This window comes from Peteryoungia wuzhouensis (assembly GCF_003205195.1).
Classification (GTDB): domain Bacteria; phylum Pseudomonadota; class Alphaproteobacteria; order Rhizobiales; family Rhizobiaceae; genus Allorhizobium; species Allorhizobium wuzhouense.
This window is the reverse complement of the sequence record NZ_QJRY01000008.1, coordinates 112,279-166,961: the sequence shown is the minus strand read 5'-3', so window position 1 is coordinate 166,961 and position 54,683 is coordinate 112,279. Positions and strand designations below refer to the sequence as shown.

The window sequence follows — 54,683 nt, the reverse complement described above, 5'->3', positions numbered from 1 at the left end:
ACGATAACCGTTGATTTACCCTGATCGCAGGACGGGCTTTGGTAAGCCTCTGTTAAGCCTGCGTTTTAAATAGAATTTTATGCGCATTGGATACTGTCCTCATCAAGGCGGGAGAAAAAACCAACACCGCCAAACAAAACAGTGAGGCAGATCGATATGAACACGAAGCTCAAGCCGCAGTCGGCCCCCCTTGATCCGCAGGAAGAAGCAATCCGCTCGCTCTACCTGGAATCCCTGCACCTGGTGGAACGTCTCCACCGCCGCCTTCTCGATGTGATCAAGGACGAGTTCGACCGCAAGGGTCGCTCCGACGTCAACGCCATCCAGGCGCTGCTCCTCTTCAACATTGGCAATGCCGAACTGACCGCCGGCGAACTGCGCTCGCGCGGCTATTACCTGGGCTCGAACGTCTCCTACAACGTCAAGAAGCTCGTCGACCTCGGCTTCATCAATCACCAGCGCTCGCGCGTCGACCGTCGCTCGGTCCGCATCAGCCTGACGGATGCCGGCCAGGAGATCGCCGAAACCGTTGCCAAGCTCTATGAGCGCCACATCGGCTCGATCCAGAAGGTCGGCGGCATCGGCACTGACGAGTTCACCCAGATGAACAAGCTCCTGCAGCGCCTCGACCGCTTCTGGAACGACCAGATCCTCTACCGCCTCTGAGCCTGACCGCTCGCCGACCTCCAGACAGCGATCCACCGCACCGAACCGGCCGCGTCCTCGTGAAGCGGCCGGTTCTGTCGTTTCGCGGTCACAAGCGTTTGGCTCCTGGACACGCTCTCGTGACACAGCCCCTTGGTGACACGAATTGGCCATATTGATATGGGACCGCCGGGACGAGCGGAGCGCGTGATTTGACCGCCTCCCGAACACCCAACAACGAGCTGGCACGCCCTTTTTGGCGGCGCTTTGTTAACCATGAGGCGGTATGCGTCTGGTTCTGGTTCAGGATGAAACGGTAGGGAATATGTCCAAGAAAACGGGAATCGTTGATCTTTCACGGCGGTCGCTGCTGCGCGGCGCGGCTGCAATGGGTGTCGCAGCCGTCGCCGGTCAGGCCGCTGCCCAGACGGCAGTGGACGAGTTGATCAATGCACCGCGTCGCGGCAACTGGGACGACCAGTTCGATGCCCAGGCATCGCGCACGACCACCACCGTCGTCTCCAACACCGCGATGCTGAGCCCGTCGAGCCTGATCAACATCCAGCAGGCCATTGGCCAGTACCAGATGATCGTCTCGAATGGCGGGTGGCCGCAGGTCAATCCCTCCGTCAAGCTGCAACTCGGCGTCACCGATCCGTCCGTGCAGGCTTTGCGCCAGCGCCTGATGGTGGCCGGCGATCTGCCGCAGGAAGCCGGCATGTCGAATTCGTTCGACAGCTATGTCGACGGTGCCGTCAAGCGTTTCCAGGCCCGCCACGGCCTGCCGGAAGACGGCGTGCTCGGCGAATTCACGCTGAAGGCGCTCAATATCTCGGCCGACGTTCGTCTGAACCAGCTCAACGTCAACTATCAGCGCCTGCAGGACACGCTCGCAAAGCCGCTGGAAAACCGCTACATCGTGGTCAACATCCCTGCGGCCTATGTGGAAGCCGTGGAAAACGACGAAGTGGCCCTGCGCAATACGGCCATCGTCGGCCGCATCAGCCGCCCGTCGCCGCTGGTCAGCTCCAAGGTCTCGGACATTATCCTCAATCCTTACTGGACGGCACCGCGTTCGATCGTCGAAAAGGACATCGTTCCGTTGATGCAGAAGGATCCGACCTATCTGTCGCGCAATGCCATTCGCCTGATCGACGGCAAGGGCAATGAAGTCGCGCCTGAAAGCGTCGACTGGTTCGCGCCGAAGGCCCCGAACCTGACCTTCCGTCAGGACCCTGGCAAGATCAACGCGATGTCGTCGACGAAGATCAACTTCCCCAGCCCCGACGGCGTCTATATGCATGACACGCCGACGCAGGGCCTGTTCAACAAGCTGATGCGCTTCGAATCCTCGGGCTGTGTGCGTATTCAGAACGTCCGCGACGTTGTCGTCTGGGTGCTGAAAAACACGCCCGGCTGGAACCGCCAGGAAATTGAGCGCGTCATCGCCAGCCGCGTCAACACGCCGATCAAGGTTGCCGACGAGATCGGTGTGCACTGGGTCTACATCACGGCATGGTCGCCCAAGCAGGGTGTCGTCCAGTTCCGCGACGACATCTATGAGAAGGACGGCGATCAGCAGCTGGCGCTTCAGGCCAATATTGGCCAGGAACAGGTCAGCGGCTCCGTCGATGACGACATTCTGCCGCAATAAGCAGAGAATAAACCGCTGTTAGCCTCAAAGCCGCGTCCCCCGACGCGGCTTTTTTCGTGGTCTTGCGCTCTAAAATGCGACTGCCTACTCATGAATGCCGGTAAGGAACACGACTCAACTGAACCGGCGGGGGTATGGATGGGAAAACTGACGAGACGGGCCTTGTTGTTTGCGGCGGGTGCGGCAGCCGGGGGATATGCGGCCCACAGGCTTGGACACGAGAGCATTGGCTTCGGAGAGGCCTTTCCCGGAGGCACACCAAGCGCCGACGCGATGCTCAACGACGCAAGCCTTCTGTCCCCCACCCGGGTCGCGCGCCATATCCTGCTCAGCGACGACCGACGAGACGCTCTCGTGGAGGCGGTCCGTCGTGAATTGGTGGAGGCTGAGAATGCCGGTCGCCCTGTCGTTGCAAGTGCAGCCCGCCACTCCATGGGAGCACAAAGCCTCCAGGCAGACGGCACAGTGCTCACGCTCGACAGAGGCTGGCTTGATGCCGATACGGCGGCCGGTACGTGCCGCGTGTCTGCCGGGATGCGCTGGAGCGAACTGATCGAACGGCTCGATGCCATTGGCTTTTCGCCGAAGGTCATGCAGTCCAATCATGATTTCGGTGTCGCCAGCACCTTCTCGGTCAATGCCCATGGTTGGCCTGTGCCGTGGAGTGCCTTTGGAACCACGGTGCGTTCGATCGAGATGCTGCTCGCCGATGGCACCTTGCTCACCTGCTCACGCACGGAAAATGCAGAGCTTTTCAAACTTGCAATGGGTGGTTACGGCCTTTTCGGCGTGATCGTCGAACTTGAGATCGAGATCGTGCCGAACCGCAATCTCGCGCCTACATTCGAGCATGTCGCCGGAGAGGAACTCGGCAAGCGTTTCATCGAGACCTTGAAAGCCGACCCGACGGTCGAGATGGCTTATGGCCGGCTGGATGTCGCCATCGACCGGTTTTTCGAGAGCGGCCTCTTGATCTCCTACCGCCCGACGGCGGATCAGGCCGTCATCCCGCCGGCGAGCGGATCGGGTTTCGTCAGTCACGTCGCCGCCAAGGTCTTTCGCGAACAGGTAGGCTCCGACCGCGTCAAGCATGTCCGCTGGATGCTGGAATCGTCCATCAGCCCGGCGCTGACTTCGGGCATCGCCACCCGCAACAGCCTGATGAACGAGCCCGTCGCCACCCTTGATGACGGCGACCCCGACCGCACCGACATCCTGCACGAATATTTCGTAGCGCCCGAGCGCTTCGCCGATTTCGTCCGCATCTGCCGCGAGGTCATCCCGTCCTCCTATCAGGAGTTGCTGAATATCACGCTGCGTTTCGTCGACACGGATCATGACAGCGTGCTGGCTTACGCGACCGTGCCGCGCATTGCCGCCGTTATGCTGTTCTCACAGGAAATGTCGGTGAGGGGCGAAGAGGACATGGCACGCATGACCCGCGCATTGATCGACCGCGTCACGGAGATTGGCGGCAGCTATTATCTGCCCTATCGTCCACATCCGACCCTTGATCAACTGCGCCGCGCCTATCCGCGTGTTGGTGAGTTTGCCGAGGCCAAGCGCCGCCTTGATCCGGATTTGCGCTTCCAGAACGGCTTCTGGACGAATTATATCTCAAAGATCTGAAGAGGGTAACTCATGACGACCGTTCGCAAGATCGCCTTTGCCTATGCCGCCATCCTGCTCGTCGTCGCGGGGTTGAACTACATTCCCGGCCTCACCGATGCCGAAGGGCGTGCGTTCGGGATCTTCGCGCTCGACATCTATGATGACCTTCTGCACCTGGCCTCTGCGCTGTGGGCGGGCATCGCTGCTTTCGCCTCTGGGCGTGCCGCACGCAGTTTCCTCCTCTATTTCGGCATTCTCTATCTGGCCGACGGTCTTCTGGGCCTGGCGACCGGTTCGGGTTATCTCGATCTCGGCATCATCAACTACGGTATTCAGGACCTGCCTTTGGGCTTCAAGATCCTCGCCAACCTGCCGCACATCACGTTGGGCGGTCTCGCGGTCGTGTCCGCATTCGTCTTCCGCAGGGAGGCGTAAATGCGGAAGGTCCTGCGCCTGGCAAAATGGCTGGCACTCTCGTTCGTCCTTCTCATCGTCGTTCTGCTGATACCCGTCGGCTATGTCGAGACCTTCTGCACGGCCGAACCACAGCAGGAGACTTTCACGCCGAAGATGACCGATCCCGCCTTCCTGAGGGCGGAGGCGAACAGCTATCTGACCTATCCCGAATGGCACATCGTCTATGCCTATGAAGGCCTCGCCAATATCCTCAAAACGGGCGACGAACATGACTTCGGCTATACAAGAAGCGTGGTCGGCTTCTGGGCATCCTTCTGTGCCCTCAATCGCGAAGCGGACCGCCACGGCGGTGCCGACGTCGCCACCCGCCGGACCATCCATGTCATCGGCGTGAGCTTTACGCTCGAAATGGGCATGAAGGCGCTCTACGAGGAAACGGTGGGGCGCCTCTTTGCCCTTCTGCGAGGCGCGGACAAGGCGCCCCAAGATCGCTATGCGGCCGTGATGGCCGAAGATTATGGTCAGTTCCTGCACCAGACCCCCTGGTACAAATATAATTTCGACGGTTCGGTCACGAAGCTTTGGGCCGAGCCCGTCACGTCGCTCCGCAGTTGGGAGCGCAGGCTGGCCCTTGGTGGCGAATGGAAGGCCAAGGCCGCTTACGCCCGCGTGATCGCCGGCGCGGTCGCAGCGACCGGCCAGGCGCAGCTGACGATCCGGTCCTTGATCGCCGGTGTCCCGGCGGCGGATTTGCAGTCCATCGCCGACGTCACCGTTGTTGAAGATCGGGGCGCCGATGGCATCCTCATCGAAACACCGCGCTACCGCGCCTTTACCGTCATCCTGCAGCAGATCGCAGCGCGAAACGGCCGCATTGTGGAAATCGCCGGCAATGACGACATCATGGTCTCGGCGCTCGGCGCTTCCGTGCCAAGCCAACTCGGTTTCGCAACCCGGATCGTCGACATAAACCGCGACGGGTTCACAGGGCGCCGGATGCTGCTGCAGGCCAAGGTTCGTGATCTGCCGGCACTTTTCAGCGAACTCGGTGCTGTCGGCCTCGAGCTGGAACACGTCTATGACTATTGAGCGAGTCACGGTCCGGGGAGGGGTGGCGAAGCTGCTGAAGAGGGGCGCCATCCTGCTCGCTATCGTGTCCAGCTGGTTCGGCTTTCTCGTGGTGGCGACTGCGGCTCTCGGTCCCGTCGGATCCGCAGTCCTGGTGCTCGGACCCCATGTCCCGGCCCGTCTGCCGGAAGGCGCCGGCATCCTGCGTGCAGGCAGCGGCCGCACGGTCGTCACGGCTCCGGATGCCGCGTCCGCCCGCAATCTCTACACCCATGGCGCTTGGCTCGTCCTGCCCGCACTCCGCAACGGCTGCATGGACCTGCGCCCCGCATGAGCGACAGGCTGCGGCCTTTTGTGCGTGAACGCCAATTGATCCGCAAATGTCGTTCTCCGTATTGCTCTCGTGACTGCGGAACGTTAAGACCCCACAGCATCAAACGCTTTTGAGGAGCCAGCGATCATGTCGAACAACGATGCCTTCTTTTCTCGTTCTCTCGCCGATACGGACCCGGACATTTTCGGTGCGATCGAGAAGGAACTCGGTCGTCAGCGTCACGAGATCGAGCTGATCGCTTCTGAAAACATCGTCTCCCGCGCCGTGCTCGAAGCCCAGGGCTCGATCATGACGAACAAGTACGCGGAAGGTTATCCGGGCAAGCGCTATTACGGCGGCTGCCAGTTCGTTGATATCGCGGAAGAACTCGCGATCGAACGCGCCAAGAAGCTCTTCGGCGTCAATTTCGCCAACGTTCAGCCGAACTCCGGTAGCCAGATGAACCAGGCCGTCTTCCTCGCGCTGCTGCAGCCGGGCGACACCTTCATGGGCCTCGACCTGAACTCGGGCGGTCACCTGACCCATGGTTCGCCGGTCAACATGTCCGGCAAGTGGTTCAACGTCGTCTCCTACGGCGTTCGCGAAGACGACCACCAGCTCGACATGGATGACGTCGCTGAAAAGGCGCGCACCCACAAGCCGAAGCTCATCATTGCCGGCGGTACCGCTTATTCCCGCATCTGGGACTGGAAGCGCTTCCGCGAAATCGCTGACGAAGTCGGCGCTTACCTGATGGTCGACATGGCCCACATCGCCGGCCTCGTCGCCGGTGGCCAGCATCCGTCGCCGTTCCCGCACTGCCATGTCGCGACCTCGACGACCCACAAGTCGCTCCGTGGCCCGCGCGGTGGCATGATCCTGACGAACGACGAGGATCTGGCGAAGAAGTTCAACTCGGCCGTCTTCCCAGGCCTGCAGGGCGGTCCGCTGATGCATGTCATCGCCGCCAAGGCGGTTGCCTTCGGCGAAGCGCTGAAGCCGGAATTCAAGGATTACGCCGCTCAGGTCGTGAAGAACGCCAAGGTGCTGGCCGAAACCCTGATCAGCCACAATCTCGATATCGTCTCGGGTGGCACCGACAACCACCTGATGCTGGTTGACCTGCGCAAGAAGAACGCGACCGGCAAGCGTGCGGAAGCCGGTCTCGGCCGCGCCTACATCACCTGCAACAAGAACGGCATCCCGTTCGACCCCGAAAAGCCCTTCGTCACCTCGGGCATCCGTCTCGGCACGCCTGCCGGCACGACCCGCGGCTTCAAGGAAGCCGAGTTCAAGGAAATCGGCAACCTGATCGTTGAAGTGCTCGACGGATTGAAGGTCGCCAATTCCGACGAGGGCAATGCTTCGGTTGAAGCGGCCGTGCGTGAGAAGGTTGTGGCCCTGACGGACCGCTTCCCGATGTACCCCTACATGTAAGGCTGACGGCTGATGCGCTGCCCCTTTTGTGGATCGGATGAGACCCAGGTCAAGGATTCGCGGCCGGCGGAGGACAATACCTCCATTCGCCGGCGGCGGATCTGTCCCGATTGCGGCGGTCGCTTCACCACGTTTGAACGGGTCCAGCTGCGTGAGTTGATGGTCCTGAAGAAGACGGGCCGCAAGGCCCCCTTCGCCCGCGACAAGCTGGTGCGCTCCTTCCAGATCGCCTTGCGCAAGCGACCGGTCGACAACGAGCGTATCGAGCGCGCGGTGTCGGGCATTGTCCGGCGTCTGGAAAGCTCGGGCGAGACGGAAATTTCCTCGGAAGAAATCGGCCTGCAGGTACTCGAAGCCCTGAAGACGCTCGATGACGTTGCCTTCGTGCGCTATGCCTCGGTCTATCGCGACTTCTCCCATGCGGAGGATTTCGAGAACGTCATTGCCGAGATCAACGCCAAGATCTCGCGCGACAGCGTGGCGGATTAGCCCCGTGTCGATCACGGCGATCGACGAAGCATTCATGCGCGAAGCCATCGCGTTGTCTCTCAGTCACGTCGGCCAGACCGGCTCCAACCCCTCCGTCGGCTGTGTGATCGTCAAGGATGGACGCGTTCTCGGTCGTGGCGTTACGGCCAAGGGCGGTCGGCCGCATGCCGAGCCGCAGGCGCTCGCAGAAGCCGGCGATGGGGCGAAGGGTGCTACGGCCTATGTCACGCTCGAACCCTGTTCCCATCACGGCAAGACGCCGCCTTGTGCCAATGCCATGGTGGCAGCCGGCATCGCGCGGGTGGTGGTTGCGGTCGCGGATCCAGATCCGCGCGTGTCCGGGCAGGGCCTGAAGATCCTCGCCGATGCCGACATCGAGGTGACCATCGGTATTCTCCAAAAGGAAGCCCGCCGCGCCATGGGCGGCTACCTGACGCGCCAGACGAAGGGCCGACCGCAAGTGACTCTGAAGCTTGCGGTTTCTGCAGATGGCATGCTCGGAAAACTGGGTGAGGGGCAGGTGGCGATCACGGGGCCTGAAGCGCGGACCGAGGTTCATCGGCTGCGGGCGGCGAGCGACGCGATCATGGTCGGGATCGGCACGGCCAATGCCGACGACCCTGAACTCACCGTGCGGCTTCCCGGACAGGAAAACGCATCTCCCTTGAGGATCGTTCTTGATCGTCGCGCCGAACTGTCAACCGGCTCCAAGCTTGCCAAGACGGCGCGCGACGTGCCGGTGATCCTGGCTGTCGCACCGTCTGCCACGGGGCACCGGAATGAACTGGAAACAATGGGCGTTGAAATACTGGAAACGACGGGGTTGGAGCCTCTGCTCCAGACGCTTGGCGCGCGCGGCATATCATCGCTGATGGTCGAGGGGGGCGCCCGCGTTGCTGCCGACCTCTTGGCGCAGGGCCTCGTTGATCGGATTCATCTCTATACCGGGGAAGCGGCCATCGGGGAGGGCGGTATCGCATCGCCCATCACCCGTGACTATCGCCCGGCCGGTTTCATCCTCTTGCAGGAGGACACTTTCGGACGGGACCACCGGCAGATCCTTGAGCGTCTGCCGGTCTCTGCCTGGCTTTAACGCCAGAACAAGAGAATGAGAATGATGATCGGGATCGGCACGCCGACCAGCCACATAAGAATACCACGACCCATGGGAGCCTCCTTTTTCCGGTGAATGAAAGAGCGCCGGGGCCTCCTTCGTGAATCGGAAACACCCACCACCCGCCAATTGTTCCGGAGGCTTTTTCAGCGCCAAAATCCCCGTGCCGGGGAGGCACGGGGATTTCGGCGGGCGGGGAGGGAGAAGGTCGATAGAGAGTGTGGTTCAGCGAAGGTAGAAGGTAACGCTTCCGTCAGCCGCCTGCTGGGCGCCGACGATGTTTTCAAGCTCAACCTTGTCGGCCTGCAGCTTGCGGGCGAGCGCCGGATTTGCAATCACCGAGGCCTGGACGAGACGGGCCTCCTGGGATGTCGGCTTGACATTGCCGAACTGCTCCTTGGCTGCGTCATGCGTTTTCAGAGAGTCGAGCCAGATGACGTTGTAGGCGCTCGGCGAGAGCTTCGTGATCGTGTTTTCGATCTGCTGCGGCGATGCCATCGTTGCGGCGGGCATGGCGGCATAGGCGTCCGCACCAAAAGCAATGGCAGTCAGGGCGGTGGCACTGAACATGGTTGCAAAGCGATTCATGGTCCTGTTCCTTTCAAGGATGTTTGCGATGGCGGGGGATTCCGTCGCTCGCTTGCAGAACTGAAACTGGTGTCGGATTGTGGCCGTTTCCAGCCATTAAGTGACTGAATTCGATTAAACATTCTTCATTTTTGTCGCCTGAATTCGGCCTTGTTTAGCGAGGCCCGAACAACATCTCGGGTCCGATGGGCTGGCCGATCGGCCCAGCCTTGCGCCGAAGCCGCAGCTGCCCTGATCTAAAAATGCTTGCCTTCCGGGGGACAGCGTGGTTTGACCGCGTTTCTGGCGGCCAAAGCGCCGCAATCACATTCAGGATCAGGATCTGACCATGGTAAACAAGACGGCTTCGCCGCATTTGCTGATCGTCGAAGCGCGCTTCTATGACGACATGTCGGACGCTCTGCTGGACGGTGCAAAATATGCTCTGGAAGAGGCCGGCGCCACCTATGACGTCATCACCGTGCCGGGCGCGCTCGAAATTCCGCCGGCCATCGCCATGGCGCTTGATGCCGCCGATGACGAAGGCACGCAATATGACGGCTTCGTCGCCCTTGGCATGGTCATTCGTGGCGAGACCTACCATTTCGACATCGTCGCCAACGAATCCTCGCGCGCATTGATGGACCTCGCCGTCTCGGAATCGCTGGCGATCGGCAATGGCATCATGACCGTCGAAAATGACGATCAGGCCTGGGCCCGCGTGCGCCGGTCCGACAAGGACAAGGGTGGCTTTGCCGCCCGCGCCGCCCTGTCGATGATCGCACTGAAGAAGAAGCTGGGTGGCTGAGTGATGTCGGACGAAGGCAAGCATCCGGTAAAACCGGCGAACCAGCGCGGTGCAGCGCGTCTTGCAGCTGTACAGGCGCTCTATCAGATGGATATCGCCGGTTCTGGCGTCCTGGAGGTCGTGGCCGAATATGAGAGCCACAGGCTCGGCCAGGAGGTCGATGGCGAAACATACCTGAAGGCGGATGCATCGTGGTTCCGCTCGATCGTCGCCGGCGTCGTACGCGACCAGACCAAGATCGACCCGTTGATCCGCCAGGCGCTGCAGGACGACTGGTCGCTGTCGCGGATGGACAGCACGGTTCGTGCAATTCTGCGTGCCGGCGCGTTCGAATTGATCGAGCGCAAGGATGTTCCCATCGCGGTCATCGTAACGGAATATGTCGAGATCGCGCAGGCCTTCTTCCCGGACGACGAGCCGAGACTGGTCAACGCCGTCCTCGACCGCATTGCAAAGCAGGTACGCGCTCCGGCGCAGAAATAAGGTGAACGACATGAGCGGAGCGACGCTGGCAGGCCTGGACGAACATTTGTCGACGGCCAAGCGAAATGTCGGTTTGCTCGCGGTCGCCCAGGCGATCCTGGGTTCGGCGCCCCCGCTCGCCTTTTCGGTCGGCGGGCTCGCCGGCTTCCAGATGCTCGGCGCCGACAAGTCGCTCGCAACCGCCCCGCTCACCGGCTTCAACATCGGCGTTGCCGTCGGCGCCATCGCGGTCGCGACCGCCTCGCGCTTTCTGGGGCGGCGTGAAAGCTTCATGCTGGGCGCGCTTGCCGGGGCACTCGGCAGTGCGCTCGCCGCCTTTGCCCTCATCCGCTCCGATTTCTGGCTTTTTGCCTTCTCGCTCGTCTTGATGGGCCTGTCCGGCGGCTTCACCCAGAAGATCCGCTTTGCCGCCGCCGATGCCTCGCCGAGTTTCTACAAGGGCAAGGCGATTTCCTGGATCCTGGCGGCAGGCATCGTCTCGGCCATCGCCGGGCCACAAATCGCCATCTGGCTGAAGGATGCGCTGGCGCCCGTCACCTTTGCCGGTGCCTTTCTCGGCCTTGTGCCGCTCCTGCTCTGCGCCATCGGCGTGCTTTTCTTCCTGAAGCTGCCGCCACTCGCCAGCAAGGCCGGCACGGCGAGCGAACCGACACGTCCCTTGCGCGAAATCGTCATGACGCAGCGCTTCATGACCGGCATGGTCTGCGGCATCGGCACCTATGCCCTGATGACCTTCATGATGACGGGCGCGCCGCTCGCCATGGTCGTCGGTTGCGGCTTCTCTACGGATCTCGCCACTCTCGGCATCCAGTGGCACGTCATTGCCATGTTCGCCCCGAGCTTCTTCACCGGCGTGCTGATCAGCCGTTTCGGGCCGGAAAAGATCGTCGCGACCGGATTGGTCATCCTGATGGCCTGCGCCGTCGTGGCACATTGGGGTATCGAACTCTGGAATTTCTGGGGAGCGCTGGTGCTGCTCGGCATCGGCTGGAACTTCGGCTTCATCGGCGCCACCGCCATTGTTGCCTCCAGTTACCGCCCTTCCGAGGCCGACAAGGTGCAGGGCTTTCACGACATCATCCTGTTCTCGACCGTGGCGCTCTCCTCCTTCTCGTCGGGCAAGGTCTTCACGGCCTATGGCTGGTCGGTCATGAACCTGCTGATCTGGCCGGTGACGCTCATCTGCCTCGTGCTCATCCTGCTGCAGTTGCGCGCTGTCTCCCGCAAGCCCGCCTGAGTTCCCTCCGCAACGCAAAATATGCGCTCTTGACGCCACGAAAAGGGCGACGCAATCTCGCCTCGCGTCGACGGGTCTCGGAGGAGGGGGCCCGAGTCTGCGTGACACCGCCCGCGATGAGTGAGGCGCGGGCAATACGGGAGGGTATTGCGAATGACGGTTCTTCTAGGCGTAATTTTATGCGGGCTTTTGTCGGTGGTTTACGCGATCTGGGCGACACGCTCGGTATTGGCGGCTGACCAGGGCAATGCCCGAATGCAGGAAATTGCAGGCTATATTCGCGAGGGTGCTCAGGCTTACCTCACTCGGCAATACCTGAACATTGCAATCGTCGGCGCCGTCGTTTTCGTCGGCACATGGTTTCTCCTGTCCGGCACGGCGGCCATCGGCTTCCTGATCGGCGCGGTGCTCTCCGGCGCTGCCGGCTTCATCGGCATGCATGTCTCTGTCCGCGCCAATGTGCGCACAGCGCAGGCCGCATCCCACAGCCTTCCGGCTGGCCTCGACATCGCCTTCAAGTCGGGCGCCATCACCGGCATGCTGGTGGCGGGCCTGGCCCTTCTCGGCGTCTCCATCTATTTCTACGTTCTGACCGTGTTTCTGGGGCATGAAAGCGGTTCGCGCGAAGTCATCGATGCGCTCGTTGCGCTCGGCTTCGGCGCCTCGCTGATCTCGATCTTCGCCCGCCTCGGCGGCGGTATCTTCACCAAAGGGGCAGACGTCGGTGGCGACCTGGTGGGCAAGGTCGAGGCTGGCATTCCGGAAGACGACCCGCGCAATCCGGCAACCATCGCCGACAACGTAGGTGACAATGTCGGCGACTGCGCCGGCATGGCGGCCGACCTCTTTGAAACCTATGCCGTCTCGGTCGTCGCGACCATGGTGCTGGCCGCGATCTTCTTTGCCGGCTCGGCAGCTCTCGACATCACGATGGTCTACCCGCTCGCCATCTGCGGCGCCTGCATCATCACCTCGATCGTCGGGACCTTCTTCGTCAAGCTCGGCACCAACGGCTCGATCATGGGCGCGCTCTACAAGGGCCTGATCGTGACGGGTCTGCTGTCGATCGCGGGCCTTGCTTTCGCCACGTCGCTGACAGTCGGCTGGGGCACGCTCGGCACGGTGGCCGGCACTGACATCACCGGCATCAACCTGTTCTTCTGCGGCATTCTCGGCCTGGTCGTGACCGCCCTGATTGTCGTGATCACCGAATACTACACCGGCACCAACAAGCGCCCGGTCAATTCCATCGCCCAGGCATCGGTCACCGGCCACGGCACCAATGTCATCCAGGGCCTCGCAGTTTCGCTGGAATCGACCGCATTGCCGGCCATCGTCATCGTTGGTGGCATCATCTCCACCTATCAGCTTGCCGGCCTGTTCGGCACGGCGATCGCCGTCACCACCATGCTTGGCCTTGCCGGCATGATCGTGGCACTCGATGCGTTCGGCCCTGTCACCGACAATGCCGGCGGCATTGCCGAAATGGCGCATCTGCCACCCGAGGTTCGCAAGTCCACGGATGCGCTCGATGCCGTCGGCAACACCACCAAGGCCGTCACCAAGGGCTACGCGATCGGCTCTGCCGGCCTTGGTGCCCTGGTGCTGTTCGCCGCCTATTCCAACGACCTGGCCTATTTCGCCGCCAACAGCGCGCAGTATCCATACTTCGCTGACATGGGGGCGATTTCCTTCGATCTCTCCAACCCTTACGTCGTCGCCGGCCTGATCTTCGGCGGCCTCATCCCCTATCTCTTCGGCGGGATCGCCATGACCGCCGTCGGCCGTGCGGCCGGATCGATCGTGGAAGAGGTTCGCCAGCAGTTCCGCAACAAGCCGGGCATCATGCAGGGCACGGAGAAGCCGGACTATGGCCGGGCGGTCGATATCCTGACCCGCGCTGCCATTCGCGAGATGATCATCCCCTCGCTACTGCCGGTGCTGGCCCCGCTCGTCGTCTATTTCGGCGTGCTGCTGATATCGGGCTCCAAGGCCTCGGCCTTCGCGGCGCTTGGCGCCTCGCTGCTCGGCGTCATCGTCAACGGCCTCTTCGTCGCCATCTCCATGACTTCAGGTGGCGGGGCCTGGGACAATGCGAAGAAGAGCTTCGAGGATGGCTTCATCGACAAGGACGGCGTCAAGCACCTGAAGGGTTCGGATGCCCACAAGGCCTCCGTCACGGGTGACACCGTCGGTGATCCCTACAAGGATACAGCAGGACCGGCCGTGAACCCGGCGATCAAGATCACCAACATCGTGGCGCTCCTGCTTCTCGCCGTGCTCGCCCACTAAGCCGCCACGGCTTTGGGACAAAAAGAAACCGCGGAAGGCAACTTCCGCGGTTTCTTCGTGTCCGAGCCCGGCAGGGAGGCTTAGTTGCCCATGCCGCCCAGGATGTTCTTGACGCTGTTGGCCGCGCCACCGCCGCCCGAGAGCAGCTGCTGCAGGAAGGTGAGGTCGCGGCCGCCTGTCGGGGTCGTGCGCGAGATCGTGTCGAAGACCTTGCCATCCTGAAGCGTGTAGTTCGCCTCCTGGGTGACGATGCCGTTCTTGTCGAAATAGATCGCCAGTATCTGCTGTTCGACCAGCTTCTGCTTCATGAAGGCGACGGAGCGGACGCGCTTCTGGGAAATATAGTAGAAGACCTCGCCGTCGAAGGTGGCGGTGGTCGACGGCGTGCCGAGCGACAGCAGCACCTGCTCACGGCTGGAGCCCACCGGAACCAGATCCAGCGCGGCCTGGTCGACCACATAGCCATTGTGAAACACTTCGGAGGTCGTGCAGCCAGAAAGCCCGGCCAGGGCAAGAGCGAGAGCCACGGCCGTGGTGTTCATCAGCTTCCTGTCCGCTTTAAAAATCCGAATGTCCACGCATACGTCTCCCATGACTGTCGACGGCAACCGGAAGGATGCCGGGTCGCTTCTGCGCACAGCATTGTGGCCTTTCCGGGGAAGGGCCGTCCAATTGCGGGCGCTGCCTTCTTTCCCGTCACTTTGCCGATGGAAGCGGCAGGGCGAGGGGATAACGGCATTGCAATTCACGTCTGCTTCGGTAAACCAGCTTTCGCAATCATGCAACATGAGCACGACCGGGCCTGGGCCATCGGCCGACTCTTTTTGGTGGAATTGGATGGTATTCGGTTTCTTCCGTCAGAAAAGAAACAATCAGGCGATCGTCGAGCGGCAGTATGCCATCCTGACATCGGCCGCGCGGACACCTGCCTTTTATCTCGACATGAATGCGCCCGACACCGTCATGGGTCGGTTCGAGATGCTGACGATCATGCTGATTCTCTATTTTCGCCGCACCGCGCGGTCGGACCGGAGTGGCCAGGAGATCGCGCAAAACATCATCGACGCCTTCTTCGAGGATGTCGATCATTCGATCCGCGAACTCGGAGTTGGCGACCCCGGTGTTCCGAAGCGCATGAAGAAGCTCGCCGGCATGTACTACGGTCGGCTCGAATCCTATGCCGCCGCGCTCGACAAGGGCGATCGGGATGCCCTGGCCGCAGCCCTCGCTCGCAATATTCACCCGGAGGTCGCGCCGACTCCGGACATGCAAAGCCTGGCCGGCTGGATGTTTTCCGCAGAGCAAGCGCTTGGCTCCGTCGCCGAAGCCGAGATCGAGACCGGCACGGCCCGGATCGCCGTTCCCACCACGTGATACCTCGGAGGGCCATGCCGGCGGGCAACCGCGGCGAGCCGCCGGTAACGGACAGAGGAAGATCCAATGATCACTAGAATTCCCGATGAAACTGCCGAATTCAGCTATCGCGTGAAGGTCGGTCACGTATCGGCAAACCCCGTACAGGTCCATGTCGAGGCAGACGAGCGCGAACGCGTGGGGCTGGCAAGCCTTTGGGAAGTGGAGGCCGTCAATCGCCTTGCAGCCGATCTGCAGATTGCCCGCTGGAAGAAGGACGGGGTGCGCATCAAGGGCCACGTCTCCGGCGAGATCGTCCAGGCCTGCGTCGTGACGCTTGAGCCTGTTGTCTCCACGATCGAACAGGATATCGACCAGATCTTCGTGCCCGAGGGCTCGAAGCTGGCTCGCATCGTGCTCGATGGCGCCGGTGAAATGGTGCTGGATCCGGACGGTCCGGACCTGCCGGAACCCTTTGTCGGCGACACGATCGACGCGGGCGCCCTGATCGCGGAATTCGCCGCGCTCGGCATCGATCCCTATCCGAAAAAGCCCGGCGTCCAGTTTTCCGGGCATATCGAAAATGAAGTCGAGGAAGAAAAGAGACCCTCTCCCTTCGCCGTGCTCAAAGACTGGAAAAAGGATCAATGATCCCCCATCTGCGCCCGCAGGTGGGTTGTGCCGCCATCGAAAAGCGGTATTTTGACCGAAATTTCGCTGGCCAGCGATCAAGAAGGGTCAGGTTTAAGTGATCAGAATTTCTCTCGACGTTATGGGCGGCGACTTCGGTCCCGAAGTCACGATTCCCGGAGCCGCCAAGGCTTTGGAACGTCACCCGGAAGTCACCTTCCTCCTCTTCGGCCAACAGGAGCGCTGCCTGCCGATTCTGGCGCAGTTTCCCAGGCTCAAGGAAAAGGCCGTCTTCCACCACTGTGAAGTTTCCGTCGGCATGGACGAGAAACCGAGCCAGGCGCTTCGCCGCGGACGTTATGTCTCGAGCATGTGGCGCTCGATCGAGGCGGTCAAGACCGGCCAGGCCGACGTCGCCGTCTCCGCCGGCAATACCGGTGCGCTGATGGCCATGGCCAAGTTCTGCCTGCGCACCATGGCCACCATCGAGCGTCCGGCGATCGCCGCCATCTGGCCGACGCTGTCGGGTGAGAGCATCGTGCTCGACGTCGGCGCCGGGATCGGTGCCGATGCCCAGCAACTGCTGGACTTCGCCGTCATGGGCGGCGCCATGGCGCGTGCCCTGTTCGAAATCGAGAAGCCGCTGGTTGGTCTCCTCAATGTCGGCGTCGAAGAGATCAAGGGACAGGAAGAGGTGAAAGAAGCCGGCCGTCTGATCCGCGAGGCCGGCCTCGACACCATCGATTACTACGGCTTCGTCGAAGGCGATGATCTTGGCAAGGGCACGGTTGACGTTGTTGTCACCGAAGGCTTTACCGGCAACATCGCCTTGAAGACCGCGGAAGGCACCGCAAAACAGATCGCCGAATATCTGCGCGCAGCGATGTCGCGCACCTGGATGGCCAAACTTGGCTACATCCTTGCCAAGGGTGCCTTCGACCGCGTTCGCGAGAAGTTGGATCCGCGCAAGGTCAATGGCGGCGTGTTCCTCGGGCTGAACGGCATCGTCATCAAGAGCCATGGCGGGACGGATGCCGAAGGTTTTGCGGCGGCCGTCGACGTCGGCTACGACATGGCCCGCAACGGGCTCACTCAGAAGATCGAAAACGACTTGAAAAAATATCACGCGCGGCAGCCCTCTCCGGCAGGCCCCGAAGCAGCGTGACGACAAGGCAGGAAACACGATGATCCGTTCAGTAGTTCGCGGTTTCGGAGCGTCGCTCCCGAAACGGGTGGTGACCAATCGCGATCTTGAAGACATGGTCGAAACCTCTGACGAGTGGATCGTCCAGCGCACCGGCATCCGCCAGCGTTACATCGCGGGCGAGGGGGAAACCACGGCGTCGCTCGGTGCCGCTGCCGCCGAGCAGGCGCTTCAGCGCGCAGGCCTGACCGCGCAGGATATCGATCTCATCATCTGTGCCACCTCGACGCCGGATAACACCTTCCCGGCAACTGCCGTCAACATCCAGAACCGCCTGGGGATGACGCACGGTTTCGCCTTCGACGTGCAGGCCGTCTGCACCGGCTTCGTCTATGCGATGGCGACGGCCGATCTCTATATCAAGGGTGGCATGGCCAAACGCGTGTTGGTCATCGGCGCCGAAACTTTCTCCCGCATCCTCGACTGGACCGACCGCACCACCTGTGTGCTCTTCGGCGACGGCGCAGGCGCGATCGTGCTGGAAGGGCAGGAGGGTGAAGGCAGCGTGGCCGATCGCGGCATCCTGACGTCGAACCTGCGCTCCGACGGCACCCACCGCGAAAAGCTCTACGTCGACGGTGGCCCCTCCACGACCGGTACGGTCGGTCATCTGCGTATGGAGGGCCGCGAGGTCTTCAAACATGCGGTCGGCATGATCACCGACGTGATCGAGGCGGCCTTTGATGCCACCGGCACGACGGCCGCTGACGTCGACTGGCTGGTTCCGCACCAGGCAAACAAGCGGATCATCGATGCGTCTGCGAAGAAGCTCGGCATTCCCGACGAACGGGTCGTGATCACCGTCGACCAGCACGGAAACACCTCTGCTGCCTCGATCCCGCTGGCGCTTGCGGTCGCGGCTGGCGATGGCCGCATCAAGCCTGGCGATCTCGTGATGCTGGAAGCGATGGGCGGTGGTTTCACCTGGGGAGCGGTCCTCCTGCGCTGGTAGTCCAAAAAAGAGTAAAAATTGCGCACCAACAAGAGCTTGACCGTCGCGGTTAAGGACAATAGGTTCTTCCGAATTCAACAAGATCATTGATTTAGGCGGGCGAGAACTATGGCCGGGAAGACAGTGACACGTGCGGATCTGGCAGAATCAGTCTTTCGCAAGGTCGGTCTTTCGCGAACGGAGTCCGCGGAGTTGGTCGAAACGGTCATCGACGAGATCTGCAACGCCATTGTGCGTGGCGAATCGGTGAAGCTTTCGTCCTTTGCCACCTTCCAGGTGCGCAGCAAGAACGAACGCATCGGCCGCAATCCGAAGACCGGCGAGGAAGTGCCGATCTCGCCGCGTCGGGTCATGACCTTCAAGGCATCCAACGTCTTGAAGCAGCGCATCCTGCGTGCCCACATCGCGCGCAAGGCCAAGCAGAAGCCGGCCAATCCGGCGGTTTGATCCGACCAAAAACGGTGGAGTGTCGCTCCTGCCGTCACGGATCGCTTGAAAAATTCGTTCCAAACCGTTGAAATGACGGGCGAGTCGCCCAAGCCTTGGCGCATCGCACGTGGAGCATGGTCATGCAGTTGGACAAGAGCCCGGATGCCTTCCGCACCATCAGCGAAGTTGCGGATGATCTCGATCTGCCACAGCATGTCCTGCGTTTCTGGGAAACCCGCTTTCCGCAGATCAAGCCGCTGAAGCGCGGCGGCGGGCGGCGTTACTATCGGCCCGATGATGTCGAATTGCTGAAGGGCATCCGCCATCTGCTCTATGATCAGGGCTATACGATCAAGGGCGTGCAGAAGCTTCTGAAGACGAACGGCAACAAGTTCGTGATGGCGGTCGCCACAGGCGATGTCGCGACCATGGAAGCGCTTGTCGCGGCGAGTTCTGCCAAGACCGAAGACCCGCGCGTGGCACTTGAGGATGACCAGGTCGTCGGTCGGCCGAAGGTGCGGGCCAGCGGCCGCTTCTTCGGCTTTGGCGGATCGGCCGATGATGCCTCTGAAATCTCGCTCGGCAAAGGCTCGATCGCCAAGGAGGACCGCGCCTTGCTGCAGGAAGCGCTGTTCGATCTCCTGGAGTGCAAGCGCCTGCTGGACCAGGTCCGCTGACGGTAATTCCAAGTCATCGGCAGAGTGTCAGTCCTTCCGGTTCCCTGGAGGGAACCCCTACTCTTTGAAGACGTTGAGGGAACATCACGAACCCTGTGAGGTCCCATGAAACGTTTGTTTGCCGCCGCCCTTCTGATCGCCACCCCCGCCTTGGCCCAGACGCCGTCACCAGCACCCCGCGCTGCTGCAGAGGCAGGAACACGGCCACAGACGGTGGAGGAGGCCTGCATTTTCGTGGCCAAGAGCATGTTGATGGCGAGGGACCTCAAGGTGGGCGTCGTCCAGGCCTTTCCCGAATTGACGCCGCCCGGTGCCCGGCTCACCTATTCGACGCGAATGGACGCCGAAGAAGGCGATATCACCGACGAAATCGAATGCCAGTTCGATGCCGGCACCAGCCCGACCAAGGTCACGCGCTTCTGCATGGATTCCACCTGCTACGCCTCTGACAGCGAAGATCACGAAGACCGCCGCCGGTTCGAAGAGGTTCAGGCGCTGATGCAGCGGCTGAAATGACCCGAGGAAATTTTTGCGGTCAGCGACTTTCCCCTTGCACGGGCTGGGCTGACTGTCTAAAGGGAACGTGCCGTTTAGGCAGGTCGGGGCGTAGCGCAGCCCGGTAGCGCACTTGACTGGGGGTCAAGGGGTCGTGGGTTCAAATCCCGCCGCCCCGACCAATCTCTTCCTTGATATCCCAGCAAATTTCTTTCTTGATGAAAGGGCATACCGGTTAATCGCCGGCGTGTCCTAGTATTGCTGCAATGCAGCATTACATTCGATCTTCACGCCTGCCGAAAGAGATCGCCCCCCATGCGCTTCAAAAACCCCCTGTCTCCGCTGTCCGCGCTCCTCAAGGGGCAGCGCCGCTGGCGCAAGATGGTGAAGGACGCCTTTCCGGTCTTTGGCCTGGGTGATCTGCCGAAGGCGGCGCCGAAAGCCAAGAAGCGCGTAGCCACATCCAAGGCAGCCACAGCACGGGCGTCCCTGGTCGAGGTCCATGCCTTTGGCAGCAATCCCGGCCGGTTGCGCATGCTGGAATTCGTGCCGGCGCTCAGGCGCGATCCGCCGACACTGGTTGTTGTGCTGCATGGTTGCCTCCAGACGGCCGCCCAGTTCGACAAGGGCAGCGGCTGGAGCCGCATGGCCCGGGAAAAGGGATTCGTGCTCCTTTATCCGGAGCAGACCCGGCAAAACAACCAGAACCTCTGTTTCAACTGGTTCCGTCCGAGTTCGGTCGCGCGTGATCGCGGGGAACTGATGTCGATCCGCCAGATGGTGGATCATTGCGCCACCCGTCACAACATCCCGAAAGATCGCATCTTCCTGCAGGGATTGTCTGCCGGCGCAGCCATGGCCGGCGCCTTGCTCGCAAACTATCCGGACGTCTTTGTCGCCGGCCAGATCGTGGCCGGGCTCCCCTTCGGCGCGGCCCGCGATGCCATGTCGGCGCTGCATGTGATGAAATCAGGGGCTCGCCGCAGCGACCGTGAATGGGGTGACCTCGTGCGTGCGGCCCGCGACGGGTCAGAGACGCGCAGACCTGCGGTTTCGATCTGGCATGGCCGCGCCGACAGCGTGGTTGCAATTGCCAATGCCGAAGCAACGCTGGCCCAATGGCTTGACGTCTATGGTCTCGATTTCGAAGCTGGCGTCACGCGGCCCGCGACCGATGGAACCTCGATGGTCTGGAAGGACGAAAAGGGCAGGGTGCTGGTCGAATATCGCATCATTGATGCTCTCGACCATGGACTCCCGGTCCCTGTGCGCAGGGGAACGGCGGGTCGCCAGCCTTACATGCTTGAGGGCGCCAACAGCGCCCCCAAACAATTCTACCAAACCTTTATCCGACCCGCCTGAAGCGGGAGGTCGATCAGTTCTCCTCGACGGAAACGCCGCTTTCGCCGATGCGCAATTCGACGCCCTTCGGCTTGCTCTCTTCCTGATAGACGTAGATGCCCAGTCCGATGACGGCAACGACGAGGGCGCCGATGATCAAGTAGAGGCCATTGTTTCGGCTCATGAAAGTCTCCTGTCTGGTTTTGTCAGGCAGGTAAGCTTTCAAGCGGGATATTGTTCCAACGAGGTATCAGAAACTTTCAATCATTGTTGGCAGAGTTCAGCTCTTCCGGTCGCATGCCTTCCTGGTGATCTGCTGCGACGAGGCGCAATCCCGCGCCGCCGGGACCTGCCTGGCCGGAGTCCAGAAAGAGGATGCCCAGCCGCTCCAGGGTCTGCCTCAGCATGGCATGATCCCCTGGCGTCGCCTCATAGCCGTTGCCGGATTCGATCTGCAGGATCAGCAGTGCATTAATGCCACTTTCCTGGGAGAGCCGATCGATGGTGAGGTCGAGCATTGCGCGTGCAGCGCGGATCTGTGCTGGCGTGATCATATATTGAATATGGCACAGCAGAGCAAAGGTTCAAGGCTTGGGATCCACGCCTTATCGACGACGGATCAGGCAGGCTCCACGGTGGAAATCCGGCGCCGCACCATCTTTTGATGGCGATGTTCAAGCGCACAGCAGCCCCAGACGATGCCGAGCACGAGATAGAAATGCCGCCAGTGGTCGGTGTCGATGACATTGCCGATCAGCATGTGCCCGACGAGCACGATCCAAGCGATCATCAGATAGGGTTGCCAGGGCCGGTCCCGCAGCAGGTAGCGGAAACCCATGGCGAAGGTGCAGGCGATCAGCGAGATATAGGAGATGAAGCCGACCCAGCCATAGGTCATCAGCGATTTCAGCCAGATATTGTGTTCGTCCTCGGGGAAGATCTTGCCGAACATCATCGGACCGATGCCAAGCGGCCTCTCCATCGCCATCTGAAAGCCGAGGCGGTGCCGTTCGAAGCGGCCGAGATGGCCGCCATCGTAGTCCTGCACGAGCTGGGTGCGGGCCAGAAACAGGTCGCGCACCTTTTCGAACTGCAGAGCCACGACAAGGGCCAGAACCATCACGCCAACGGCTGCGACCGACAGCATCAGGATCTTCAGCCGAAACGCATTGCTGCGCTCCTTCAGCAGCATGATGAAGACCAGCGCCAGAGCAGAGAAGAGAAAGAGGCCCCAGGCGGCTCGGGAAAACGAGAGAAAGACGGCAAAGGCGATGATCAGTATGCCGATCAGTCGCAGCGGCGCTTCGGACAGTCTGCCCTTCAGGAGGCCGTAGAGCAGATAGAGCATCGGCGCGACGAGGAAGGGGCCGAAGACGTTCGGGTCCTGGAACGCGCCCATGGCGCGATCGTAGCGGGTAAAAACCTCCGCGCCCGGAAACGCATGAAAATAGCCGAGAATGCCGAGCATGCCGGTGAGGATGGCGGCCGCCACCCAGGCCCGGAAGATCAGCACCAGCCGCTGGTGGCGATCTTCGATCACGGCCGCGTAGAAGACGGCCGTCAGCGCCAGGAAGATCGATACGAAGACATAGAGAAATTGCTCGGTCAGGATCTCGGTCATGACCGTCAGCGCCAGCATCCCGCCGATATTGAATGCGAGAAGCAGAGCGAGCAGCGGCGCGACGGTGCGGGAGATGCGCAGCCCGAACAGGAACCACAGCGCAACTTGGCCGACCATCAGGAGCTCATAGGGCGCCGGTTCCGAAATGACGAAGCCCGACAGGAAGACGCCGAACCCGAGCACCCAGGACACGAGCATCTGCATGGCGGCAACCTGCATCCGGGGAAGGGCTGGGCTCTGGTGGGTGAGCGCGCTCAATAGGCGTTTTCCGTGTTGAGCAGCTTGATCGGCGTGAGGAACAGGATCTTCAGGTCGAACAGCAGCGACCAGTTCTCGATGTAATAGAGGTCGAAGGCCGTGCGGAACTTGATCTTCTCGTCCGTGTCGATCTCGCCGCGCCAGCCATTGATCTGCGCCCAGCCGGTGACGCCGGGTTTTACGCGGTGGCGGGCGAAATACCCCTCGACGATTTCGCCATAGGTCTTGTCACGCGTCTGGCCGAGCACCGCATGCGGACGCGGGCCGACCAGCGAGAGATCGCCCCGCAGCACGTTGAAGATCTGCGGCAGTTCGTCGATCGAGGTCTTGCGGATGAAGCGGCCCACCTTCGTCACCCGCGGGTCGCCCCGGGTGACGGCGTTCTTCGCGGTCGGATCGCTCATCTCGGTATACATCGAGCGGAATTTCAGGACGTTGATGACTTCGTTGTTGAAGCCATGTCGCTTCTGCACGAAGAAAACGGGTCCTTTGGAGGTCGCCTTCACGGCAATCGCGGTCGCGATGAAGACGGGCCACAGAAGCACCAGCGCCAAGAGGCTGAAGAAGATATCGAAGGCGCGCTTGGCAACCGAATCCCAGTCGCGGATCGGCTTGTCGAGAATGTCGAGCAAGGGGACGGCGCCGACATGCGAATAGGAGCGGGGACGGAAGCGCAGATTGTTCGAATGGGCCGCGAGCCGCACATCGACCGGCAACACCCAGAGCATGCGCAGAAGCTCCATGATCCGCGCTTCGGCGCTGAGCGGCAGCGAGATGATCAGCATGTCGATATGGGCAAGCCGCGCAAACTCCACCAGCTCCGCCACATTGCCGAGCTTCGGATAACCGGCGACGACGTCGGGAGAGCGCTGCGAATTGCGATCGTCAAAGATGCCGCAGATACGGATATCGTTTTCCGGCTGCTGTTCAAGCGCCCGGATCAGGTCCTTGGCGGGCTTGCCACCGCCGACGATCACGGCACGCCGTTCCATCACGCCATTTCGGCCCCACCGACGGATGGCAAAGCCGATCAGATTGCGCTCGATGACGAGGAAGGCCCCGCCGACGGCAAACCATACCGCAAGCGTGCTCGGGTATTTGACGTCGAAATCGCCGAATAGCAGTGTGGCGAGCGAAGCAAGTGCAACGGCCACGGTCCAGCTGATGAGCACACGGGCGATGGAGCGCATCGGCGTGCGCAGAATGGAGACGTGGTAGCAGTCGCTTCCCTGCATCAGGAAAAGGGCGAGCAGGGCACCCCCCGCGCCGCTCACGGCGCTGAGAAGGAAATGTGCGCCCGGTTCCAGCGCCATGAAATAATTGGCGGCGAGCGAAATCGCAAAGAGGCTGAAGAATTCCAGGAAGCGCAACTGGCCGATCACGATGGAGGGCGAGTAATTGGCGACGGCATATTGCCCGGCGATCTGGCGCGCGAGCGCGCTCACTTCGGCTCTGGGCTCGCTGCCCGGTGCCTGTGTCGTGCCATCGGCATTCATTGCCGGTCTGCGGCGGAGCGCTTCAAGATCGAAAGCGTCCGGTTTGTCGACCTTGTTCATCGGGATCCCTCGCACATGGGTGCACAAGGACTATCAACAAGGTCCTAAGAAACGCTTTAGCGTCACCTCTTATATGGGGTGAAATTGTGCCGTTAGGGCACAGTGCCACGTTTTCAGATCCGGGTGCGGTGCCGGTAATAAAGCGCCTCGACCTGACCCGCCATCACGGAGGCTGAAAAGCGGGACTGGAAGCTGTCCTTGGCCGGCATGGTGCGGGAAGCCCAGTCCGGGGAGGTCAATGCCGTGAGCATCACCCCGGCAAGTGCCATCGCGTCGCCGGGCTCGACCAGGGCTGCGCTGTCGAACCCGAGCACTTCCGGAATGCCGCCGACGCGCGAAGCGATGACGGGCTTTTCGGCGGCGAGCGCTTCGAGAACGATATAGGGCATGGCTTCCGCCCGGGACGGAATGACGACGATATTGCCGGTGGTGAAAGCTTCGCGAACGGGCATGGCCGGCGCCATTGTAACGCGCTCCGATAGCCCTCTCTGCTCCAGCATCCGCCTGTATTTCTCCTCATCGGGACCGTCGCCGATGATGCGGCCGGCGAGCGGACGCCCCAGCCGACGTTCGACCTCGGCAAAGGCATTGATGAAGACATCTGGCCCCTTCATGTCGCGCAACATGCCGATATAGACGAAGTCGGCACTATTGGCGGATGCGGGCACTGCCCCGAAGTCGCGGTCGCTGATGCCATTGTAGATCCTGACGGCATCGCAACTCGGTTTGCCGACCTTGGCTTCATACGTTGCGCGCTCGTAGTCGCAGACGAAGGAGATCGCCTCTGTTGCGCGCTCCAGCACGCGTTCAGCCATGAAGACCGTTTCGCCCGACAGCGTGCGCGGGCGAAAATGCAGGCTTCCGCCATGCGGGGAATAGAGGCGGGCCACGCGATACCTTTGAACCCGCAGGATCGAGCCGATGACCCGCGCGACCACGCCGCCTTTGGCGCCGTGTCCGTGCAAGATGTCAGGCTGCAATGCCTTGATGTGATTGTAGCTGCGTTTCAGCGCCGCGAGATCGTCGAGACCGACGGAGCGGCGGATCGGCAGGCGCTCGAGACCGAGCGCGAGATGTGGCATGATCTGCGCAAACAGCTTGTCTTCGTGTTCGCTGCCTGTCGAACTGTCGCAGACGATGCCGACCTGGTGGCCGGCAAGGCTGTGATGCTCGGCCAGATCCCGCACATGGCGGAAGATGCCGCCGACAGGAGACCGGAAACAGTGCACGATGCGCAGAGGCTGCTTTTCTGACATCGATCAGAAAAGCCGTTCGCGCACATAGACGGTGTCGCCTGCAAGGATCGGATCGGTGATCGGCACGCGACCAGTGATGATCTGGCCATTGATCTTGCGCGTGACATCGACGTCCCGCTGGTTCGACCGGCCGGTAAAGCCGCCGGAGACGGCGATCGCATTGAGGATGGTCATGCCAGGCACATAGGCATACTGACCCGGTTGGCCGACTTCGCCCATGACGAAGATCGAGCGGTAGCGGTCGATTTCGATGGTGACGTCAGGATCGCGCAGATAGCCCTGCTTCAACTTCTGGGCAATGACGCCTTCGAGCTGGGTGAGGGTGGCCCCACGGGCGGCGACCTGGCCGACCAGGGGGAAGGCGATATAGCCGGCCTGATCCACCGTATATGTGTTCGTCAGGCTGGGCTGTTCGAACACGGTGACGCGCAGCCGGTCGCCGCTGTCGAGGCGGTAGGGCTGGATTGTCGCTTCGTGAAAGACCTTCGGGGCCGGACGATAACCGGCGCATCCCGCCAGCCCGGCGGACAGAAGTGCGCCGGCGAGCAGAAGTATCGCGTGTTTCCCGACCATGGCCATGCGCAATCGCGCTCCCAATCAATCCATTTCTTATGGTTCGTTATCGAACAATTAGGGTTAATGCCCGGTAAACGGAGAATGCTTCTTCTGGCGCAGAACAAGTAGAGGGGGAGGAGGGGAGCCGCACAGCCAGAGATTAACCCTTGAGTTACCATGATCCTTTACGTTTGCCCGGACAAAGCCCCGGGAGTGTGAGTGATGCCGAGTTTGGACCGAGACCAGCAGGACGTGGATATCGATCTCGCGCAGTTTTTCCGTGCCGTGTGGCAACGGAAAGGGACCATCCTTGCGACGACCGCTCTCGTCGGTGTGCTTGCTTTTGTCGGCGCCCATGCGATTTCGCCGACCTACAAGAGCGACGCCATGCTGCTGATCGAGCCGCGTGAACCGAGCTTCTCCGCCTCCGGCCCGAATGCTTCGACCGTCGAGCCGATGCCGGACGAGCTCAATGTGGCAAGCCAGGTGCAACTGATGCAGTCCGTCGACCTGATGAAGCAGGTGGCGCGTGACCTCAAGCTGCACGAGCGTGCCGAATTCGATCCTGAATCCAGCCCGTCCGCGCTCACCGATTTCCTCGTCCTGTTCGGTCTGAAGAAGAACCCGCTCGAACTTCCACCGGAAGAGCGTGTGCTGAAGGCGTTCAAGGAAAAGCTGTCCGTCTACCAGGTCGAGAAATCGCGCGTCATCGGCATCGAATTCTCCTCCAAGGATCCGCAACTGGCCGCCGATGTGCCCAACGCCATCGCCGACGTCTATCGCTCCCTGCAAAGCGGTGCCAAGCTCGACAGCAATTCCGAGGCCGTGCGCTGGCTGGAAACGGAAATTGCCAATCTGCGCGAAAAGGTGCGGGAGGCCGAGCAGAAGGTGGCGGAATACCGGTCCCAGGCAGGACTGATGTCGCTCGGGACCGACCAGTCCTTCAGCAGCAAGCAGCTCTCCGACATCTCGACCGAACTCGCCCGCGTTCGCGGCGAACGGGCCAATGCGGAGGCGACCGCTGAAAACCTGAAGGCGGCGATCAAGGCGGGCAAATCGACCGACACGATCGATGCGATCAGCCGATCGGAATCCGTCCAGCGCCTTCGGACCGCCGAATCCCAGGTTCAGGCGCAGATCTCGGACCTGTCGACGACACTGCTCGACGGCCACCCGCAGATGAAGTCGCTGCGTGCCCAGTTGGCGGGCCTGCGCGAGCAGATCCGCGCAGAAGCGTTGAAGGTCGCCGCCGGCCTCGAAAATCAGGCATCTGTGGCTCGCGAGCGCGAAACACAGCTCATTGCCCAGATGAACTCCGTCAAGGCCGATACCGCGCGTGCCGGAGAGGATGAAGTGGGCCTGAAGTCCCTTGAGCGGGAAGCAGCGGCCCAACGCCAGCTTCTGGAAACCTATCTTGCCCGCTACCGCGAAGCCTCCTCGCGCCTCGACAAGGGGTCGAGCCCGGCCGATGCCCGCGTCATATCGCGCGCCGTACCGCCGCAGGAGCCGAGCTTCCCCAAGGTTCTGCCGATGACCATCGTCTCGGCGCTCGCAACCTTCATCATTTCCTGCGTGATCGTGATGCTGATGGAACTCTTCAGCGGCCGCGCCCTGCGCCCGGCTGCCGGCTCTTCTGCGCGCGAATACGAGCGTGACGAAGAGATTCTCCCGGAAGATGACGAAATGCAGGCGGCTGCCGCTGCAGATCTGGCAGACGATGTCGCACCGGCCGCTGTCCTTGCTCCGGCACAGGACAAGCCAGCAAGCCTTCTCGATCTCCCAGAGGAGGCCGACGAGCGTCCGATCGATGCGGACGCTTTGGTCGGCGGCGAGGAAGACGAGGTCGCGGACGTGGAAGTCGAGGACGAACAGGACGAATTCTCCGCAGCCTCCGTTGCCGATTTCCTTTTGGAGCAGGGCACCCGCGCCGCCTTCGCGATTTCGCCTTCGGGCGATGACGGCTCTGCCGGCACGGTGGCGCTTGCCCGCGACGTGGCCGGACGTGGTCGTCGCGTCGTGCTGATCGACATGACCGGTTCGGCCTGGCCGAGCCAGATGATGACCGCCTGGGCGGATCTGCCCGGCATCACCGATCTCCTGACCGGCGAAGCCGCATTCGCCGACTGCATCCATCCGGACCGCAGCTCGACGGCCGACATCATCCCGCAAGGCAATGCGGACATCCGCCAGGCCATGCGCGGTGCCGACCGCCTGTCGATGATCGTCGATGCCCTGGCCGATGCCTATGATCTGGTATTGGTGGAGTGTGGTCCGGCCCAGGCCGAGGGCCTTGCCCGTCTGAGCCGCAATGGCAAACACGAGATCATTCTCTCGGCGCCCGACCCGGACGCTGGCGAGCTGGCCGATATCATGAAGGCCTTCCAGGATGTCGGCTACGATGATCTGGTGCTGATGTCCGTGCGCCCCAAAGCCCACGGGCCGCGTCGACACGCGGCCTGAGCCGACTGGCATGGGCCGAAGGGTCAGTCGTTTTCGGAAACGGTCTCCATGGGAGCAGACGTCTTGCTACCCATCGCCCTGATCCGCTGGATCAGGGAATAGAGCCTGGCATTGTTCTTGATCGCCGCCTTGGTTCGCGTCAGCACCCTGAGGAGCTGTTCTGCAATCTGCCCACGGGGCGATATAGCCACCATCAGGTCGTGATGCAGCGTTTCGCTGCGACACCAGCGGCGCTTGTAATCCTGGTCTCCTATACCGAAATCGAACAGGCTGGCACCGGTGAGGGCGGCGCGTTCGATCATCAGCCAGAACAGCAGTTCGCCGGGACTTGCCTCGCGCATCAGCGTGTCGTCGATCGAACCGAACTGACAGATCACATGATCGCCCTTGCGCGACAGTCCGGCAATGGCCGCGATCTTGCCAGCATAGTCGCCCTTCAGCCGCAATGCATGCAGTTCAAGCGGGACATCGCTGCCGCCGCGATCCATCTCCAGCACCATGTGGAAGAAAGCTTGAGTCTCGGCCGGCTGGAAAACGTTCGGCAAACCCTGCGCCTCGAAACGCGCGGCCTTCTGCCGGAAAAACGTCTCGAGCAGCATGCTCTTGTCGGCAGGACTCGTCGCTCGGATATGGTCGAAGCCACCCACGGCCTCGAGTTTTCTCACCTGAGAGCGGAATTTTTTCCGTCGGGCCTTGGCATTGAGCGGCGCGATCGTCGCGTCCATATCGGCGCCGAGCGCCAGCTGAAAGGCGGGGTTGGGGTTGAGGACCTTCGGCAGATCGGCAAAGGGATGAGGCTCGCCGCGCCAGTCGAGGGGCACATGGGTGAGGTGGATCAGATCGGTCCGGTTTGCCAGAGCGGCTGCGAGCGCACGGGTGATGGCGCCGGCCGGAAAGTGCTCGGCCTTGTGACGAAAATCGGCGGAGAAGAGGCCGCTGTTGTAATTGGTGAAGGCGCTGCCGATGAACTGGGCGGTGCGCACCGTGGCACGGCTTTCGATCTCCAGCGGCAGCACGAAGGCAAGTGCGCCGTCGAGCCGGCCTTCGATTATTGCAAGCGGATTGCCATGGGTCTGTGCCCAGGCATAACACCAGTCGAAAGCCTGATGCATCGAATTCCACGGATCGGCTTCCAGCTGTCGCCAGGCACGCTCGACGGCGCGCATATCCGAATGCACGGTAATGGCGAGGCCGAGGTCTTCATCTACGGCGGTTGCCGTCGGAGTGACGGTAGACGTCGGCAGAATGGCCGTGTCGCTTGCCATCCGCCCCGCAAAGACTGTCATGGTCTTCAATGTCAGCTCCCGCATGCGGGTCTCCCGTCCATTTGCCTGCGTGCGGGGCAGAGACTAACAGCCCTTCTGCAAGAAACGGTTATCGGCGTGTCGTGCCTGGAGCATCGAACCCGAACGCGGTAAACAGGGGGTAAAGCCCGGACAGCGCTACTTTTTGACGGGGCCGGCCATCCACTTGATGATCAGCATGGCGGGCACGATCCACAAGAGGCCGGTGAGGACGAAATAGAGGAGGTGCGCCCACCAGGGCGCCGTCGCCAGGGTCGCAGATGCGATGGTCGTCGCCAAAAGCGCATAGAGCAGCACGATGACGATGATGGCGATCGTTCCGATGAAGGAGCGCAGGGAAGGCCGCATGGCACGTCTCTCTTTTAGGACTGGTCCGCCATCTTCCGACGCGACCGCTTGCCGCAAACCGGCGGGCTTGTTTTGCACACCGGAGTGATGCAAATCAACGGGCGAAAAGAGGATTGACTGATGACAGCTGCGACGATCGGTACCGAAACCCAAATCCGCACCCAGATTGCCAAGGTGGATAGCGACCGGCGTGCCATCCGCATCTGGCTCGGCGTCGTCGTCTTCACGCTGTTCTGTCTCGTGCTGGTGGGCGGCGCGACGCGGCTCACCGATTCCGGCCTGTCGATCACGCAGTGGAAGCCGATCCACGGCGTCATCCCGCCGCTCTCCGTCGCGGAATGGGAAGAAGAGCTGCAGCTCTATCGCCAGATCCCGCAATACCAGCAGATCAACAAGGGCATGAGCCTTGATGAGTTCAAGACGATCTTCTGGTGGGAATGGGCGCATCGCCTGCTCGCCCGAATGATCGGCATGATCTTCGCTCTGCCGCTTCTCTATTTCTGGATCAAGGGTCGTATCGAGCCGGGTCTGCGCCTGCCGCTGGTCGGCGTGCTGGCGCTCGGTGGCCTGCAGGGCTTCATTGGCTGGTGGATGGTGTCGTCCGGCCTCAGCGAACGCGTTGATGTCAGCCAGTATCGTCTCGCGACCCATCTCATGATGGCCTGTTTCATCTTTGCCAGCTGTGTCTGGATCATGCGCAGTCTTGCCCCGCACAGCGAGGATGCGTCACCGACACCACGAGCGCGGCTGGTCGCCGGCATTCTGCTCGCCATGACTTTCTTCCAGATCTATCTGGGCGCGCTTGTCGCCGGTCTCGATGCCGGTTTCACCTACAACACCTGGCCGCTGATGGACGGCGCCATCGTTCCGCAGGGTCTGTTCGTTCAGGCGCCGGCCTGGATCAACCTGTTCGAAAACCCGAAGACGGTTCAGTTCGTCCACCGCTTGGGCGCCTATGTGCTCTTCGCAATCGCGCTGTTCCACATGATCCAGTGTCTGCGCGCAGCGCCGCAATCGACCCATGCCCGCCGCAGCGTGTTGATGTTCGCCCTGGTCTGTCTGCAGGCCACAGTCGGCATCGTCACGCTGGTGACCCAGGTTCCGCTGCATGCGGGCCTGACGCATCAGGGCATGGCCCTGATCGTGCTTGCCTTCGCGGTTGCTCATCTGCGGGGCTTCTACGGCGAACGGCCACGTCCGATCGCCATGGAAGTGCGCGATTGATTCAACCGAAGCGGAAGCCCGAATAGGGTTTGCCGAGAAAATGCCCCTGGAAGACCTGCCGTCCGGCGTCAGCGCCGGCGGCACCCGCTGCAACGAAGAGCGGCACCAGATGGTCATGGTCGGGCACATGGCAGGCCTGCGCATCCGGGTTCTGCTCCCAGGTCGAGAGCTTTGCCGCACGTTCGTCGACATCGTTGATCGTGACAGCGTCCGCGAGCCATGTGTCGAAGCGCACCGCTTGCTGGACATGGCCGGGCTCCGCCTGCCGAAACATCCGCATGTTGTGATAGCTCATGCCGGATGCGATGATCAGCACCTCCTCGTCGCGCAGCGGTTCCAGCGCCTTGCCGATCGCGACATGGCTTTCAACGTCGAGGGTGTTTTTCAGCGACATGACAGTGATCGGCACATCCGCATCCGGATAGGCGAGCATCAGCGGAATGAAGACGCCGTGGTCGTAACCACGTTCGGCATCTTCGGCGCTGTCGATTCCAGCCGCAGAGAGCAGGGAGCGGACGCGAGCCGCGAGAGCTGGCGAGCCGGGTGCCGGATAGGAAAGCTCATAGGTGTGGGGCGGGAAGTTGTAATAGTCGAACAGCATGCCCGGCTGCGGAGCGCTGCTCACCGTCGGCACGGGTTCCTTTTCCCAATGCCCTGATACTACCAGGATCGCCTTCGGCTTGTGCCCCACCTCGTCCGCAAATCCGCGCAGGAAGGTGTCGAGATCATCCCAGGGGCCCTTGCCCTGTTCATCCTTCGGGAACGCCATGAACGGCCACGGACCACCCCCATGGGGAATGAAATAGACGGGAAACCGTATCGGTTTGCTCATGGCACCTCGCTTTCGGTGCACTATAGCGCTCGCGTTTGACGGAGACGATAGCGCGTCCACCTGACGAAGCGTTCAGCCGCCGGAGACAGTCCCGCTGAGGCAGCCGTCAGGCCGGCTTGTGGCAGACCGCCTCGATATTGTGGCCGTCGGGATCGAGCACGAAGGCGCCGTAGTAATTCGGATGGTAGTGCGCACGGATGCCGGGCGGTCCGTTATCCGTCGCGCCGGCCGCCATCGCCGCAGCGTAAAACGCGTCCACTGCGGCGCGGCTCTCGGCAACGAAAGCGATGTGCATCGACCCTTGCGTGCGCCTACCGGTGCCGATCCAGAAAGACGGCTTGCCGTTGAGCCCGTAGCCGGCGCCCTCATAGGTCCCGCCAGTATCGGCTGCGGTCACCACCATGCAGCAGTCCGCGCCCAGCATCGGCATCAGGACATCGTAAAATGCCTTGGACTTCGGATAGTCGGTAACGGAGAGGCCAATATGATCGAGCATGTGAATGTCCTCCCGTTGTGATTTCAATCAAGCAGACAACATCAGGTCCATGTTCTGGACGGCCGCACCAGACGCACCCTTGCCCAGATTGTCGAGCGTGGCGACGAGATTGACATGCGGTCCGCCTTCGGTGCCGAAGACATAGAGCTTCATCGTATCCTGCCCGACCAGCTCTTCGGCATCGACGCGCGGCAACTTGGCGCTTTCAGCGAGCGGCACCACCGTAACGATGTTCTGGCCGGCATAATGCGCCACGAGGGCCGCATGTATGCTGCTGATCGTCGTGCCCGAGGCAAGGTCATCAATGAACAGCGGCACCTGCACGATCATGCCCTGGGCAAAGCGGCCGACGGAAGGCGAGAAGAGGGGCGCCCGGTCGAGCTTCCCGTGGATCGTCATCTCCGGCACATGCTTGTGCTTGAGCGGCAGGCCGTAGAGGAAGTTGTTGGCGGCCAGATGCTCGGGATGAGCGGCGTCTTCCATCTGGGCGATGAGCTGCTTGCCGCCTCCGGTGTAGCCAGAGACCGCATTGACGCTGACCGGATAAGCATCCGGCAGGATGCCGGCGTCACGCAGCGGCCGGATGAGGCCGATCGCACCGGTCGGATAGCAGCCGGGATTGGCGACGTGGCGCGCCGAACGGATCTTGTCGCCCTGCGCCTTGTCCATTTCGGCAAAGCCATAGGCCCAGTCTTCCGCAACCCGAAAGGCGGTCGAGGTGTCGATGATCCGGACCTTGTTGTTGCCCGAGAGCATGGTGACGGCCTCTTTCGAGGCTTCGTCCGGCAGGCACAAGATGGCGATGTCGGCGCTGTTGAGCAGATCCTCGCGCATGGCGGCATTGCGCCGTTCCGCTTCCGGGATCGACAGGAGCGCGACGTCGCGGCGGCCGGCCATGCGGGTGCGGATCTGCAGGCCCGTGGTTCCGTGTTCGCCATCGATGAAGATTTTCGCGCTCATGTCTTTGTCCACAAATTCAGAAGGTTAGGAGTGCTGGCGGACTCACTTTATCCGCCATGTGATTCAGTTTGTTAACGGGAGGCGGCGAGGCGTTCAGCCCGCAGACCCAGCATATACATCGCGACCGTTGCACCGGCAATGGCGGTGATATCGGCATGGTCGTAGGCCGGTGCCACCTCGACGATGTCGGAACCCCGGATATCGAGGGGGCCGAGCTTGCGCAGAACCGAGAGCATCTTGGCCGATGACGGGCCACCTGCGACCGGCGTGCCTGTGCCCGGTGCAAAGGCCGGATCGAGGCAGTCGATGTCGAAGGTGAGGTAGCAGGGTCTGTTGCCGACATGGGCGAGGATCTGGTCGGCAATTGTCTGGGCGCTCAAATCCTCGACCTCGTAACCGGGGATGATCCTGATGCCGAAATCCTCAGGTGCCTCGGTGCGAATGCCGATCTGGATCGAGGCTGCAGGGTCGATGACGCCCTCGCGCACGGCCCGGCAGACGAAGGAACCGTGGTCGATCCGCTGGCCGTCATCGTCCCAGGTGTCCTGATGCGCATCGAAATGCACCAGCGCCAGCGGTCCATGTTTGGCGGCATGCGCCTTCAGAAGTGGCCATGTGACGAAATGGTCGCCGCCGAGCCCGAGCAGATAGGCACCCGACGCCAGGATTTCGGCTGCCTGCGCTTCGATGCGCGCGGGGGTTTCCTGATGATTGCCGTAGTCGAGCAGCACGTCGCCATAGTCGATGACGGCCATCTGCTCGAACAGGTCGCGGGCAAAGGGATATTGCGGGTCATTGTCGAAGATCGCCGAGGCGCGCCGGATCGCCTGCGGTCCGAAACGGGCGCCGGGACGGTTGGAGACGGCGGCATCGAAGGGAATGCCGAGCACGACCGCATCGACGTTGTCCAGCACCTTGGAATATTTGCGTCGCATGAAGGAAAGCACGCCCGCATAGGTCGGGTCGGTCGCCGCTCCGCGCAGGGCCTTTGCGGTGAAGGCGTTGTCGATCGATTTACTCGCCATGATGGTCCCTCAGTCTTCTCTCTTGATGTCGTAGGCCCGTTCGACCTTGGCGACAATGACTCGGTAATCTTCATACCACCGTTCGCGTCCGAGTCTCTGGGCCGCCGCATGGGAAACCACGGCTTTCCAGGCCAGAATGCTCGCTTCGTCCACCCAGTAGGAGTTGGTGATACCGAAGCCATCAGGCCCGCGCACGCTCTCCATGCCGAGATAACCCGGCTGCTGCTCGGCAAGCGCAACCATCGTGTCGGCCATCGCACCATAGCCGTGATCGCCGGCCGTGCGCTGGGAGGAGAAACAGACGACGTAATAGGGTGGTTTCGGAAGCTTTGCGATCTGGGAGACCATGCCAATGCCGCTCTGAGTGGGGGACGAGGATGGTAGACACGAAAAAAGGCGGAGCCGAAGCCCCGCCTTGATTTCCGTTTCCGGTAATCCAGCTGTTAACGCTTGGAGAACTGGAACGAACGACGGGCCTTGGCCTTGCCGTACTTCTTACGCTCGACAACGCGGCTGTCGCGGGTCAGGAAGCCACCCTTCTTCAGGACCGAGCGCAGGCCCGGTTCGAAGTAGGTGAGGGCCTTCGAGAGACCGTGACGAACTGCACCGGCCTGGCCGGAGAGGCCGCCGCCGTGAACGGTCGCGATGATGTCGAACTGGCCGTCACGGGCAGCTGCGACGATCGGCTGCTGCAGGATCATCTGCAGGACCGGACGGGCGAAGTAGGTGCGGAATTCGCGGCCGTTGATCGTGATCTTGCCGGTGCCCGGCTTGACCCAGACGCGGGCAACGGCGTTCTTGCGCTTGCCAGTGGCGTAGGAGCGACCCAGGGAGTCGACCTTGCGGACGTGAGCCGGAGCTGCGTCCTGTGCCGGGGCAAGGTCCTTCAGGGAAGAAAGATCGGCCATACTTAGGCGCTCCTTGTGTTCTTGCTGTTCAGCTTGGCGACGTCGAGAACGACGGGCTGCTGAGCTTCATGCGGATGGTTCGAGCCGGCATAGACGCGCAGGTTCTTCATCTGGCGACGGCCGAGCGGGCCGCGCGGGATCATGCGCTCGACAGCCTTCTCGAGAACGCGCTCCGGGAAGCGGCCTTCGATGATCTGGCGGGCAGTACGTTCCTTGATGCCACCCGGATAACCGGTGTGCCAGTAGTAGGTCTTGTCCGAATACTTCTTGCCGGTGAGAACAACCTTCTCGGCGTTGATCACGATGACATTGTCGCCATCATCAACGTGAGGGGTGTAGGTGGCCTTGTGCTTGCCACGAAGATGCGTGGCGATAATGGTGGCGAGGCGGCCGACAACGAGCCCTTCGGCATCGATGACGATCCACTTCTTCTCCACCTCTGCAGGCTTCTGAACGAAGGTAGACATTGAGGTCTCTTTCCGTGTGATCCTGGTTGACCCAAGAGGGCCAGCAGGCGTTTTTTGTTGCTTGATGCGTGCCGTCGCCGGCACAAATAAGAAAGCGGTCCCGAGGGGCCGCCGTCTTGCCGGGTGTATAATCCGGGGCAGGCGGAGCGTCAAGGCGGCCCTGGTGTAGGTGTCCTTGCAAGGGTCAAGCAAAATCAATGAGTTAGGTGTGTGGTATTATTTTACCGCAATCGCAACCGCCTGGTTTGCCTGGAATGGGCTCTGAGATCGTCAGTTTTCAGAATGCCAAAGGTGTCAATTCTGCCAACGATGGCCGGCGAAAAGGCGCAATATTGAGTCATTCTTGAAGGATTGCAGCAAAACATGAGTGCAACTCATGATGCTAATATTCGCATGAACATAATGAAAACATAAACCGAACGTAACGGCAGGCGCCCAAGATGGAGGTCAAATATGTCCCTGGAGCGTCGAATTTCTCTGATCACGCTCGGTGTTGCCGATGTCGGGCGCAGCACCGAATTCTATGAGCGGCTTGGTTGGAGCAGGTCGTCTGCGTCGAATGAAAACATCACATTCATTCAGCTCAAGGGCATCGTGCTCGGCCTCTTTTCCCGGAGCCATCTGGCGCAGGATGCCCAGGTTGAAAATACGCCGCCCGGCTTTTCCGGTGTCACGCTCGCCTACAACGTGCCGAGCGAAATCGGTGTCGATGCTGTGGTCAAGTTCGTCGTCTCCTGCGGCGCAACGCTGGTCAAGGCGCCGGAAAAGGTGTTCTGGGGCGGCTATTCCGGCTATGTTGCCGATCCCGACGGCCACCTCTGGGAAATCGCGCACAATCCGTTCTTCCCGTTGGACGAGCACGGGCACGTCGTGCTGCCGGAATGATGCACGGCATTTGAGTGGATGCGGAGCGCGACCGTTAACGGATTCAGCGTATAACAGGGTTGGGGAATATAGGACGGTTTGCTCAGCGGCCCGCGCGGCCAGGAGGAAGTCCATGAACCACGACACCTATCTCAACGATTATCTCGCCGAGATCCTCAAGAGTGCGCACAATGTCGCGGTGGTCGGCGCCTCGACCAACGACCACCGTCCAAGCCATTGGATATCAGGTTTTCTGCTCGGCAAGGGCTATCGGGTTTTTCCCGTCAACCCGGCCCATGCAGGGGGCACGATCCTTGGCCAGCGCGTATACGCCTCGCTGTCCGACATCCCGGAACCCATCGATCTCGTCGACGTGTTTCGCCGGTCCGATCAACTGGACCAGATCGTCGACGAGGTCCTGACTATGACCCCGCATCCGAAAGCCATCTGGTGCCAGCTTGGCGTCAGGGACGATGCCGCAGCAGCCCGGGCCGAAGCTGCCGGTATCAAGGTGGTGATGAACCGGGCCCTGGTTTCGGAATATCCGCTCGTCTACGAACTGACCCATGCGCCGCATCACGGCCCGGCCCACGCCGCCTAGTGAAACCGCTCAGAACCCGATGATCGGCTTGCCGAATCGTCCGGGCAGGGGATCGTAAGACTGGCAGTTGAGGACGGGGCAACGCGGCTCGTCCCGTGTCGGCACATAGGCCCGCTCGGCATATTCGTGGGGCGCACACAGCGCATTGCGTGTGACGTAGCGGTCGTAAAGCGTCATGCCGCGCACGCGTGTCGATGGATAGCGCAGGATCACGGCCCCCTCGTTGAGGACCCGCTGGCGCGCCTGATCGCAGGTCAGGCTTTGCGAATTGTAGCGTGAGATGGCGGCGGCCGGCGATGCCGCCCCGAGTGCGGCGACCATGATGACGATATGGTTCAGGCGCATGACGATCCTCCTTCGGCTGCATCTCAACGTCCGGCCCGTCTCACGGTTCCAGCCGTCGCCGTATCGTGACGGGATCCACGGCGGGGCCGATGGCCTTGTTGTCGAAGATCTCACACCCATCTAAGTCTCTGCAAGCTTTGACGAGATGCGAAGGAGAACCGGATGGCCGAACACACCCATTATTCCAACGAGTATCTGAAGGGCATTCTGACGGAGGTAAAGACCATCGCGCTCCTCGGAGCCTCTCCGAAGCCCGATCGTCCCAGTTTCGGCGTGATGCGGTATCTGATGTCGAAGGGTTATCGCGTCTTTCCCGTCAATCCCGGTCAGGCGGGAAAGGAGATTCTCGGCCAGATGGTCTATGCGACCATGGCCGATATCCCCGAAGCCATCGACATGATCGACGTGTTCCGCGCGCCGGAATATCTCGGCGAAGTCGTCTCCGAGGCGCTTGCTCTGCCGACGCGGCCTCAGGTCATCTGGGGACAGCTGACCGTGCGGGACGACGAGGCTGTCAAACCGGCCGAAGAGGCCGGCATCAAGGTGGTGATGAACCGCTGCCCGGCGATAGAGATGCCGCGATTGGGGCTTTGAGGCTCAGCGATCGAGCAGCACTTCAGGATTTGCCCTGAGCGCGTTCAGGCTCTCTGCATTGTTGCAGTAGTCGACAAACGCCTTGCCGATCGCACCGCTCTTCAGGTCGCGACGGCATTGGTCCTTCGACGCGCATTCGGCACAGGCGATCTGCATGCCGCGAAATGTCTGGCGCATCTGAAAGTCGACTTCGGCCGGATCGATGTTGAGCGCGCGCATGACCTCCGGCATTTCGTCGGCGGCATGCGGCCCCGCCTTGACGAGCGCCAGCAACTGATGCGGGCTCAAGCCACAGTCTTCGGCCAGTGCATTGATCTGTGTCTGGTCGAGTGTGGCCAGCATGTCGGCTTCGGTCGAGGATTCGAAACTTTGGGCAAACCAGGAGAGGATCTGCTGCATCGTGTGGCGCACGGGTTCGGTAAGGCTCAGGGTCATGACTACCTCCATCAAGGACACAGAGCATGCCACCAGACCAACGCGGCGCATTGACCTCGATCAAGGATGTTTATGCTCACCAGACCGTTGAGATTGGAATATTGCGGGCTGACAAGCGGCTGCGACTGACTATGATCCGCCGCAGTCCAGCTTAAGGGAGGATCTATCAGATGTCGGACACGAATCCGGGTTTTGCAACGCTTGCCGTCCACGCCGGCGCTCAGCCTGACCCCACCACCGGCGCGCGGATCACGCCGATCTACCAGACCACCGCCTTCGTCTTCAACGATTCGGACCATGCGGCGGCTCTCTTCGGCCTGAAGCAGTTCGGCAATATCTACACCCGCATCATGAACCCGACACAGGCCGTGCTCGAAGAGCGCGTCGCCGCCCTCGAGGGCGGTACCGCAGCACTCGCCGTCGCCTCGGGTCATGCGGCCCAGCTTCTCGTGTTCCACACGCTGATGCAGCCGGGCGACAATTTCGTCGCGGCCAAGAAGCTCTATGGCGGTTCGATCAACCAGTTCGGCCATGCCTTCAAGAATTTCGACTGGCACGTGCGCTGGGCCGATTCTGCCGATATAGCGAGCTTTGAGGCGCAGATTGATGACAGGACGAAGGCCGTCTACATCGAAAGCCTCGCCAATCCCGGCGGCACCTTCGTCGATATCGAGGCGATTGCCGAGGTCGCCCATCGTCACGGCCTGCCGCTGATCGTCGACAACACCATGGCAAGCCCCTACCTGATCCGCCCGCTGCAGCACGGCGCCGACATCATCGTCCACTCGGCCACCAAGTTCCTCGGCGGCCACGGCAATTCGATGGGTGGCGTCATCGTCGATGGCGGCACCTTCGATTGGTCGGCCAAGGAGGGCAAGTACCCGATGCTGTCAGCCCCGCGCCCGGAATACTCAGGCGTGGTCCTTCACCAGACCTTCGGCAATTTCGCCTTTGCCATCGCCTGCCGTGTCCTCGGCCTGCGTGACCTCGGCCCGGCAATTGCCCCGATGAACGCCTTCCTGCTTCTGACCGGCATTGAAACGCTGCCGCTGCGCATGCAGCGCCATTGCGACAATGCGATGAAGGTGGCGACCTGGTTGAAAAACCACCCGAAGATCGCCTGGGTCAACTATGCCGGCCTGCCGGATGATCCGAACAATGCCCTGCAGAAGCGCTACGCGCCAAAGGGCGCCGGTTCCGTCTTCACCTTCGGCATCAAGGGTGGTCTGGAGGCCGGCAAGGCGCTGGTCGGCGGTTTGCAGCTCTTCTCGCATCTGGCCAATATCGGCGACACGCGCTCGCTGATCATTCATCCGGCGTCGACTACCCACGCCCAGCTCTCCGAGGCGCAGCAGATCGCGGCCGGTGCCGGCCCCGACGTGGTGCGCCTGTCGATCGGCATCGAGGATCCGGCCGATATCATCGCCGATCTTGAACAGTCGCTGGCGAAAGTCTGAGATCATCAAGGTGGCGGCCGGAAGGCCGCCACCGTTCATCCGGGAGCCACCATGTCCGCTGTCCTAGCCTTCGAGCCTTCCACCATCACGCCGGAAGAGGGCGCGCCCGCGCCGGACCGCCTGATATCCGGTGATCCGCGCTTCACCACCTGGAATATCGAAGAGGCCGACGGCGGCCTCTATGCCGGCATCTGGCAGTCGACACCCGGCAAGTGGCGGATCCTCTACGACGAATGGGAGTATTTCCACATTCTCGAAGGCCACTCGGTCGTGACGGAGGATGGCGGCGAGCCGATCCATCTGAAGGCCGGCGACCGCCTGATCCTCAGACCCGGCTTCAAGGGAACCTGGGAAGTCCTTGAAACGACTCGCAAGGATTATGTCATCCGGGTCTAGCGAGTTTCCATTGCTCGAAGACACAGCGATTTTTGGCCGGCTAGGCAGCGCATGCCAAGCGCTCAGGCCCGCCTTGTCCAAACGCACGCCTGCGCCGCGATAGGCACACGCGCCTGATCGGATGCGCCGAGGATGGCCGACCCGGCGGAGGCCGGCCATCCTCTTCGCAATCAGCTGGCTTTCAGCCGGGCGGCCGCAGCTTCATGTTCGGCGGCCATGGCCGCATCCTCGGCGGAGACCTTCTGCACGCTTGCACGGTTGCCGATGCGTTCCATGTAAGCCTGGAAAGCCGGGCGGGCTTCGACCAGTCCGAACATTGTCGTCCACTGCAGTGCGACACCCCACAAAAGGTCCGCAGCCGTGAAACGCTCGCCGAGCAGGTAGGGCCCGGTCTTCAAGGTCTCCTCCAGCATGTCGATCAGCGACTCATAACTCGCATAGGGCGTCTCGTTCAGCGAACCCGGCTCGCGTTTCATGTAGCGATCGACGACAGCCGGCTCGAAGCAGCTCCCATAGATGAAGAGCCAGCGAAGATAAGCGCCACGGTCCGGATCGGTGAGAGCGGGGGCAAGGCCCGCCTCCGGGAAGAGATCGGCGAGGTAGAGATAGATGGCGCCCTGTTCGGTGACCAGCGTTTCGCCGACACGAACCGCAGGGACCTTCCCGAGCGGATTGATGGCGAGATAAGCCGGCTGCCGCTGTTCGCCGGCTTTCATGTTCAGCACATGCAGATGATAGGGGACCCCAAGCTCTTCCAGCAGAATGCGTGCGCCTGTCGCGCGGGTCTGTGGCGAATAATAGAGTGTAATTGATTGGTTCCGGGTCATGGATGTCTCCCTTTGAAATGATCTCGCCTCGAGGCGATGTAAGGAGAATGCGCCCGCATACCTGTCAGAATGTGTCAGGTTGATTTAGGATATTCGTCGAAGAAGGAGAATTTCCTGATGCGAGCAAGCCGCCTGATCAACATCCTGACCACCCTGCAGGCAAAGGGACTGGTGACGGCCGAGGTGCTTGCAGCGGAGAACGACGTCTCCGTTCGCACCATCTACCGCGATATCGACGCCCTCTCGCTTGCCGGGATCCCGGTCTACAGCGAGCGAGGATCGGATGGCGGCTACCGGCTTCTGGACGGCTACCGCGTTCGGCTGAACGGTCTGACGCCCGCCGAAGCCGAGGCCATGTTCCTGACGGGGATACCGGGTGCCGCAGCTGATCTCGGCCTCGGCTCGCTGATGGCTGGCGCCCAGAAGAAGCTGACGGCGGCCTTGCCCGAAGATCTGCGTGAGAACGCCAGGCGCATCCAGTCGAAATTCCATCTCGACGCGCCAGCCTGGCTGGCGGAAGGGGAGCAGCCTCTCCACCTCCAGGCCATCGCCGACGCGGTCTGGCATTCCAAGCGCATCCGGATGCGGTATCGATCCTGGAAAGCGGAAAAGAACCGCGTGGCAGAGCCGCTCGGCATCGTCATGAAGGGCGGCGCCTGGTACCTCGTTGCGCGCGTCGACGGGACACCCCGGACATACCGCATTTCCCGCGTGCTCGATCTGATCGTCACCGATGAGCGCTTCGAGTGGCCGAGGGACTTCGATCTTGCCGGCTATTGGGATGCAAACACGCGGCGCCTGGAGCTCGAGCTTTATCCGAACTGGGCCACCGTTCGCCTGTCACCCTGGGGGCTGAAGGAAATCGAGCACATGGCGCCGCCTTACGTCCGGGCCAATCTCCAGTTCATCGACGAGCCGGACGAGCAGGGCTGGCGCACTGTCCGCCTGCCGGTGGCGCAGGAGCGCATGGCCGTGTCCGAAATGCTGAAGCTGGCAACGGAGGCCGAGGTCGTCGACCCGCCGGAATTGCGGGCCGCCACGCGTCGAGCCGTCGAAACCCTGAGGGCGCGTTACGCTGACGCGACCGACCTCACCAGCTGAGGTCGAGGCGTTCCAGCCCATGGAAGTGATAGACATCCTTCACAACAGGCGTCTCGGCGATCTTCAGCCCCGGCAGACGTTTGAACAGCAGCGGCAGCACGATGTTGAGTTCGAGCCGTGCAAGCGGCGCGCCGATGCAGAAATGAATGCCCGCGCCGAAGGAGAGGTTGGCCCCTTCGTCGCGATCCGGCTTGAAGGTTAGCGGATCGGGGAACTTGTGCGGATCGAGATTGGCCGCCGCGAGAATGAGGCTCACCTTGTCGCCGCGCTGGAACGGCACACCGTCGATCTCGCAGGGCTCCAGACACCAGCGCTGGAAGATATGCACCGGCGCGCAGATCCGCAGCGTCTCCTCGACGGTCCTCTCCGTTGCCTTGTCGTCGGTAAACAGCGTTGCCGGATCAATGTCGCTTTCGAGGATGACCCGAACCGAATTGCCGATCTGGTGCACGGTCGCCTCGTGTCCGGCATTCAGGAGCACGATCGTCGTCGAGATCAGCTCGTCCTCGGTGAGGAACTGGCCTTTGTGCTCTGTATGGATCATGTGGCTGAGCAGATCGTCGCGAGGCGCTGCCCGCCGCTCGGCGATGACCTGCCGCACATAGTCGGCGAACTCCTTGGCGGATCGATCGGCAGCCTCTTCGTCGGCGCGGTTCCGCTTGAACATGTACATGCCGACATAGTCGTGGCTCCATTTGAGGAGCTGTGGTCCCATCTGCTCGGGGATGCCGATCATCCGGGCGATCATCGTGACGGGGATGATATCGGCAAATGTCGACAGAAGCTCCGTCTTGCCGTCCTTCTCGAAACTGTCGATCAGCCGGTTCGCCAGCGCCTCGATCTCCGGCGTCATCTTTTCGACGTGACGCGAAACGAAGGCCCGGTTGACGAGCGTGCGCAGGCGCGTGTGCTCTGGCGGTTCGATTTCGAGCAGTGAGTGCTCCTCTGCCTTGTCGAAATGCCGCGTATGAGCGGCAGGCTCGGGCATGCCCAGTTCCTCGCGCGTTGCGATGTGCAGGATCTGACGGCCGAAACGCCGGTCGCGCAGCAGCGCATTCACATGGTCATAGCCGGTAAAGAACCACTGCCTCTGCTCTTCCCAGTAAAAGGTGGGACAGCTGGCATGCAAGGCCGCATAGGCGCGGTTCGGATCGCTGTAGAAGGCTGGATCGCGAGCGTCGAGGGAGACGCGGCGCGTGGCCGGGTCGATGGAGAGGAAGGAAAGGTCGGTCATGGCACCCTGTTTATGCAATGATATTGGTTGCGCAAGAGCGCGCGCCGAGATTCAGTCGTCGAGCGATGTGGCAACGGCGGCGATGCGCTTGAGGATCGCCACCTGACGGTCCACGCGCCCGTCGACATCGCGATCGGCTTTGCCGGACCCGGTCGGTGGTACGGTCATGATCCGCGAGCCTGATTTGACCGAGGTCCGATTGCGGCCCCGCTCTTTCGAGGCATAGAGGGCGGCATCCGCATCGGTCATCAACTGATCGAGCGCCGCACGAGAGAGCGGGCTAACCGCGATACCGACGCTCGTTGTGATGCGCAGATCCTGCGCCTGGGTCGAGATCACCCGTTCGGCAAGTGCAAGCCTGACAGTCTCCGCAAACAGCGCCGCATCCCGAGGCTCCGAAATGGCGAGAACCGCCGCGAATTCCTCGCCGCCGGTCCGGGCAAAGGCTGCCCTCTGGGGCAGCAGCGATCGGCACAGGTTTGAAAACTCCTGCAGCACCATATCGCCGACCTGATGGCCGTGATCGTCGTTCACCTGCTTGAAGTGGTCCAGGTCGAAGATCAACAGACCGATGCCGGGCAAGGGGGCGGCGTCCTGCAGTCGCTGATAAGCTTCCGTGAAGCCGCGACGATTGAGCACGCCGGTCAGGGGATCGGTGCGCACCAGGGCTTGCAGCCGCTCCTCGGATCGATCCATCAGCATCTTGGCCAGGATGATGATCGCCGTGATGAAGCCGATCAGGGCAACCGTTCCCATCCAGAGGCCGATGATGTCTGCCTGAAAATTGCGCGGCTTGTCGAAGAGGACGAAGACGCAGAAGCTGATCGAGGACAGAGCCTGGATGCTCCAGACGACGGCAAGCATCTGGCGATAGCGCGGGGAACTGAAGCTGGCCCTCATGATGAGAAAGGCCAGAAACATAAATCCCACGGTGGCGCCAAGGTTGTGGGTTGCGACCCGCAGGTAAAAGGTGTCGCGCACCTCCGGCACGAGATTGCAGCCGATCCAGACCAGCGGCGGAAGCCAGGCAAGAAGAGGCGGCTGTCTCCGGTCGAGTGCCGAAATTGCCCCGGCCCAGCAACCGAAGGCAAGCAGCGAGGTGACATTGGCGACGTGGATGGACACGAAATCCGGAATGTCTCCGCGCCCGCCCACCAGCCCCAGGCCGGTCGCGTGCGCGGCAAAACCGATGCCGAACCAGAGGAAATGCCGCTGCTCGCGCCCATGCAGCCAAATGGCGATGAGGAGAATCGCGAGCGTGCCCGCCTGGATCACCCAGAGCAGAAACCCCGTCTTCACGTCGATCACGATCAATATCCCAAAAATTCACGTCTGGATCGAATTGCCCCACAATGGCCCAGCCGGGTTAAGCACTTCCTACGGAAATTTGGCAGATTGCAGCAAAGCCGCGCGATTCCCTGGCCACGCGATGACAGAATTTTCACCATGTTAGGGCATTCTTGTGTATCGCTCTTCAGACGAGGGCCCGGCATTGGCATGGGTGAGAAAAACCCGTTAGGTCGAGGCTGTTCGTCCGGAGGCAGGCATTAAGGATATCCCTTGCACGCGTCTTGAATGTCAGGGTGCGGACACTCTATGTAGGGGTTGACAGATTTTACGTGATTCCCGGCACCGGACGTTGCGGGGAGAGGCTGAAAAAGGACCGATATGAGAAATCCCGTTGATACCGCTCTCGCTCTGGTGCCGATGGTCGTCGAGCAGACCAATCGTGGCGAGCGCTCCTACGATATCTTCTCCCGACTGCTGAAGGAGCGGATCATCTTCCTGACGGGCCCGGTCGAGGACACCATGGCCTCGCTGGTCTGCGCCCAGCTTCTCTTCCTCGAAGCCGAGAACCCGAAGAAGGAAATCGCCATCTACATCAATTCGCCGGGTGGCGTCGTCACCTCCGGCATGGCGATCTACGACACCATGCAGTTCATCCGTCCGGCCGTGTCGACGCTGTGCATCGGCCAGGCAGCCTCGATGGGGTCGCTGCTGCTGGCGGCCGGCGAAAAGGGCATGCGTTTTGCCACCCCGAACGCCCGCATCATGGTCCACCAGCCCTCGGGCGGCTTCCAGGGCCAGGCATCCGACATCGAGCGCCATGCTCGTGACATTATTAAGATGAAGCGTCGTTTGAACGAGGTCTATGTCAAGCACACGGGCCGCACTTACGACGAAGTGGAAAACACGCTGGACCGCGACCACTTCATGGAATCGAGCGAAGCCAAGGAATGGGGTCTGATCGACCGTATCCTGACCTCGCGCGCCGAAATGGAAGGTGCAGCACCATCGGCTTGATGGCACCCGGCCGGTGCGGCGCCAATGCGGCGCCGCAGTATGTGAAGGCGCCGGGGGTTTAAAGTCGCTGCGAAAGCGCTAATAGTATGGATTAAGGCTATGTTGATCGTTTCTGACATAGTCTGCCGAGACCGGGAGTTTTCGTTGCCGCCGATCTGCCCTCAGTGGATCGGCTAGTAGCTCCGGATCGGAAGAGGTTTCAGCCAAAGGCGGCGGCTGAAGCCGGACAGTGAGAGTGATCGCCCTGCCGCAACCAGGCGGTGGCGCGGCGTGCTGGAAGGATAAAGACATGAGCAAGGTCAGCGGAAGCAACGGCGGTGACTCCAAGAATACCCTTTATTGTTCCTTCTGCGGCAAGAGCCAGCACGAGGTCCGCAAGCTGATTGCCGGACCGACGGTGTTCATCTGTGATGAATGCGTCGAACTCTGCATGGATATCATCCGCGAAGAGAACAAGTCTTCGATGGTCAAGTCCCGTGATGGCGTTCCCACGCCGCAGGACATCATCAAGATCCTCGACGAATACGTGATCGGCCAGAAGCAGGCCAAGAAGATCCTTTCGGTCGCGGTGCACAACCATTACAAGCGCCTCTCGCACGCCTCCAAGGGCGGCGATGTGGAGTTGGCCAAGTCGAACATCCTGCTCGTCGGCCCGACCGGCTGCGGCAAGACCTATCTTGCCCAGACGCTCGCCCGAATCATCGATGTGCCCTTCACCATGGCCGATGCCACGACGCTGACCGAAGCCGGTTACGTCGGTGAAGATGTCGAGAACATCATTCTGAAGCTCTTGCAGGCTGCCGATTACAACGTGGAACGCGCCCAGCGCGGCATCGTCTATATCGACGAAGTCGACAAGATCTCACGCAAGTCGGACAACCCTTCGATCACCCGCGACGTATCGGGCGAGGGCGTCCAGCAGGCACTGCTGAAGATCATGGAAGGCACGGTTGCCTCGGTACCGCCGCAGGGTGGCCGCAAGCATCCGCAGCAGGAATTCCTGCAGGTCGACACGACGAACATCCTGTTCATCTGCGGCGGTGCCTTTGCCGGCCTCGACAAGATCATCTCTGCCCGTGGCGAGAAGACCTCGATCGGCTTCGGCGCGACGGTGACGTCTCCGGAAGATCGCCGCGTCGGCGAAGTCCTGCGCGAACTGGAGCCGGAAGATCTCGTCAAGTTCGGCCTCATCCCGGAATTCATCGGTCGTCTGCCGGTTCTGGCAACGCTCGAAGACCTGGATGAAGACGCCCTGATCCAGATTCTCTCGGAACCGAAGAACGCGCTCGTCAAGCAGTACCAGCGCCTGTTCGAGATGGAAGACGTCGAGCTGTCCTTCCACGAGGATGCCCTGCGTGAAATCGCCCGCAAGGCGATCACCCGCAAGACCGGTGCCCGCGGCCTGCGCTCGATCATGGAAAAGATCCTGCTCGACACGATGTTCGAACTGCCGGAACTCGATGGCGTTCGCGAAGTCGTCATCTCCGACGACGTCGTCAACGGCAATTCCCGCCCGCTCTACATCTATGCGGACAGGCAGGAAGAAAAAGCCAACGCTTCGGCCTGATCTCGACACCCATAGACTGCAAAGAGCCCGCCTTTGGCGGGCTCTTTCGTTTTGCGGCCATCCCCAGTGAACTTCGGCTAATTTACTGTGTCTGCTGTTGTCTCTGCGGGGGATTGGGGTAGAACAGGAGGGGTGACATGCCGCCTGGATTCTGTTGCGTATCCGTATCTGCGTATCGTCTTTCCTGCCATGCGAGAGCCGTGAGGGTCTATTTCGCCTCGTGCGCCGCGCATGCCTCGCTTCAGGTCCGCACTCTAGGATGCGGGCGGGGAAAGAGCGTCATCTGACCGTCACAGTTTCGCGACGGACCGGCCAGGCAGGCTTGAATTGAGGATATCGCCACTCCACTTGTTGGGGGAGCAAGAACATGGCCGATGCCTTTGGGTCGGTCATCTGGTCCCGGCAGCCCGGGACGTTGGAAAGGAATTGAAATGACGAATACGTCAGCGACAAACGAGGTGAACACCTATCCGGTGCTTCCTCTGCGCGACATCGTGGTGTTCCCGCACATGATTGTCCCCTTGTTTGTGGGCCGCGAGAAATCCATCCGCGCTCTTGAAGAGGTGATGGGCTCGGACAAGCAGATCATGCTGGCCACGCAGATCAATGCGAGCGATGATGATCCGGCCGCGACCGCCATTTACGAAGTCGGTACCGTTGCCAATGTGCTGCAGCTCCTGAAGCTGCCGGACGGCACCGTGAAGGTCCTGATCGAAGGCCGCGCCCGCGCCAAGATCGAAGGCTATACGGGCCGCGAAGATTACTACGAAGCGACCGCTCGCATTCTCGCCGAGCCGGATGAAGACGCCGTCGAGATCGAGGCGCTGTCCCGCTCCGTGGTTTCGGAATTCGAAAACTACGTCAAGCTGAACAAGAAGATCTCTCCCGAGGTCGTCGGCGCCGCGAGCCAGATCGAGGATTACTCGAAGCTGGCGGATACGGTTGCCTCGCACCTCTCGATCAAGATCACCGAAAAGCAGGAAATGCTGGAAACGGTGAGCGTGAAGACGCGTCTCGAAAAGGCGCTCGGCTTCATGGAAGGCGAGATCTCGGTTCTCCAGGTCGAAAAGCGCATCCGCTCGCGCGTCAAGCGCCAGATGGAGAAGACCCAGCGCGAGTACTACCTCAACGAACAGATGAAGGCGATCCAGAAGGAACTCGGCGACGGCGAAGACGGCCGTGACGAGATGGCCGAACTGGAAGAGCGCATCGCCAAGACCAAGCTTTCCAAGGAAGCCAAGGAAAAGGCCGATGCCGAGCTGAAGAAGCTGCGCCACATGAGCCCGATGTCGGCGGAAGCCACCGTCGTGCGCAACTATCTCGACTGGTTGCTCGGTCTGCCCTGGAACAAGAAGTCCAAGGTCAAGATCGACCTCAACGCCGCCGAGAAGATCCTCGACGAGGACCATTTCGGCCTCGACAAGGTCAAGGAGCGCATCGTCGAGTATCTGGCGGTCCAGGCCCGTGCGACCAAGATCAAGGGGCCGATCCTGTGCCTCGTCGGACCTCCGGGCGTCGGCAAGACCTCGCTCGCCAAGTCGATCGCCAAGGCGACCGGCCGCGAATACGTGCGCATGGCGCTCGGTGGCGTTCGTGACGAAGCCGAGATCCGCGGTCACCGCCGCACCTATATCGGCTCGATGCCCGGCAAGATCGTGCAGTCGATGAAGAAGGCCAAGAAGTCCAACCCGCTCTTCCTGCTCGATGAGATCGACAAGATGGGCATGGACTTCCGGGGTGATCCGTCTTCGGCTCTGCTTGAGGTGCTGGATCCCGAACAGAACTCCACCTTCATGGACCACTATCTCGAAGTGGAATATGACCTGTCGAACGTCATGTTCGTGACGACCGCGAATACGCTGAACATCCCGGGTCCTTTGATGGACCGCATGGAGATCATCCGCATCGCCGGTTACACGGAAGACGAAAAGCTGGAGATCGCCAAGCGGCACCTGCTGCCGAAGTCGATCAAGGAACATGCCCTGCGTCCGGAAGAGTTTTCCGTGACGGATGGTGCGATCCTGACGATCATTCAGCAATACACCCGCGAAGCCGGTGTTCGTTCCTTCGAGCGCGAGCTGATGAAGCTCGCCCGCAAGGCCGTGACCGAAATCATCAAGGGTAAGGTCAAGTCGGTGGCCGTCACGGCCGAGAACATCAACGACTATCTCGGCGTCCCGCGCTTCCGCCACGGCGAAGCAGAAGGCGAAGACCAGGTCGGTGTTGTCACGGGTCTCGCCTGGACGGAGGTCGGCGGCGAACTGCTGACGATCGAAGGCGTCATGATGCCCGGCAAGGGCCGCATGACGGTGACGGGCAACCTGAAGGAAGTGATGAAGGAGTCGATTTCGGCTGCAGCATCCTACGTCCGCTCGCGCGCTGTCGATTTCGGCGTCGAGCCGCCCCGCTTCGACAAGTCGGACATCCATGTTCACGTGCCGGAAGGCGCAACCCCGAAGGACGGTCCGTCTGCCGGTATCGCCATGGCAACCGCCATCGTCTCCATCATGACCGGTATCCCGGTTTCGAAGGATATCGCGATGACCGGCGAAGTGACCTTGCGTGGTCGCGTCCTGCCGATCGGTGGCCTCAAGGAAAAGCTGCTTGCAGCACTCCGTGGCGGCATCAAGAAGGTTCTCATCCCGGAAGAGAACGCCAAGGACCTAGCGGACATTCCGGACAATGTGAAGAACAACATGGAGATCGTTCCGGTGTCGCGTATGGGTGAGGTTATCCGCCACGCCCTGATCCGCGTCCCCGAGCCGATCGAGTGGGACGGAACGGTTGAAACACCCGCGATCGGCACCGTCGAGACCACCGACGAAACCGGCGCGACCGTCGCTCATTGATGCCATTTTGCCATGGTTGAGCCATAAAGCTCCAAATCCGCGAAAAAGGCTGGCAATTTTGCCAGCCTTTTTTGTGAAAACACGCTTAAACGGCTTGTTTTCCGGGCCTTTCGGGTGCTTTTGAGTTGCGAAGGGCAGAAGCATTCGTATTCTCCGCCCGACTTAATCTTTTGAGTCGTTTCATACCAATCAGAAAGGGTGGAAACATGAACAAGAACGAACTCGTATCCGCGGTCGCCGAGAAGGCTGGCCTCACCAAGGCTGACGCAGCCTCTGCCGTTGATGCCGTTTTTGAAACGGTCCAGGCCGAGCTGAAGAACGGCGGCGACATTCGTCTCGCTGGCTTCGGCGCCTTCACCGTCGCCCGTCGCGAAGCCTCCAAGGGCCGCAACCCGTCCACCGGCGCTGAAGTCGATATCCCGGCTCGCAACGTTCCGAAGTTCACGGCCGGCAAGGGCCTGAAGGACGCTGTTAACAGCTGATCCGTCATGACCGTCGCCACCCTACGGCGCGATGGTCAGCTGACGCCTATGAAGCCCGGCCTCGTGCCGGGCTTTTTTGTTGCCTTGCACCGCATGAGAACCTGTCTTATCTCTGTCGTGCCGGATGTTCCGGCATTCGTTCTCAGGGCGGGGTGCAATTCCCCACCGGCGGTAAGGGGGAAACCTCAAGCCCGCGAGCGCCTGCCCATCTCCCGGTAACGGGAAGGGGAGGGTCAGCAGATCCGGTGTGATTCCGGAGCCGACGGTTATAGTCCGGATGAAAGAGAATGAGGTCAGGTGGTGATGCCAGAACCGGGCGACCGGTGAGGCGTCCCTGCTGCGTTTCGCTTCCCGTCAGGGGAGGGGTTCCGTCGTCCTCGTCTGTCCTGGTTTGTGTTGGTCCTTTTGGAAAAAGGAAAAATGACATGAATCAGAGCTCCGTGTCGCTCTTGCGTTCCCGCGCCGTCCTTGGTGCAGGTTTCATGGTTCTTGCGGGCATTGCCTTTGCCGCGCTCAATGTCGTGACCCAGTGGCTGGCCATGACGCTTCACTTCCCGCCGGCCTCGACCGCCTTCTGGCAATATGGCTTTGCCCTCGTCCTCTCGCTGCCGCTGCTCTTCCGCCTTGGCTTCAAGGCCATGAAGACCGCTTATCCTGTTCGCCACATCCTGCGCGTGGTGCTGGCAGCCTTCGGTGTCCAGGCCTGGGTGACGGGCCTTGCCACCGTGCCAATCTGGCAGGCGATCGCACTGGTCATGACCTCGCCTTTCTTCATCATCATCGGCGCCCGTCTCTTCCTCGGCGAAACGGTCGGTCGCGACCGCTGGCTGGCGACGCTGGCGGGCTTCACCGGCGCCATGATCATCCTGCAGCCCTGGTCGGACACCTTCACTCTCGCCGCACTCCTCCCTGTGCTTTCCGCGCTGCTCTGGGGCGGCTCTTCGCTGATCATGAAGAACCTCACCCATTACGAGGCGCCGGAGACGGTGACCGTCTGGCTGCTCGTGCTTCTGACGCCGATCAATTTCGGGCTTGCTGCCGCCTCGGGCTTCGTCGTTCCAGAGGGGCTGGCGCTCTGGCTCCTCCTCGCGGCGGGTTTGCTCACGGCGGTTGGCCAGTACCTGCTGACGCTTGCCTACAACGCCGCGGATGCGGCTTACGTCCAGCCATTCGACGACCTGAAGCTGCCGCTCAATGTCTTTGCCGGCTGGCTGGTCTTCGGTTACGCGCCGAGCGGTTATCTCTGGCTCGGCGCCGTGCTGATCCTCGGCGCGTCACTCTTCCTCATGCTTCGGGAAGCCCGTCGCGAAACAAGCCAAGGGTGATTTAGTCGCCTGTCATGCGCCTGTAATCCGAGTGACGCAAAAGCCTCCTGTTCCATTCTTCGGCAACAGGAGGTTTTCCATGACATCAGGTCTTACTCGCGCGGCTCTGACCGCCGCACTTCTGGCCTCGGTCACCATGCCGGCGGCAGCCGAGCAGGTCTTCAACCGCATCGCCGCCTTCCCGGTCGCGACCAATCTTCCGGCCGACAAGGACAAGCTCGCGGCGACGTCAGCCGAGATCGTTACGGCCACGGAAGACGGCAACATGCTGATCTATTCCGACAGCCCGCTCGGTGCGATCGGTTTTGTTGACATCACCGACGCCAAGGCCCCGAAGGCAGCCGGCGCCCTGATGATGGGCGGTGAGCCGACGTCTGTTGCCGTTGCCGGATCGAAGGTTCTCGCTGGCGTCAATACCTCCGAGAGCAAGGCCAATCCGTCCGGCAAGCTTGTCGTCGTCGACATCGCCACCAAGGCCATTGAATCGAGCTGTGACCTCGGCGGCCAGCCGGACTCGGTTGCTGTCTCCAACGACAAGAGCTTTGTCGCCGTGGCCATCGAGAATGAGCGCGACGAGGACGTCAATGATGGTGACCTGCCGCAGATGCCGGCCGGCGATCTCGTCATCGCATCGCTGAAGGACGGCATCGTCGATTGCGCCTCGATCAAGCACGTTGCCCTGACCGGCCTGGCCGAGATCGCCCCTGAAGATCCGGAACCGGAATTCGTCTCAATCAACAGCCTCGGCGAGATAGCCGTCACGCTGCAGGAAAACAACCACATCGCCATCGTCGACGGCAAGACCGGCGAAGTGAAGGCCCACTTCTCCGCCGGCAAGGTGGATCTGGCCGGTATCGACACCAAGTCGGACGGCGCGCTGAAGTTCACCGGCAGCAAGGAAGGCGTTCTTCGCGAGCCGGATGCCGTGAAGTGGCTGGATGACAACCGTATTGTCATCGCCAACGAGGGCGACTGGAAGGGGGGCTCGCGCAGCTTCACCATCTTCGACAAGACCGGCAAGGAACTTTACGAATCCGGTCCGTCGCTCGAACTCGCCATCGCCCAGATCGGCCATTTCCCCGACAAGCGCGCCAAGTCCAAGGGCGTTGAACTCGAAGGCCTGGAAACCGCAACCTTCGGCGATCAGAAGTATTTCTTCGTGCTCTCCGAGCGTGGCTCGATCGCCGCCGTCTACAAGGATACCGGTGCCGATCCGGAACTCGTCCAGCTGCTGCCGTCCGGCATTTCGCCGGAAGGCGCGGTCGCCATCCCTGGCCGCAACCTGCTCGCGACCGCCAACGAACTCGATCTCGGCGAAGACGGCGGCGTGCGCTCGCATGTGATGCTCTATGAACTGGCGGACGGCACGCCCGCTTATCCGATGCTCCGCTCCGAGATCGTCGACGGCGCACCGATCGGCTGGGGTGCGCTTTCGGGTCTCGTCGGCGATGCCGAAAAGGCAGGCACCCTCTACGCCGTCAATGACAGCTTCTATTCGGCCCAGCCGACGATCTTCACGATCGACGCCAGCCAAAAGCCGGCGGTCATCACCAAGGCCCTGCCAATTCTGCGCGGCGGCCAGCCGGCCCAGAAGCTCGACATCGAAGGCATCACGCTGGACGGCAAGGGCGGCTTCTGGCTGGCCTCCGAAGGCGATGCCGCCAAGCTCGTCGGTCACGGCATCTACAATGTCGACGACAAGGGTGAGATCAAGGGCGAGATCGGTTTCCCGACCGAACTGCTTGCTGGCCAGACCCGCTTCGGCCTCGAAGGCATCACCAGCGTCGGCACCGGCGACGACATGACGCTGTGGATG

Annotated in this window: 58 protein-coding genes, 1 tRNA gene and 1 riboswitch (2 of these 60 only partly in view); of the genes, 37 read left to right on the top strand and 22 right to left on the bottom strand. The window is 61.5% G+C overall.

Annotation, left to right across the window (positions count from 1 at the left end; translation table 11 throughout):
• The 10 genes from DMY87_RS20255 to ribD all read left to right on the top strand — a co-directional run.
• On the top strand, window positions 1–24 hold the 3' end of the coding sequence (locus tag DMY87_RS20255; protein WP_110793435.1) for a DUF6163 family protein. The gene continues 414 nt to the left of window position 1, outside the view; only the last 24 of its 438 coding nucleotides appear in the window; its start codon lies off the left edge, out of view; its stop codon occupies window positions 22–24.
• Window positions 25–156: 132 nt separating this feature from the next.
• The gene (gene ldtR, locus DMY87_RS20250) at window positions 157–666 is read left to right on the top strand and encodes a transcriptional regulator LdtR (RefSeq protein ID WP_110793434.1); all 510 of its coding nucleotides are present in this window, start codon (window positions 157–159) and stop codon (window positions 664–666) included.
• 304 nt (window positions 667–970) lie between these two features.
• Window positions 971–2,299, top strand: a complete 1,329-nt coding sequence (locus DMY87_RS20245; RefSeq protein WP_110793587.1) for a L,D-transpeptidase family protein — start codon at window positions 971–973, stop codon at window positions 2,297–2,299.
• A 138-nt stretch (window positions 2,300–2,437) separates the two neighbouring features.
• Window positions 2,438–3,928 carry an FAD-binding oxidoreductase gene (locus DMY87_RS20240; RefSeq protein WP_110793433.1) on the top strand — a complete coding sequence of 497 codons (1,491 nt, stop codon included), beginning with the start codon at window positions 2,438–2,440 and terminating at the stop codon, window positions 3,926–3,928.
• A gap of 12 nt (window positions 3,929–3,940) precedes the next feature.
• Window positions 3,941–4,345 (top strand): DUF4383 domain-containing protein, encoded by a 405-nt coding sequence (locus DMY87_RS20235; RefSeq protein ID WP_110793432.1) that lies wholly within the window; start codon window positions 3,941–3,943, stop codon window positions 4,343–4,345.
• The gene (locus DMY87_RS20230) at window positions 4,346–5,416 is read left to right on the top strand and encodes a hypothetical protein (RefSeq protein WP_110793431.1); all 1,071 of its coding nucleotides are present in this window, start codon (window positions 4,346–4,348) and stop codon (window positions 5,414–5,416) included. It begins immediately after the preceding gene.
• Window positions 5,406–5,729 carry a hypothetical protein gene (locus tag DMY87_RS20225; protein WP_133253047.1) on the top strand — a complete coding sequence of 108 codons (324 nt, stop codon included), beginning with the start codon at window positions 5,406–5,408 and terminating at the stop codon, window positions 5,727–5,729. The genes DMY87_RS20230 and DMY87_RS20225 overlap by 11 nt, the downstream gene beginning before the upstream one ends.
• A gap of 126 nt (window positions 5,730–5,855) precedes the next feature.
• On the top strand, window positions 5,856–7,145 hold the full coding sequence (glyA, locus tag DMY87_RS20220) for a serine hydroxymethyltransferase (protein WP_110793429.1): 1,290 nt from the start codon (window positions 5,856–5,858) through the stop codon (window positions 7,143–7,145).
• A gap of 12 nt (window positions 7,146–7,157) precedes the next feature.
• Window positions 7,158–7,634: a transcriptional regulator NrdR gene (nrdR, locus tag DMY87_RS20215; RefSeq protein WP_062274768.1), complete on the top strand. Its 477-nt coding sequence runs from the start codon at window positions 7,158–7,160 to the stop codon at window positions 7,632–7,634.
• Between the two features lie 4 nt (window positions 7,635–7,638).
• Window positions 7,639–8,727 (top strand): bifunctional diaminohydroxyphosphoribosylaminopyrimidine deaminase/5-amino-6-(5-phosphoribosylamino)uracil reductase RibD, encoded by a 1,089-nt coding sequence (gene ribD / locus DMY87_RS20210; RefSeq protein WP_425353517.1) that lies wholly within the window; start codon window positions 7,639–7,641, stop codon window positions 8,725–8,727.
• A 246-nt stretch (window positions 8,728–8,973) separates the two neighbouring features.
• Here the strand turns inward: ribD and DMY87_RS20205 are convergent, their stop codons facing one another.
• Window positions 8,974–9,336 carry a hypothetical protein gene (locus DMY87_RS20205; RefSeq protein WP_110793428.1) on the bottom strand — a complete coding sequence of 121 codons (363 nt, stop codon included), beginning with the start codon at window positions 9,334–9,336 and terminating at the stop codon, window positions 8,974–8,976.
• Window positions 9,337–9,664: 328 nt separating this feature from the next.
• Between DMY87_RS20205 and ribH the strand changes: the two genes are divergently transcribed.
• The 4 genes from ribH to DMY87_RS20185 all read left to right on the top strand — a co-directional run bounded on the left by ribH (window position 9,665) and on the right by DMY87_RS20185 (window position 14,135).
• The gene (gene ribH, locus DMY87_RS20200) at window positions 9,665–10,123 is read left to right on the top strand and encodes a 6,7-dimethyl-8-ribityllumazine synthase (protein ID WP_110793427.1); all 459 of its coding nucleotides are present in this window, start codon (window positions 9,665–9,667) and stop codon (window positions 10,121–10,123) included.
• A 3-nt stretch (window positions 10,124–10,126) separates the two neighbouring features.
• Window positions 10,127–10,606, top strand: coding sequence for a transcription antitermination factor NusB (gene nusB, locus DMY87_RS20195; protein WP_425353516.1), 480 nt, complete (start codon window positions 10,127–10,129; stop codon window positions 10,604–10,606).
• Between the two features lie 10 nt (window positions 10,607–10,616).
• The gene (locus DMY87_RS20190) at window positions 10,617–11,843 is read left to right on the top strand and encodes an MFS transporter (RefSeq protein WP_110793585.1); all 1,227 of its coding nucleotides are present in this window, start codon (window positions 10,617–10,619) and stop codon (window positions 11,841–11,843) included.
• 153 nt (window positions 11,844–11,996) lie between these two features.
• The gene (locus tag DMY87_RS20185; protein WP_110793425.1) at window positions 11,997–14,135 is read left to right on the top strand and encodes a sodium-translocating pyrophosphatase; all 2,139 of its coding nucleotides are present in this window, start codon (window positions 11,997–11,999) and stop codon (window positions 14,133–14,135) included.
• Window positions 14,136–14,215: 80 nt separating this feature from the next.
• On the opposite strand, the gene DMY87_RS20180 is transcribed toward DMY87_RS20185, so the two are convergent.
• Window positions 14,216–14,728 (bottom strand): outer membrane protein assembly factor BamE, encoded by a 513-nt coding sequence (locus DMY87_RS20180; RefSeq protein WP_110793424.1) that lies wholly within the window; start codon window positions 14,726–14,728, stop codon window positions 14,216–14,218.
• Window positions 14,729–14,972: 244 nt separating this feature from the next.
• Between DMY87_RS20180 and DMY87_RS20175 the strand changes: the two genes are divergently transcribed.
• The 9 genes from DMY87_RS20175 (at window position 14,973) to DMY87_RS20135 (ending at window position 21,237) form a co-directional block, all read left to right on the top strand.
• Window positions 14,973–15,509: a ubiquinol-cytochrome C chaperone family protein gene (locus DMY87_RS20175; RefSeq protein WP_110793423.1), complete on the top strand. Its 537-nt coding sequence runs from the start codon at window positions 14,973–14,975 to the stop codon at window positions 15,507–15,509.
• A gap of 66 nt (window positions 15,510–15,575) precedes the next feature.
• A complete protein-coding gene (locus DMY87_RS20170) occupies window positions 15,576–16,139 on the top strand; it encodes a YceD family protein (RefSeq protein ID WP_110793422.1) in 564 nt (187 codons plus the stop codon).
• 97 nt (window positions 16,140–16,236) lie between these two features.
• Window positions 16,237–17,283: a phosphate acyltransferase PlsX gene (gene plsX, locus DMY87_RS20165; protein WP_110793421.1), complete on the top strand. Its 1,047-nt coding sequence runs from the start codon at window positions 16,237–16,239 to the stop codon at window positions 17,281–17,283.
• A gap of 19 nt (window positions 17,284–17,302) precedes the next feature.
• Entirely contained in the window at window positions 17,303–18,274 is a 972-nt protein-coding gene (locus DMY87_RS20160; protein ID WP_110793420.1) for a beta-ketoacyl-ACP synthase III, read from the top strand.
• A gap of 108 nt (window positions 18,275–18,382) precedes the next feature.
• Window positions 18,383–18,721, top strand: a complete 339-nt coding sequence (locus tag DMY87_RS20155; RefSeq protein WP_110793419.1) for an integration host factor subunit alpha — start codon at window positions 18,383–18,385, stop codon at window positions 18,719–18,721.
• Between the two features lie 128 nt (window positions 18,722–18,849).
• A complete protein-coding gene (locus DMY87_RS20150; RefSeq protein WP_110793584.1) occupies window positions 18,850–19,380 on the top strand; it encodes a MerR family transcriptional regulator in 531 nt (176 codons plus the stop codon).
• A gap of 105 nt (window positions 19,381–19,485) precedes the next feature.
• Window positions 19,486–19,896 (top strand): hypothetical protein, encoded by a 411-nt coding sequence (locus DMY87_RS20145; protein ID WP_110793418.1) that lies wholly within the window; start codon window positions 19,486–19,488, stop codon window positions 19,894–19,896.
• Between the two features lie 84 nt (window positions 19,897–19,980).
• Window positions 19,981–20,057, top strand: a tRNA-Pro gene (locus tag DMY87_RS20140).
• A gap of 133 nt (window positions 20,058–20,190) precedes the next feature.
• A complete protein-coding gene (locus DMY87_RS20135) occupies window positions 20,191–21,237 on the top strand; it encodes an extracellular catalytic domain type 1 short-chain-length polyhydroxyalkanoate depolymerase (RefSeq protein WP_110793417.1) in 1,047 nt (348 codons plus the stop codon).
• Between the two features lie 13 nt (window positions 21,238–21,250).
• On the opposite strand, the gene DMY87_RS24275 is transcribed toward DMY87_RS20135, so the two are convergent.
• The 6 genes from DMY87_RS24275 to DMY87_RS20110 all read right to left on the bottom strand — a co-directional run bounded on the left by DMY87_RS24275 (window position 21,251) and on the right by DMY87_RS20110 (window position 26,486).
• Complete coding sequence (locus DMY87_RS24275; RefSeq protein WP_165826366.1) at window positions 21,251–21,400, bottom strand: hypothetical protein; 150 nt, start codon at window positions 21,398–21,400, stop codon at window positions 21,251–21,253.
• A gap of 76 nt (window positions 21,401–21,476) precedes the next feature.
• Window positions 21,477–21,734: a hypothetical protein gene (locus DMY87_RS20130; RefSeq protein ID WP_245408989.1), complete on the bottom strand. Its 258-nt coding sequence runs from the start codon at window positions 21,732–21,734 to the stop codon at window positions 21,477–21,479.
• Window positions 21,735–21,835: 101 nt separating this feature from the next.
• Window positions 21,836–23,056: an O-antigen ligase family protein gene (locus tag DMY87_RS20125; protein ID WP_110793415.1), complete on the bottom strand. Its 1,221-nt coding sequence runs from the start codon at window positions 23,054–23,056 to the stop codon at window positions 21,836–21,838.
• A gap of 35 nt (window positions 23,057–23,091) precedes the next feature.
• Window positions 23,092–24,651, bottom strand: coding sequence for an undecaprenyl-phosphate glucose phosphotransferase (locus DMY87_RS20120; RefSeq protein WP_110793414.1), 1,560 nt, complete (start codon window positions 24,649–24,651; stop codon window positions 23,092–23,094).
• Window positions 24,652–24,764: 113 nt separating this feature from the next.
• Window positions 24,765–25,907, bottom strand: a complete 1,143-nt coding sequence (locus DMY87_RS20115; protein WP_110793413.1) for a glycosyltransferase family 4 protein — start codon at window positions 25,905–25,907, stop codon at window positions 24,765–24,767.
• Between the two features lie 3 nt (window positions 25,908–25,910).
• Complete coding sequence (locus DMY87_RS20110; RefSeq protein ID WP_110793412.1) at window positions 25,911–26,486, bottom strand: polysaccharide biosynthesis/export family protein; 576 nt, start codon at window positions 26,484–26,486, stop codon at window positions 25,911–25,913.
• A 198-nt stretch (window positions 26,487–26,684) separates the two neighbouring features.
• Between DMY87_RS20110 and DMY87_RS20105 the strand changes: the two genes are divergently transcribed.
• Window positions 26,685–28,922, top strand: coding sequence for a Wzz/FepE/Etk N-terminal domain-containing protein (locus DMY87_RS20105; RefSeq protein WP_110793411.1), 2,238 nt, complete (start codon window positions 26,685–26,687; stop codon window positions 28,920–28,922).
• A gap of 23 nt (window positions 28,923–28,945) precedes the next feature.
• Here DMY87_RS20105 and DMY87_RS20100 read toward each other — a convergent pair whose 3' ends face one another.
• Window positions 28,946–30,232 (bottom strand): GNAT family N-acetyltransferase, encoded by a 1,287-nt coding sequence (locus tag DMY87_RS20100; RefSeq protein ID WP_245408988.1) that lies wholly within the window; start codon window positions 30,230–30,232, stop codon window positions 28,946–28,948.
• A gap of 132 nt (window positions 30,233–30,364) precedes the next feature.
• The gene (locus DMY87_RS20095; protein WP_110793410.1) at window positions 30,365–30,574 is read right to left on the bottom strand and encodes a DUF2842 domain-containing protein; all 210 of its coding nucleotides are present in this window, start codon (window positions 30,572–30,574) and stop codon (window positions 30,365–30,367) included.
• 120 nt (window positions 30,575–30,694) lie between these two features.
• On the opposite strand from DMY87_RS20095, the gene DMY87_RS20090 reads away from it, so the two are divergent.
• Window positions 30,695–31,798 (top strand): COX15/CtaA family protein, encoded by a 1,104-nt coding sequence (locus DMY87_RS20090; protein WP_110793409.1) that lies wholly within the window; start codon window positions 30,695–30,697, stop codon window positions 31,796–31,798.
• A gap of 1 nt (window position 31,799) precedes the next feature.
• Here DMY87_RS20090 and DMY87_RS20085 read toward each other — a convergent pair whose 3' ends face one another.
• The 7 genes from DMY87_RS20085 to rplM all read right to left on the bottom strand — a co-directional run bounded on the left by DMY87_RS20085 (window position 31,800) and on the right by rplM (window position 36,486).
• Window positions 31,800–32,630: a DODA-type extradiol aromatic ring-opening family dioxygenase gene (locus DMY87_RS20085; RefSeq protein WP_110793408.1), complete on the bottom strand. Its 831-nt coding sequence runs from the start codon at window positions 32,628–32,630 to the stop codon at window positions 31,800–31,802.
• Between the two features lie 106 nt (window positions 32,631–32,736).
• Window positions 32,737–33,126 (bottom strand): VOC family protein, encoded by a 390-nt coding sequence (locus DMY87_RS20080; RefSeq protein WP_110793407.1) that lies wholly within the window; start codon window positions 33,124–33,126, stop codon window positions 32,737–32,739.
• Between the two features lie 27 nt (window positions 33,127–33,153).
• Complete coding sequence (gene argC / locus DMY87_RS20075; RefSeq protein ID WP_110793406.1) at window positions 33,154–34,086, bottom strand: N-acetyl-gamma-glutamyl-phosphate reductase; 933 nt, start codon at window positions 34,084–34,086, stop codon at window positions 33,154–33,156.
• Window positions 34,087–34,157: 71 nt separating this feature from the next.
• On the bottom strand, window positions 34,158–35,111 hold the full coding sequence (gene speB, locus DMY87_RS20070; RefSeq protein WP_110793405.1) for an agmatinase: 954 nt from the start codon (window positions 35,109–35,111) through the stop codon (window positions 34,158–34,160).
• 9 nt (window positions 35,112–35,120) lie between these two features.
• Window positions 35,121–35,459 (bottom strand): antibiotic biosynthesis monooxygenase family protein, encoded by a 339-nt coding sequence (locus DMY87_RS20065; protein WP_110793404.1) that lies wholly within the window; start codon window positions 35,457–35,459, stop codon window positions 35,121–35,123.
• A gap of 95 nt (window positions 35,460–35,554) precedes the next feature.
• Window positions 35,555–36,019: a 30S ribosomal protein S9 gene (rpsI, locus tag DMY87_RS20060; protein ID WP_062274696.1), complete on the bottom strand. Its 465-nt coding sequence runs from the start codon at window positions 36,017–36,019 to the stop codon at window positions 35,555–35,557.
• A 2-nt stretch (window positions 36,020–36,021) separates the two neighbouring features.
• Window positions 36,022–36,486, bottom strand: a complete 465-nt coding sequence (gene rplM, locus DMY87_RS20055) for a 50S ribosomal protein L13 (protein WP_110793403.1) — start codon at window positions 36,484–36,486, stop codon at window positions 36,022–36,024.
• 453 nt (window positions 36,487–36,939) lie between these two features.
• Here rplM and DMY87_RS20050 point away from each other — a divergent pair, with 453 nt between their 5' ends.
• Entirely contained in the window at window positions 36,940–37,371 is a 432-nt protein-coding gene (locus DMY87_RS20050; protein ID WP_110793402.1) for a VOC family protein, read from the top strand.
• Window positions 37,372–37,483: 112 nt separating this feature from the next.
• Complete coding sequence (locus DMY87_RS20045; RefSeq protein ID WP_110793401.1) at window positions 37,484–37,951, top strand: CoA-binding protein; 468 nt, start codon at window positions 37,484–37,486, stop codon at window positions 37,949–37,951.
• A gap of 9 nt (window positions 37,952–37,960) precedes the next feature.
• On the opposite strand, the gene DMY87_RS20040 is transcribed toward DMY87_RS20045, so the two are convergent.
• Entirely contained in the window at window positions 37,961–38,296 is a 336-nt protein-coding gene (locus DMY87_RS20040; protein WP_110793400.1) for a hypothetical protein, read from the bottom strand.
• Window positions 38,297–38,458: 162 nt separating this feature from the next.
• On the opposite strand from DMY87_RS20040, the gene DMY87_RS20035 reads away from it, so the two are divergent.
• Window positions 38,459–38,890: a CoA-binding protein gene (locus DMY87_RS20035; RefSeq protein ID WP_110793399.1), complete on the top strand. Its 432-nt coding sequence runs from the start codon at window positions 38,459–38,461 to the stop codon at window positions 38,888–38,890.
• Between the two features lie 3 nt (window positions 38,891–38,893).
• On the opposite strand, the gene DMY87_RS20030 is transcribed toward DMY87_RS20035, so the two are convergent.
• Window positions 38,894–39,325 carry a DUF6455 family protein gene (locus DMY87_RS20030; RefSeq protein WP_110793398.1) on the bottom strand — a complete coding sequence of 144 codons (432 nt, stop codon included), beginning with the start codon at window positions 39,323–39,325 and terminating at the stop codon, window positions 38,894–38,896.
• A 170-nt stretch (window positions 39,326–39,495) separates the two neighbouring features.
• Between DMY87_RS20030 and DMY87_RS20025 the strand changes: the two genes are divergently transcribed.
• Together DMY87_RS20025 and DMY87_RS20020 are read left to right on the top strand one after the other, a co-directional pair.
• Window positions 39,496–40,782, top strand: coding sequence for an O-acetylhomoserine aminocarboxypropyltransferase (locus DMY87_RS20025; protein WP_110793397.1), 1,287 nt, complete (start codon window positions 39,496–39,498; stop codon window positions 40,780–40,782).
• A 51-nt stretch (window positions 40,783–40,833) separates the two neighbouring features.
• Window positions 40,834–41,178 (top strand): cupin domain-containing protein, encoded by a 345-nt coding sequence (locus DMY87_RS20020; protein WP_110793396.1) that lies wholly within the window; start codon window positions 40,834–40,836, stop codon window positions 41,176–41,178.
• A 170-nt stretch (window positions 41,179–41,348) separates the two neighbouring features.
• Here the strand turns inward: DMY87_RS20020 and DMY87_RS20015 are convergent, their stop codons facing one another.
• Complete coding sequence (locus DMY87_RS20015; RefSeq protein ID WP_110793395.1) at window positions 41,349–42,005, bottom strand: glutathione S-transferase family protein; 657 nt, start codon at window positions 42,003–42,005, stop codon at window positions 41,349–41,351.
• A 117-nt stretch (window positions 42,006–42,122) separates the two neighbouring features.
• On the opposite strand from DMY87_RS20015, the gene DMY87_RS20010 reads away from it, so the two are divergent.
• Window positions 42,123–43,106, top strand: coding sequence for a helix-turn-helix transcriptional regulator (locus DMY87_RS20010; RefSeq protein ID WP_110793394.1), 984 nt, complete (start codon window positions 42,123–42,125; stop codon window positions 43,104–43,106).
• On the opposite strand, the gene DMY87_RS20005 is transcribed toward DMY87_RS20010, so the two are convergent.
• Together DMY87_RS20005 and DMY87_RS20000 are read right to left on the bottom strand one after the other, a co-directional pair.
• Window positions 43,096–44,340 (bottom strand): cytochrome P450, encoded by a 1,245-nt coding sequence (locus DMY87_RS20005; protein ID WP_110793393.1) that lies wholly within the window; start codon window positions 44,338–44,340, stop codon window positions 43,096–43,098. The genes DMY87_RS20010 and DMY87_RS20005 overlap by 11 nt on opposite strands.
• Before the next feature lie 51 nt (window positions 44,341–44,391).
• The gene (locus DMY87_RS20000) at window positions 44,392–45,648 is read right to left on the bottom strand and encodes a GGDEF domain-containing protein (protein WP_110793582.1); all 1,257 of its coding nucleotides are present in this window, start codon (window positions 45,646–45,648) and stop codon (window positions 44,392–44,394) included.
• Between the two features lie 360 nt (window positions 45,649–46,008).
• Between DMY87_RS20000 and DMY87_RS19995 the strand changes: the two genes are divergently transcribed.
• The 6 genes from DMY87_RS19995 to DMY87_RS19970 all read left to right on the top strand — a co-directional run.
• A complete protein-coding gene (locus DMY87_RS19995) occupies window positions 46,009–46,644 on the top strand; it encodes an ATP-dependent Clp protease proteolytic subunit (RefSeq protein ID WP_110793392.1) in 636 nt (211 codons plus the stop codon).
• Between the two features lie 289 nt (window positions 46,645–46,933).
• Entirely contained in the window at window positions 46,934–48,211 is a 1,278-nt protein-coding gene (clpX, locus tag DMY87_RS19990) for an ATP-dependent Clp protease ATP-binding subunit ClpX (RefSeq protein WP_110793391.1), read from the top strand.
• A 431-nt stretch (window positions 48,212–48,642) separates the two neighbouring features.
• Complete coding sequence (gene lon, locus DMY87_RS19985; RefSeq protein WP_110793390.1) at window positions 48,643–51,060, top strand: endopeptidase La; 2,418 nt, start codon at window positions 48,643–48,645, stop codon at window positions 51,058–51,060.
• Window positions 51,061–51,266: 206 nt separating this feature from the next.
• On the top strand, window positions 51,267–51,542 hold the full coding sequence (hupB, locus tag DMY87_RS19980) for a DNA-binding protein HupB (RefSeq protein WP_006727558.1): 276 nt from the start codon (window positions 51,267–51,269) through the stop codon (window positions 51,540–51,542).
• A gap of 134 nt (window positions 51,543–51,676) precedes the next feature.
• A riboswitch (FMN riboswitch) is annotated at window positions 51,677–51,835 on the top strand.
• 132 nt (window positions 51,836–51,967) lie between these two features.
• Window positions 51,968–52,867 carry a DMT family transporter gene (locus DMY87_RS19975; protein ID WP_110793389.1) on the top strand — a complete coding sequence of 300 codons (900 nt, stop codon included), beginning with the start codon at window positions 51,968–51,970 and terminating at the stop codon, window positions 52,865–52,867.
• Window positions 52,868–52,946: 79 nt separating this feature from the next.
• A protein-coding gene (locus DMY87_RS19970; protein ID WP_110793388.1) for an esterase-like activity of phytase family protein crosses the window boundary here: on the top strand, window positions 52,947–54,683 show its 5' portion. The gene runs 462 nt beyond the window's last position; 1,737 of the gene's 2,199 nt are visible here — the first part of the coding sequence; the start codon lies at window positions 52,947–52,949; its stop codon lies off the right edge, out of view.

Excerpts from the sequence above, each read along its gene's own strand:
- ldtR (WP_110793434.1), top strand. The coding sequence starts at position 157 with ATGAACACGAAGCTCAAGCCGCAGTCGGCCCCCCTTGATCCGCAGGAA.
- DMY87_RS20245 (WP_110793587.1), top strand. The coding sequence starts at position 971 with ATGTCCAAGAAAACGGGAATCGTTGATCTTTCACGGCGGTCGCTGCTG.
- DMY87_RS20240 (WP_110793433.1), top strand. The coding sequence starts at position 2,438 with ATGGGAAAACTGACGAGACGGGCCTTGTTGTTTGCGGCGGGTGCGGCA.
- DMY87_RS20235 (WP_110793432.1), top strand. The coding sequence starts at position 3,941 with ATGACGACCGTTCGCAAGATCGCCTTTGCCTATGCCGCCATCCTGCTC.
- DMY87_RS20230 (WP_110793431.1), top strand. The coding sequence starts at position 4,346 with ATGCGGAAGGTCCTGCGCCTGGCAAAATGGCTGGCACTCTCGTTCGTC.
- DMY87_RS20225 (WP_133253047.1), top strand. The coding sequence starts at position 5,406 with ATGACTATTGAGCGAGTCACGGTCCGGGGAGGGGTGGCGAAGCTGCTG.
- glyA (WP_110793429.1), top strand. The coding sequence starts at position 5,856 with ATGTCGAACAACGATGCCTTCTTTTCTCGTTCTCTCGCCGATACGGAC.
- nrdR (WP_062274768.1), top strand. The coding sequence starts at position 7,158 with ATGCGCTGCCCCTTTTGTGGATCGGATGAGACCCAGGTCAAGGATTCG.
- DMY87_RS20205 (WP_110793428.1), bottom strand. The coding sequence starts at position 9,336 with ATGAATCGCTTTGCAACCATGTTCAGTGCCACCGCCCTGACTGCCATT.
- ribH (WP_110793427.1), top strand. The coding sequence starts at position 9,665 with ATGGTAAACAAGACGGCTTCGCCGCATTTGCTGATCGTCGAAGCGCGC.
- nusB (WP_425353516.1), top strand. The coding sequence starts at position 10,127 with ATGTCGGACGAAGGCAAGCATCCGGTAAAACCGGCGAACCAGCGCGGT.
- DMY87_RS20190 (WP_110793585.1), top strand. The coding sequence starts at position 10,617 with ATGAGCGGAGCGACGCTGGCAGGCCTGGACGAACATTTGTCGACGGCC.
- DMY87_RS20185 (WP_110793425.1), top strand. The coding sequence starts at position 11,997 with ATGACGGTTCTTCTAGGCGTAATTTTATGCGGGCTTTTGTCGGTGGTT.
- DMY87_RS20180 (WP_110793424.1), bottom strand. The coding sequence starts at position 14,728 with ATGGGAGACGTATGCGTGGACATTCGGATTTTTAAAGCGGACAGGAAG.
- DMY87_RS20175 (WP_110793423.1), top strand. The coding sequence starts at position 14,973 with ATGGTATTCGGTTTCTTCCGTCAGAAAAGAAACAATCAGGCGATCGTC.
- DMY87_RS20170 (WP_110793422.1), top strand. The coding sequence starts at position 15,576 with ATGATCACTAGAATTCCCGATGAAACTGCCGAATTCAGCTATCGCGTG.
- DMY87_RS20160 (WP_110793420.1), top strand. The coding sequence starts at position 17,303 with ATGATCCGTTCAGTAGTTCGCGGTTTCGGAGCGTCGCTCCCGAAACGG.
- DMY87_RS20155 (WP_110793419.1), top strand. The coding sequence starts at position 18,383 with ATGGCCGGGAAGACAGTGACACGTGCGGATCTGGCAGAATCAGTCTTT.
- DMY87_RS20145 (WP_110793418.1), top strand. The coding sequence starts at position 19,486 with ATGAAACGTTTGTTTGCCGCCGCCCTTCTGATCGCCACCCCCGCCTTG.
- DMY87_RS20135 (WP_110793417.1), top strand. The coding sequence starts at position 20,191 with ATGCGCTTCAAAAACCCCCTGTCTCCGCTGTCCGCGCTCCTCAAGGGG.
- DMY87_RS24275 (WP_165826366.1), bottom strand. The coding sequence starts at position 21,400 with ATGAGCCGAAACAATGGCCTCTACTTGATCATCGGCGCCCTCGTCGTT.
- DMY87_RS20130 (WP_245408989.1), bottom strand. The coding sequence starts at position 21,734 with ATGCTCGACCTCACCATCGATCGGCTCTCCCAGGAAAGTGGCATTAAT.
- DMY87_RS20125 (WP_110793415.1), bottom strand. The coding sequence starts at position 23,056 with ATGCAGGTTGCCGCCATGCAGATGCTCGTGTCCTGGGTGCTCGGGTTC.
- DMY87_RS20120 (WP_110793414.1), bottom strand. The coding sequence starts at position 24,651 with ATGAACAAGGTCGACAAACCGGACGCTTTCGATCTTGAAGCGCTCCGC.
- DMY87_RS20115 (WP_110793413.1), bottom strand. The coding sequence starts at position 25,907 with ATGTCAGAAAAGCAGCCTCTGCGCATCGTGCACTGTTTCCGGTCTCCT.
- DMY87_RS20110 (WP_110793412.1), bottom strand. The coding sequence starts at position 26,486 with ATGGCCATGGTCGGGAAACACGCGATACTTCTGCTCGCCGGCGCACTT.
- DMY87_RS20105 (WP_110793411.1), top strand. The coding sequence starts at position 26,685 with ATGCCGAGTTTGGACCGAGACCAGCAGGACGTGGATATCGATCTCGCG.
- DMY87_RS20100 (WP_245408988.1), bottom strand. The coding sequence starts at position 30,232 with ATGCGGGAGCTGACATTGAAGACCATGACAGTCTTTGCGGGGCGGATG.
- DMY87_RS20095 (WP_110793410.1), bottom strand. The coding sequence starts at position 30,574 with ATGCGGCCTTCCCTGCGCTCCTTCATCGGAACGATCGCCATCATCGTC.
- DMY87_RS20090 (WP_110793409.1), top strand. The coding sequence starts at position 30,695 with ATGACAGCTGCGACGATCGGTACCGAAACCCAAATCCGCACCCAGATT.
- DMY87_RS20085 (WP_110793408.1), bottom strand. The coding sequence starts at position 32,630 with ATGAGCAAACCGATACGGTTTCCCGTCTATTTCATTCCCCATGGGGGT.
- DMY87_RS20080 (WP_110793407.1), bottom strand. The coding sequence starts at position 33,126 with ATGCTCGATCATATTGGCCTCTCCGTTACCGACTATCCGAAGTCCAAG.
- argC (WP_110793406.1), bottom strand. The coding sequence starts at position 34,086 with ATGAGCGCGAAAATCTTCATCGATGGCGAACACGGAACCACGGGCCTG.
- speB (WP_110793405.1), bottom strand. The coding sequence starts at position 35,111 with ATGGCGAGTAAATCGATCGACAACGCCTTCACCGCAAAGGCCCTGCGC.
- DMY87_RS20065 (WP_110793404.1), bottom strand. The coding sequence starts at position 35,459 with ATGGTCTCCCAGATCGCAAAGCTTCCGAAACCACCCTATTACGTCGTC.
- rpsI (WP_062274696.1), bottom strand. The coding sequence starts at position 36,019 with ATGGCCGATCTTTCTTCCCTGAAGGACCTTGCCCCGGCACAGGACGCA.
- rplM (WP_110793403.1), bottom strand. The coding sequence starts at position 36,486 with ATGTCTACCTTCGTTCAGAAGCCTGCAGAGGTGGAGAAGAAGTGGATC.
- DMY87_RS20050 (WP_110793402.1), top strand. The coding sequence starts at position 36,940 with ATGTCCCTGGAGCGTCGAATTTCTCTGATCACGCTCGGTGTTGCCGAT.
- DMY87_RS20045 (WP_110793401.1), top strand. The coding sequence starts at position 37,484 with ATGAACCACGACACCTATCTCAACGATTATCTCGCCGAGATCCTCAAG.
- DMY87_RS20040 (WP_110793400.1), bottom strand. The coding sequence starts at position 38,296 with ATGCGCCTGAACCATATCGTCATCATGGTCGCCGCACTCGGGGCGGCA.
- DMY87_RS20035 (WP_110793399.1), top strand. The coding sequence starts at position 38,459 with ATGGCCGAACACACCCATTATTCCAACGAGTATCTGAAGGGCATTCTG.
- DMY87_RS20030 (WP_110793398.1), bottom strand. The coding sequence starts at position 39,325 with ATGACCCTGAGCCTTACCGAACCCGTGCGCCACACGATGCAGCAGATC.
- DMY87_RS20025 (WP_110793397.1), top strand. The coding sequence starts at position 39,496 with ATGTCGGACACGAATCCGGGTTTTGCAACGCTTGCCGTCCACGCCGGC.
- DMY87_RS20020 (WP_110793396.1), top strand. The coding sequence starts at position 40,834 with ATGTCCGCTGTCCTAGCCTTCGAGCCTTCCACCATCACGCCGGAAGAG.
- DMY87_RS20015 (WP_110793395.1), bottom strand. The coding sequence starts at position 42,005 with ATGACCCGGAACCAATCAATTACACTCTATTATTCGCCACAGACCCGC.
- DMY87_RS20010 (WP_110793394.1), top strand. The coding sequence starts at position 42,123 with ATGCGAGCAAGCCGCCTGATCAACATCCTGACCACCCTGCAGGCAAAG.
- DMY87_RS20005 (WP_110793393.1), bottom strand. The coding sequence starts at position 44,340 with ATGACCGACCTTTCCTTCCTCTCCATCGACCCGGCCACGCGCCGCGTC.
- DMY87_RS19995 (WP_110793392.1), top strand. The coding sequence starts at position 46,009 with ATGAGAAATCCCGTTGATACCGCTCTCGCTCTGGTGCCGATGGTCGTC.
- clpX (WP_110793391.1), top strand. The coding sequence starts at position 46,934 with ATGAGCAAGGTCAGCGGAAGCAACGGCGGTGACTCCAAGAATACCCTT.
- lon (WP_110793390.1), top strand. The coding sequence starts at position 48,643 with ATGACGAATACGTCAGCGACAAACGAGGTGAACACCTATCCGGTGCTT.
- hupB (WP_006727558.1), top strand. The coding sequence starts at position 51,267 with ATGAACAAGAACGAACTCGTATCCGCGGTCGCCGAGAAGGCTGGCCTC.
- DMY87_RS19975 (WP_110793389.1), top strand. The coding sequence starts at position 51,968 with ATGAATCAGAGCTCCGTGTCGCTCTTGCGTTCCCGCGCCGTCCTTGGT.